We start from the raw sequence: 50,492 nt of genomic DNA, 5'->3' as shown, positions 1-50,492 counted from the left end.
TTCCCCCCTCTCAATCCTCCCCCCCCCTTGCCCCTTTTACAGCGGGTGGGGTTGTTGTCCACCTTCCCTCCTCCCCCCCCCCCCCGCTTTCGTCCAGCACCCACACAACTGACCCGCAGAAAACGCCGAAAATTCACGGTTCAACCGTGTTTTTCGGCGTTTTCTGCGGGTCAGTTGGGTGGGTGAGCGGGTTAGTTCTGCTCCTGCACGAGCACGTGTTCCGGATTGGAATCCGTGACTGCGGCTGCCAAACGGTCTTCCCAGGCCTTGCGGATGTGGGCCGGCGTGACGGGGGTTAGCAGGGAGACAACCAAGTAGACCAGCAAGGAGGAGCCCAGGCCGTAGTAGATGGGTTCGTTCGCGTAGATGCCGTCCACGCTGTCAATAACGCCTGTGGCGTAGAGGACCAGCAAAACAATTGTCACCAGGCAACCCACGAACATGGACCAGGCGGCGCCGAGCCCCGTGCCGCGCCGCCAGACCAGGCCGCCAATGATGGCAACCAGGAGCCCGCCCACCAGGATGTCGTAGGCGATGGTCAGGGCGAACACCACGTCGTTGACAACAATGGAGATCAAGACAACCAGTACGCCCAGGATCAGCACGTACCAACGGTTGGCGTTGACGTCATGCTCGGGGTTGTCTGTGTCGGAGGTGTCGATGGTCTTACCGAACCAGCTGGCCACGAACGGCACAACATCCTTGCGGGCAACGGTTGCTGCGGCAATGAGGGACCCCGATGCCGTGGACATCATGGCGGCCACGGCGGCAGCCATCACAATGCCGCCAATGCCCATGGGCAACAGCTGGGTGGCAACTTCTGCGTAGACCACATCCTTGCCAAGGTTGGCAACATCAATGGCCGGCAGTGCCACATAGGCTGCCATGCCGATCAAGGCGCCGGCCACACCGTAAAGGATGCAGTAGACGCCAGCCGTGGCGCCGCCCCAGCGGGCCACCCGGGGGTCGCGGGCTGTGAAGACGCGCTGCCAAATGTCCTGGCCGATCAGCAAGTCCAGGGTGTAAACCACAAAGTAGGTGATGATGGTCTGGATGCCGATGCCGTCCCGCCGGAAGAAGCTGGCGTCAAGGCGGTCCCTGATGCCGCCCAAGCCGCCGGCTGCGTTCCAGGCGAACGGGAGCATGAGCAAGAAGATGCCCACAGTCTTGATGACGAACTGCACCTGATCGGCCAGAGTGATGGACCACATGCCGCCAATCGTGGAGTAGAGCAGCACAATGGCGCCACCCACGGCGATGGCCAGCCACCTGTCCCAGCCAAACAACACCACGAAGATGGTGGCGTAAGCGCCGGTGGAGGTTGCCGAGATCATGATGGTGTAGGCCAACATGACGATGCCGGAAATTTTGGTGGTCTCCTGGCCGTAGCGCAGGCTCAGCATTTGCGAGACAGTATAGATTTTGAGCTTTTGTATGGTGGGTGCGAACAGCAGGCTCAACACGAGGACGCCAACACCAATGGCCACAACAAGCCACATGCCGGAGATGCCGAACTTGTAGCCAAGCCCCACGCCTCCCACCGTGGAGGCGCCGCCGAGAACCACTGCGGCCATGGTCCCGGTGTAGAGGAACGGGCCTAGCCGGCGCCCGGCAACAAGGAAGTCGCTATTGTTCTTGGTGCGCGATTTTCCCCACCAACCGAAAGTCAGCATGGCCACCAAATAAAAGACAACTATGGCGACGTTTAAGTCCACGAGATGCTCCAGAGTGTGAAGTAGGGGGATGGCCCCGAGTAACTATTGCCCGTAAAGCAACATTCGTTGTCTATTGGGCTAAACTGTGATGGTAGTTACGGTCAATGTGCCGCTTGAAAAATTCGTCAGGGCCGGCCGTGTTGTGAGGAGCCGCCATGAAAGCTTTGCCCCTGGAGCCCAGTTCCACACCTGTGGCCATTGGGTCACGTATTCGTGCGGCCCGTCAGGACCAAAGACTCACCATTGAGCAGGTGGCTGATGCAACAGGACTGACCAAAGGGTTCCTGAGCCGGGTGGAGCGTGACCTCACCTCACCCAGCGTTGCCTCGCTGGTGACCCTGTGTCAGGTGCTGTCGATTTCCATCGGGGAACTGTTCGCCGTGCCCGAAACGCACTTGAACCGCAAAGGTGAAGGTCCGCGGATTTCCCTGGGCGGCGAAGGCATTGTTGAGCGCCTGCTGACGTCGCGTTCCGAACGGCGCCTGCAAATCCTTGGCGCCACCATTGCGCCCTACGGGCGTGGCGAGGCGGAGTTGTACGCCGTGGACTGCGACGTGGACGTTTTGCACATCATCAGCGGTGAGCTGACCCTGCGCATGACCCAAGAATCCTATGACCTGAAGGCGGGGGACACGCTGTCCTTCCCCGGTCGCGAACCCCACAGCTGGGAGAACTATACGGCCCAGCCGGTGGAAGCCCTGTGGATTCTTGTTCCGGCGGCATCGGGCTCCAGCAGTCATTAGCCCACATGCACCCAGGGCCGCTGCAACAGATCCGGCTCGGCCTCCCGCAGCACTTCCCGGGTGACGGGCGCAATTTCGCCCTCGCCAATGAACAGGAATCGTAGCAAATTGGTGATCGGATTGCCCTCGGTCCAGCGGAAATAAATGTGCGGAATGAGCCCCGTGGCGTCGCGAATGTGCAGCAGCACGGCGGCGATGGTGTTGGGCACGTTGGAGGCGTGGACCTCCAATATTTTGAAGCCGTGCCGGGTAATGCCCCGAACCTCCAAGGCTGTTTCAAAGTCTGAGGAGTCATCCACAATGACCTCCATGAACAGCACCTCACGCGGATCCCCGATCTCATTGACTTGGGATGCGTGTGCGAGTTTGTGCCGGTAGGCGGGTGCATTGCGGGTCTTGGGGTCATGGGAAATGATCCGGATGGTGCCCGCGTCCACGGCTGCCACGAAGTTCATGGCGGCTTCATCCATACGGATATAGGTGGCACGCAATTCAAAGGCGCGCCGCACCCGGGACAGCAGGCTCACCACCACAATGCCCAGGATGAAGAGCCCGGCGATCTTCAAGCCGTCGGGGCGCTCAATGGAGTTCGCCACGGTCGTGTAGACGAAGGCCAGCGAGACAGCACCAAAACCGGCCACCTTCCATTTTTCGCCTTTCCGTTTGGCGGACAAGGTGACGGCGATGGCTGCCGAGGTGATGAGCACCAACACGCCCGTCGCGTAGGCACCGCCCTGGGCGTCGACGTCGGCCTTGAAAACGATGGTGATCAGAATCGCGATGACCGTGAACACGAGCACCAGGGGGCGCACGGCCGCCGCCCATTCCGGGGCCATGCCAAAACGCGGCAGGTAGCGCGGCACCAGGTTCAGGAGCCCGGCCATGGCGCTGGCGCCGGCGAACCACAAAATGGCAATCGTGCTGATGTCATAGACGGTGCCGAAGCCTTCGCCGAGCAGATCATGGGCGAGGAAGGCCAGGGCGCGTCCGTTGGCTTCCCCGCCGGGTTGGAATTCGGCGGCCGGGATCAAGATGGTGGTGGCGAGTGAGGAGGTGATGAGGAAGGTGCTCATGATCAGCGCCGCCGTGGTGAGCAACCTGTGGGCGCCCTTGATGCGGCCCTCCGGATTTTTCTCCGTGTCGCTGAAGTGTCCCTTGATTTGCGGCATCACGGCGACGCCGGTTTCAAAACCTGACAGGCCCAGCGCCAAACGCGGAAAAACCAGTAGGGCAACGGCAATGACCATGAAGGGGCTGCCGTGCTGGGTGGTCAGGGCGCCCCACCAATCGGCCGTGAGCCAGGGGCTCTGGGTCACTTTGGCCAGCGCCACCGAGATGACCACAAGATTCAGGGTGAGGAAGACTGCCACGAGTGCCACGGCGATGCTCATGGCTTCCTTGAACCCGCGCAGGAACACGGCAGCAAGCGCGGCGATCAGGAACAAGGTGATGCCAACGTTGTGCCCGTGCAGGAAGGCCGGGGCAAAAGGGTTTTCAATGACGTGGGCTGTGGCGTCGGCGGCGGAGAGCGTAATGGTGATCATGAAATCGGTGGCTGCAAAGCCCAGCAGCGCCAGCACAAACAATTTCCCCCACCAGCGTGGGAGCAGGCGTTCAAGCATGGCGATGGAGCCGGCCCCGTGCGGACTTTCCCGGGCCACCCGCTTGTACACCGGCAGGGCGCCCAACAGGGTGACCAGCACCAACACAATGGTGGCCAACGGTGCCAGCACGCCCGCAGCCAGCGCGGCAATGGCCGGTTGGTAGCCAAGGGTGGAGAAATAGTCCAAACCCGTCAGGCACATGACCCGCCACCAGGAATGCGGCTTGTGGTTGGCGGCCGGGCGACCGTGCGGGCCCTGACGTTTGCCGGAGCCTTCGGGCATGCCCTCGAGCAGCCATTGGTGCAGTGCGGCTCTACCCCGGGGCTTCCGTCCGTCGCGGGGGTCAGCCGGGGGTCTTGCAAGCGATGTCACACGTGGGCCTTTCGTAGCGCAGCCATCCAAAGGCAACTACTAGAGGTTAGCCCCGGGCGGGGAACGAACGGGCCGGTCTTGACGAAATCTATACGAGCAACGTTAGCCGTGGCACATGCGCCACCGGTCAATGGTGAAGAATGTATCCCAGAGAAAATATTTGGTTCCCAGTAGGCAACATCGGTTGTACTATGGTGAACAACCGCAGGGATGTGACCCACGTCTACTCCTCTGCACATCACGCGCATGACACCAGTTGCAAATGAAATGAGGATGTCCATGAAAGAGCTCCGGATAGAGGCCAACGGCAACTTAGGCCCCATCGACTCCGCCCGGATTCCACGCTATGCAGGCGCAGCCACGTACGCGCGCCTGCCTCGTCTGGACCAGGTCACCCGGGCCGATGTCGCCGTCGTCGGGGTTCCCTTCGACAGTGGCGTTTCCTACCGTCCCGGCGCCCGCTTCGGCGCCAACCACGTGCGCGAGGCGTCGCGGCTGCTGCGCCCGTACAACCCGGCCTGGGACGTGTCGCCGTTTGAGAACTGTCAGGTGGCCGACGCCGGTGACATGGCCGTGAACCCGTTCAATATCAATGAAGCTATTGAGACGATTCAACAAAATGCGCTGGATCTGACGGCCGACGGCGCCAAGCTCCTGACGATCGGTGGCGACCACACCATCGCGTTGCCGCTGCTGCGTGCGGCCGCCGAACGCGCCGGCGAACCCGTTGCCATGCTGCACTTTGATGCACACCTGGACACCTGGGACACCTATTTTGGTGCCGAGTACACGCACGGGACCCCGTTCCGCCGCGCTGTTGAGGAGGGCATCCTGGACACCGAGGCCATCTCGCATGTGGGCACCCGCGGGCCGCTGTACGGCAAGAAGGACCTTGACGACGATCACCGCTTCGGTTTTGGCATTGTTACGGCCGCCGACGTGTACTACCAGGGCGTGCTGGAGACCGTGGCGAAGATCCGCGACAGGATCGGCAACCGCCCGCTCTACATTTCGGTGGACATCGACGTGCTGGATCCGGCACATGCCCCCGGCACCGGCACCCCCGAGGCCGGTGGCATCACCAGCCGCGAACTCATTGAGATCATCCGTGGTTTCCGTGGCATGAACCTGGTGGGTGCTGACATTGTGGAGGTGGCGCCGGCGTACGACCACGCCGAAATTACAGGCATCGCCGCAAGCCATGTGGGCTACGAATTGGTGACCTTGATGTCGGATAACTTTGTTCCGGGGGACCGCTTCGGTGCGCCCAACGGCTACGCCGCCCAGGCCCTTGACGCCGAGGGGCGGCATCGGCCGGCCGGCTTTGCGCCGTCCCCGGTGGCGGCGCCGTCCATCACCGAAGGCGGCACCAAGTGAACGCCCCGGGCGTTGAGGCCCAGCCGCAGCGCAACGGTGGCGACCTGGTGGTGGAAACACTGACCGCCCTGGGTGCCAAAACAGTTTTTGGCATCCCCGGACAGCACGCCCTTGGCTTGTTTGACGCCCTGAGCCGTTCGCCGCTGCACTTTGTCTCCTCCCGCGTGGAGAACAACTCGGCGTTCTCCGCCGACGGCTACTCCCGCGCAACCGGTGAAGTGGGCGTCTTGTTCCTCTCCACGGGCCCCGGCGCGTTGACGGCCCTGGCCGGACTGCAGGAAGCCTACGCCACGGGCGTGCCCATGATTGTGGTGGCCAGCCAGATCCCGCTGGAAGGCCTGGGCGCGCGCCGCAAGGGCATGCTGCACCAGTTGGATGACCAAAAAGCGTCGGCTGCGAACGTGACCAAGAGCCAACGCCTCATCCAGCATGCCTCCGGCATTCCCTCAGCCATCCAGGATGCGTGGACCGAAGCAGTGTCCTCCCCGCAGGGTCCTGTCTGGATTGAAGTGCCGCAAAACGTGCTGCTGGATCCCATCTTTGTGCCCGCCGTGGAGGATGCCCTGGCTGAGCCTTTCGACAACCCGCCGCGGGTTGAGCTGGTCCGCGAGGCCGTGAAGTGGTTGTCCGCCGCCAAGCGCCCGGCCATTGTGGCTGGTGGCGGTGTCAGGCGTGGACGCGCCCAAGAGCCCCTGTTGTCGCTGGCCGAAAAGCTCAACGCTCCGGTGGTGTGCACCCCCGGCGGCAACGGCGCGTTCCCCTGGAACCACGAACTCTCACTCCAGTCGTGGGTGGAGGACAAGTACGTGACGGAAGTTCTTGAGGACGCCGACGTGCTGGTGGTCATTGGTTCGTCGCTGGGCGAGGTTTCCAGCAACTACTTCACGATGGAGCCGCGCGGACGGATCATCCAGATCGACGCCGAACCCCGGGTGCTCGAATCCAACCGACCCGCCCTGGGGATTAGGGCCGACGCCGGCCAGGCCCTGCGCATGCTCGACGCGGCCTTGAGCGAACCTCACGGTGAGAATGCGGATTGGCACGGTGACACCCCGCAGTCCGTTGTGGCCGACGCCTTGGCCAAGGTGCAGGACCGCCTCGACGGGCAGGACCTGGGCCTGGAACGCAAGTTCATGGCCGACATTCGTGCGGCAGTCCCGGCCGATATGCAGACCTTCTGGGACATGACCATCTCCGCCTACTGGGGCTGGAGCTGCTGGGATGCCAAGGACGGCGAATTCCATTCCGCACAGGGCGCCGGCGGATTGGGCTACGGCTTCCCGGCGGCCATTGGCGGCGCGCTTGGCCTGCAACGCTTGGGCCGGCCGTCCCGAGTGCTGGCCGTGGCCGGCGACGGTTCCTCCATGTACTCCATCGCCGAACTGGCCACCGCCAAGCAGCACAACGCCCCGGTCACCTGGCTCATCGTGGACGACGGCGGCTACGGCATCTTGCGCGAATACATGATCGACACCTTCGGCAAGGCCACGCACACCGAGCTGGCCCGGCCCGACTTTGTGAAACTGGCGGAGGCCTTCGGTGTTCCCGCCCAGCGCGTGAAGCCCGAGGATGTGGGGGCGGCACTCACGGCCGGCTTCGCCGCCGACGGACCCAACGTGGTCGTGGTTGATGTGCTGTTGAAGATGTTTGGGCCCACCCACCTGGACATCTAACCGCCCCCGCGAAAGTACAGTTAATGCCGATGTTCAACTGGAACATTGGCATTAACTGTACTTTCGCGGGGAGGCTGAGCCTGGCTGCCGCTGCAAGACTGGTTCGACGGCGGCGACTCGCCCTTGGCGCGGCTGGGCTCCTTCCGCTTCGATGACCCGGCCGGGGAGGTGGGGATCGAGACCCAGCTGGTGGGTGCCGGACATCGCGTCTACCAGGTGCCGTTGACGTATCGCGGCGCGCCGCTGGCTGGTGCCGAGGCGTTCCTGATGGGCACCATGGAGCATTCGGTCCTTGGTCACCGCTGGGTCTATGACGCCACCGGCGACCCCGTGTATGTGGCCGAGCTGGCTGTGGCGCAGCTGACCAGCACCGGAACTGACGGCGCGGCCGTCCCCGAACTGGTCATCGGCACGCCCCACACCGCAGCTGGCATCACGGCCATCCCCGTGGGGCCGTTGGCACTGGTGCTCCGCAGGGTGGTGGGCGCCACCGGCACGCCACAACCGGGGCCCCATCTCACCGTCAGTTGGTCCGGCGTCGAGCAGCAGCTGCTGGCCAGCGTGGGGGACGGCCCGGCCGCGCCCTGACGCCGCGCGGCGTGGCGTCAGGCCGTGTAACCGGGAATGCTCCGGCTATTTTTGCAGGAACGCCAGCAGTGCCGCGTTGACTTCCTCGGCATGGGTCCAGAGCAAGCCGTGGGGAGCGCCTTCGATTTCCACATAGTCGGCCCCCGGCAGGGCCGTGCGGAAGCGACGGGCCGTGGCATCAATGGGCAAGATGTTATCCGCCGTGCCGTGCAGAATCAGCGCCGGCAAACCGCTGGCCTTTACTGCTTCCACGTCACCGCGAAAATCCTCGATCCAGGCCGGTACCACGGCGTAGGCGGCCACGGCTGCGCTTGAGACGGCAACGTTCCAGCTGGCCGTCACGGCCTCCTGGCTGATCCTGGTGCCGAGGTTGTCATCAAGATTGTAGAAATCACCGAAGAAGTTCGTGAACCAGGCAAAGCGGTCGTCCTTGGCCTGGGCGGCTATGCCGTCGAAGACCTCCTGTGGGACACCGTCCGGGTTGTCCTCCCGTGCCACCAGGAATGGCTCGAGTGAGGCCAGAAAGGCCAGCTTGGCAATGCGTGCGTGGCCGTACTTGGCAACGTAGCGGGCCAGCTCGCCGGTGCCCATGGAGAACCCCACCAGAATGGCGTTCTTGAGATCGAGCGTCTCCAAGATCGTGTTTAGATCTGCGGCAAAGGTGTCGTAGTCGTAGCCCGCAGCAACCTTGCTCGATTGGCCAAATCCGCGGCGGTCGTAGGCGATGACCCGGTAGCCGGCGTCGAGCAGTTCGCGTGCAGTGCGTTCCCAGCTGTGCCCGTCGAGCGGGTAGCCGTGAATCAGCACCACCGGCTGGCCGGCCCCCTGATCTTCATAGTAAAGCTCAATTTTGGCGCTATTTTCAGTTCCAACGGTGATGTAAGCCATGGGGTGCCTTCCGGTCGGGAGTAGAGCGGGTGTACGTGCCCGAACATAACGCGACTTGCCTGCCGGCACAAGGGGGAGGCGTTTGCGTCACTGTTGACCCGGGTGTTGGTTCGCTGTGGTGGGTTCAGTTCTGCCAGCTCAAGAACGCCATGGACCCTTCCTTGCTGATCGACGCGGCGGGACCGAGCACCTGGCGGGCTGCGGCACCCAGTTCGTCTTCGGTGCGCGGGGTCGCCACCTCGCCGGTGCGGTGCAGCAGGGCCAGGGCGCGGCGTCCACGGGCGGACCCGCTGACCAGTGACGTGGCATGGAGCGTGCCGCCTGGTGACACTTGAGATTTTAGGGCGCCCAAGGTGGTGGCGACGTCGTCGAAGAGGTGCAGCACGCCGAAGCTGGCGACAGCCGTAAATGCCTGGGGGAGGAAGGGCAGATCGAACAGATCCGCTTGGATCAACGCCATCCGGTGCCGGTTGACCCCATTGGCCTCCAGGCGCTCTGCGGCGCGACTCAGCATCCCCAGCGATCGGTCAACAAGTATGAGTGGGCGATCGGTGCGGCGGTAGGGGCCGGCAGTGAAAACTGCGCTGCCGCAGCCCACATCCAGCATCGGGCCGAGGCCGCCAGCAACAGCCGTGGCGGCAAATGCGGCGTATGAGGCCGGCGATGATCCCCACACCAGGCGGTTGTACATCCTGGAGCCAACGATGCGGTCGTAGAAGGCCGCCCGCCTGTCATAGGAGGACCCGTGGTCGTCCGCGTCGAGCGCCGAGAGGAGTCCGCCGTCGAGCTGGCGCAACTGGCGGCCCGGTACCAAGAGTTCATCGATCCATGCTGCTGACATGTTGCACAGTCTTGCACAGCAACGCGGGCCGTGGTTGCTGTGGGGTGTTTGGCTGCAGTCCGTGAGACAGTATTGAACATGTTCAAAAACAGTGCTTTACTGATAATTGAACACGTTCAAAAAAGGGGATCTGACGATGGATGGCAAGGGCGCGCAAACCAAGGCACTGGTCTTGGATACTGCCCTGGGCATGTTCCGCACCCGGGGGTTCGCAAAGACCACCATGCGGGCCATAGCCGGTGAAGCAGGTGTTTCCCTGGGCAGCGCCTACTACTACTACGCCTCCAAGGATGAGCTGGTGTTGGAGTTGTACCGGGAATCCGTGGCTGAGCAGCGCGCCGCCGCAGCCGTGGCCATGAGCGGTGTCAACGGATTGGCGGACAGGCTCAAGGCGGCACTTCGCGCCGGCGTGGACGCGCTGACTCCGTACCACGACTTTGGCGGTGCGTTCATGTCCAGTGCCCTCCCGCCACGGTCTGCGCTGAGCCCTTTTGGTGAGGCGTCCAAGGAGGCCCGGGAGAACGCCGTGGGGATCTTCGCCGACGTCATTGACGGCACAAAAGTTCCGCACTTCCTCCGCGCACAGCTGCCAGAACTGCTGTGGCTGGCCTACATGGGGGTGGTGCTGTTCTGGGTTTATGACAGCTCCGCGAATCAGCGCCGCACCCGGACCTTGATCGACGGGGCCGCACCCCTGGTGGCCAAGCTGGTGTCCTTTTCGCGGCTGCCTGTGGTGAAGCAGTTGGTGGAGGAAGCGCTGGCGCTCAAGGCGAAGGTGCAGCTGTGAAAACAGTTGTCATCGCCGGGGCCTCCGGATTCCTCGGCACCCATTTTCGCTGCCACTTTGCCGAGGCCGGGTGGCGGGTCCGCACCATTGGCCGTTCGGGCGACGCCGTCTGGGGCGACACCTCCGCCATCACCGGGCTGTTGGACGGGGCCGAGCTGCTGATCAACCTCGCCGGAAAGTCAGTCTCCTGCCGCTACACCCCGGCCAATACGGCTGAAATCATCCGCTCGCGCATGGACACCACCGCCGAGCTGGGCCGCGCGGTCGCCGCCTGCAACCACCCGCCGCGGGACTGGTTCAACGCCAGCACGGGCACCATTTACCGGGATGCCCGGGACCGTGCCCAAGACGAGGACGACGGCGAACTGGGCTCCGGCTTTTCCGTGGACGTGGCGCGGGGCTGGGAAGCGACGCTCGCCGCGGCGCACACTCCGCACACACGCAAGATACCGCTGCGCATCACCATCGCCATGGGCCAAGGCGGTGGCGTCATGCGGCCCTTCAGCAACCTGGCCCGGCTGGGGTTGGGCGGGCGCATGGGAGTCGGCCGGCAAAAATACAGCTGGATTCACGTTGACGACTTGTTCCGGGCCGTCTTGTTCCTCCATGAGCACCGCGAGATCACCGGTCCGGTCAACATTGCCGCCCCTCATGTGGTGACGAATGCGGAGCTGATGGCAGCAGTGCGCGCGGCAAACGGGGTCCGGTTCGGACTGCCCACACCAGCGTGGCTGCTTACGATCGGGGCCGTGATCATTCGCACCGAAACGGAGCTGGTACTCAAGAGCCGCTGGGTTTCCGCCCGGAAGTTGCAGGACGCCGGATTCATCTGGCTGCACCCGGACCTGGGAGGTGCCCTTGAGGACATCGTGGGGAGCAGCTGCGTGCAAGATATGAAGGAGGCGGTTCGATGACAAACGACGCCAACACTGAGCGGCCGGACGTTGCTGTGACGCCCGAGCGCTTCAGCATGCGCTACGGTGCCCCGGCCGTGCTGATCGGCTGGGCCGTGACGTTCCTGGTGTTTTGTCTGGGATTGACGGTGTTCGGTTTCCTAGGGGAAGGAGGTTTCGCCGGCTTGTCTCTTCTGCTCGTTGTCCTGTTCTACGGCTTCCCCGTTGCAGCCAGCGTGGGGCTGCCGCTGGCGATCCTGATTGCCTGGCCGCTGCGCCGGGTCCGCGACCAAAGGCTCCACGTGTTGGCGTTTGCGCTGGCCACCGGTACTGTCACGGCAGTGCTGATGTTCTGGGGCCAAGGCGAATTGATCCCCGGCAATTTCGTCATTGTTGCGGGGGTCGCCGTGAGTGCCGCCATCGGCCGGGCAAGCGTCATGAAGCTGGTGACCTGGCGCAACGCACTGTGAAGGCCCCACCCCAAGGCTCGCGGAGGAAGCCTGTGCGCCTTCGCCGTGGCAGGGGGCTTCTCAACACCAGCGGCGGAGGGGGTAGCAAGAACAGGCGGCAGGCCGGCGTCGTACGACACATCACGCCTGCCGGTACCCGACACGGTTTTGACACAATGTGCTTGTTGGAAGGGCTCTCCATCCACAAAGCAGCTAAATCCGGTAGGCTCCTGACCATTCACCAGTGGGCAGCAGAACTCGTGCACCCGCCACCTCAGGCATCTCCATCCCGGAACAGGAACACCGCATGACTTCCACCCTGACGCTCACCACTCGAGTGATTGAACTGGCCGAACTGGGGCCGGATTCGCCCATGCCATCCGTTCAGCCGTTGTTGGAGCCGCCCTACACGGTGGGTGAGGGCATCCCGGAGGGGATTGCCGCGGGCGTGGGTTGGGGGAAAGTGAACAACATCTACCCCTACCCCCTGCAGGAGAGCTACTCCCGGGACGTCAGCCCCACGGAACTGACCGCCGTCGTGCTAGAAAACAGCAAGGTTCGGGCGCTGTTCCTGCCGCAGCTCGGTGGCCGGCTCTGGGAACTCACCGACAAGGCGACAGGCAAGGAATTGCTGCACACCCAGGACCGGATCATGTTCGGCAACCTGGCCCTGCGCAACGCCTGGTTTGCCGGCGGAATCGAATACAACATCGGCACGCGCGGGCACTCGCCCACCTCCAGCTCACCCCTGCATTCGGCGATCGTGCGGACCCCCGAAGGGCAGGAAATCCTGCGGATGTGGGAGTTCGACAGGCTGCGTGAGGTGGTATTTCAGATCGACGCATGGCTGCCGGAGGACTCGCCCGTGGTGTTCGTGGCCGTGCGCATTCAAAACCCGAATGACAAAACCGTGCCCATGTACTGGTGGACCAACGCCGCCGTCCCGCAGACCCCCGCAACGCGCGTGATTGCCCCGGCGAAGGAATCCTACGCCACCGACTACGACGGTTCCATGACCCGCGTGGATGCCACCAATTTCCACGGCAGGGACGCCACCTGGCCCGTCAACAACGCCCAGGCCACCGACTTCTTCTTCGACATCGCCGCGGCGGAGCGCCGCTGGGAGGTTGCAGCCGACGGCGACGGCGACGGGCTCGCGTTGGTATCGTCGGCGCAACTGCGCGGCCGGAAGCTGTTCATATGGGGCGAAACCGTGGGCGGGCACCGCTGGCAGGAATGGCTGACACCCACCATTTCGGGCGAACCGCGGCACTACGCGGAGATCCAGGCCGGGCTGGCCCAGACCCAATTTGAGCACGTGCCCATGCCCGCCGGTGCCAGCTGGCACTGGGTGGAGGCGTACGGGAACGCCGCCCTTGACCCCGCGCTCGCAGCCGGTCCCTGGGACGACGCCGTCGCTCATGGCGCGCAGCGCGTCGAGGCCCTGGTTTCGGAGGCCGCCATCGCTGATGCCTTGTCCGACGCCGGACGCTGGGCTGATCTGCCACCTGCGGAAATGGTGCTGGCTGGCAGTGGCTGGGGTGCTTTGGAGGTGCTGCGTCGCCGCCATGCAGGGCTGGAGTGGCTCAATGAATCGGGAACCCCGTTTGCGCCCGAAACCCTCACCTCCGATCAAGAGCCGTGGCTGGAACTGCTCAAGAGCAACGACGGCCAGCCCTTCGGCGGTGCCCGCGCCTTTGTTCGCGGCCTGGATTGGGAGGACTTGCTCACGGCCGGCGGCAACGCCAGCGCCGAGGCGGCCTTCCACCGCGCGGTCATGGTCCACGCCCGGGCGTCGAACAGCGCCGAAGATCTGGCTGTCGTTGCAGACCTGTACCGCGCGGTTTTGGCTGGAACCCCAATTGCAGCGGATCCGCTCAGCCCGCGGAGCCGGGTCCTGGCGCTGCGTGGTCTTGCCTTGGTGTTGCTGGCGGCCGGTGACATCACCGGCGGCTTGGCCCAGTTCAGTACCGCATGTGCCCTGGAGGTGGACAACCGCTGGCTTCTGGTGGAAGCCATGACCATGGCCGTGGACAACGGCCATGCGCAGCTGGCGCTTGAGATATTCAGCCTTGCGCCGGAGCCGTTGGCAGCGGTGGGGCGGGTCAAGTTCCTGCAGGCGCTGGCGTGCGCCCGAACAGGTGAGCGTGCAGCTGCGGCTGCCATCCTCAAGGCGGGCATTGAAGTGGCCGATCTGCGCGAGGGCGTGAACTCCCTGACGGAGCTGTGGCGCGAGGTGTGCCCCGGCGAGGCCGTCCCGGCCGAATACCAGTTCAGCATGCAGTAGCCCCGCACCGACAGACGCTCTCGCAGCAATGGTGTGTTTTTCCCCAACGCTCTCGCAGCAATGGTTGCTTTTTCGCGAACGCTCTCTCACCCGTTGCGAGAGCGTTGCGCTTTTCGTGACCATTGCTGCGAGAGCGTCCCGGAAAAGTTGACCATTGCTGCGATAGCGTCTGAAGTGTGGGGCGGATTGACAGGAGCTTGTGAGCCGTGTCATAGTCTCCCTTATGAACTTGTCAGACAGCTGGACAGCAGGACAGGGGCCGGTTGTCCGGGTCAGTGCCGCGGAGGCCGTCTTCAAGGCCATCCGCACAGCCATCGAGGCCGGGGCCCTGCAACTCGGCACCAAGCTCAGCAGCGAAACCACCTTGGCCCAGCAATACGGTGTCAGCCGCTCCGTCATCCGGGAGGCGCTGCGATCCTGCACAGCCCTGGGCCTGACGGAAACGCTGACCGGCAAGGGCACCTTCGTCATCGCCAATCGTGCCTCCAGCGACCTGGTCCTTGGCACGTTCTCGGCCCGCAGCCTCATGGAGGCCCGCCCCCACATCGAGGTGCCGGCCGCCGAATTTGCCGCCACCCGCCGCACCGCCGAACAGCTGGAGCAGATGCGCGGCATCCTTGCCCTGATGGCCGAGGAGGACGACCCGGAAATCTGGGTCAGCCTGGACGCCAGCTTCCACGCAGCCATTGCCCGGGCCAGCGGCAACGGCGTGTTTGAGCGCGTCATCAACGACATCCGCGACGCCATGGCCAAGCAGTCCGAAACCATCAACCTGATCACCGGCCGCACGCGCAAATCCGATCTGGAACACGGCATGATCCTGGACGCCATCACCGACGGCAACGCCACGGACGCCGGCCGGGCCATGGCCATCCACCTCACAGCCGTCGACGCCGCGCTGGGCGTCATCATGGGAGCAGAACATGACCACTAAGGAATTTCCCGCCCACGCACCGCTTGCCGTGCAAACCCGTGGCGGCCTGGTTGAAAGCGTCCACTTTGGTTCGCTTGCCGCGGTGGGGCCCGACGGCGGGAGCCTGCTGTCGCGCGGTGAGCCCGGCGCCCGCGTGTACCCCAGATCCGCGCTCAAGCCGCTGATCGCTGTGGCCATGCTCCGGGCCGGCCTTGAGCTGCCGACTGACCAGCTGGCCCTGGCCGCGGCAAGCCACTCGGGTGCGGCGGAACATCAGGACACGGCGGCCAAGATCCTTGCCGAGGCAGGGCTGCGCCCGGAGGATCTGGGCAACTCCACCGATCTGCCCTACGGCATCACCGAACGCGCGGACTGGCTGCGCGCAGGCAACGGCCCCACGCAGCTGGCCCAAAACTGTTCCGGCAAACACGCGGCGCTGCTGGCCACCTGTGCCCGCAACGGCTGGCCCCTGGCAACGTACCTGCACCCGGAGCACCCGCTGACCGTCCTGATCCGTGACGTTGTGGCGGAACTGACCGGTGAGACTCTCACGGTCATCAGCACCGACGGCTGCGGCACCGAGGTGTTTGGCGTGTCCCTGACCGGCATGGCCCGCGCGTTTGGGGCCATGGTCACGGCGGCGCCGGGTACGCCCGAACGCCGGGTTGCCGACGCCATGCGCGCCCACCCGGACCTGGTGGCCGGCCGCGGCCGGGATGTCACAGCCCTGATGGAGGCCGTCCCCGGACTGCTGGCCAAGGACGGTTTTGAGGGCATCCAGCTGATAGCGCTGGCTGACGGAACCGCTCTGGCGCTGAAAATTTCCGACGGCGGCGACCGCGCCCGGATGCCGGCGGCGGTCCCGGCCCTGCTGGCCCTGGGTGTTGCTCCGGCACAATTGGCCGCCTTCAATCACCTGCCCGTGTACGGCGGCGGCCACCCGGTGGGCGAACTGCGGGGCCTGCCCTTCGACCGCTGAGCTGCCCGACCCCAGGACCTTCCCGCACCACCATCCGCATCATGGGCCCAACGAAGCGCCCGAACCAAGGAGAGCCATGTCCCAGACCATGTCCACCAGCCCCGTGTCCGATCCGGTCCCGTACCGCAGCGAACACGACCTGATAGGTGACCGCGACATTCCCGCCGACGCCTACTGGGGTGTGCATACGCTGCGTGCCGTGGAAAACTTTCCCATCACCGGGATTGCGCTGACCTACAACACCCACCTCATCAACGGGCTGGCCATGGTCAAGCAGGCCGCCGCCCAGGCCAACCACGAGCTGGGACTGCTCGACGACGTCCGGGCCGGGGCCATCATTGCGGCCTGCCAGGAGATCATTGCCGGGAAACTGCATGAGCAGTTCGTGGTGGACGTCATCCAGGGAGGTGCCGGGACGTCGTCGAACATGAACGCGAACGAGGTCATCGCCAACCGGGCCCTGGAGATTCTGGGCCACCGGAAGGGCGAGTACCAGTTCCTGCACCCGAACGACCACGTGAACTTGAGCCAGTCCACGAACGACGTCTACCCGACGGCCGTCAACGTGGCCACCATTTTCGGGGCGAAATCTCTGGTGACGGCCATGGAGTACCTGTGCGATGCTTTCGCCGCGAAGGCGGTGGAATTCCGCACGGTGGTGAAGATGGGCCGCACCCAGCTGCAGGACGCCGTGCCCATGACGCTCGGCCAGGAATTCAACACCTATGCGGTGACCATGGGGGAGGACCGGGCGCGCCTGGCCGAATCCACCCTGCTGGTGCATGAGATCAACCTCGGCGCCACGGCCATCGGCACCGGGCTCAACGCGCCGGTGGGGTACTCGGCGCTGGCCTGCCGCCATCTGGCGGAGATTTCCGGGCTGCCGCTGACAACCTCCATTGACCTGATCGAGGCGACCTCCGACGTCGGCGCCTTTGTGCACCTTTCGGGTGTGCTCAAGCGCGTGGCCGTGAAGTTGTCCAAGATCTGCAATGACCTGCGCCTGCTCTCCTCCGGGCCCCGTGCCGGATTTGGCGAGATCACGTTGCCGGCCGTCCAAGCTGGCTCCTCGATCATGCCCGGCAAGGTCAACCCGGTGATCCCGGAGGTGGTGAATCAGGTAGCTTATGAGGTTATCGGCAACGACGTCACCATCACCATGGCGGCCGAGGGCGGACAGCTCCAGCTCAACGCCTTTGAGCCGATCATTGTGCACAGCCTGAGCAAGAGCATGCGCCACCTGGAGGCGGCGTGCATGACGCTGGCCGACAAGTGCATCCGCGGCATCATCGCCCACGAGGACAAGCTGCGGGCGCAGGTGGAACACTCCATCGGCCTGGTCACCGCGCTGAACCCGCACCTGGGCTACACCACGTCCACCGCCATCGCCCTGGAGGCCCTGGCCACCGGCCGTGGTGTGGCCGAACTGGTGCTGGAACGCCAACTGCTCACCGCTGAGCAGCTCCAGGAGCTGCTGCGCCCGGAACATCTCGCCAACTTAGCTGACTGATACCGCCAACCGGCAACGACGCAGGGGGCGGCGAAGCCACACGGCACAGACGAAAAGGATTTGCACCATGAACCACCAAGAAACAATCGAAGTATCTGACTTAGTTCAAGATGCCCCCAGTGCCGCGTTGACAGCGGAGGACGCCGGGCTGCACAAGGGCCTGAAATCCCGGCAAATCCAGATGATCGCCATTGGCGGGGCCATCGGCACCGGCCTGTTCATGGGTGCCGGCGGACGCTTGGCTAGCGCCGGCCCCGCACTCATGTTCAGCTACGCGATCTGCGGCTTCTTCGCGTTCCTTATTTTGCGGGCCCTGGGCGAACTGATCATCCACCGCCCCAGCTCGGGCTCATTTGTGTCGTACGCGCGGGAGTTCTTCGGTGAGAAGGCGGCGTTTGTCTCCGGCTGGCTGTACTGGCTCAACTGGGCCATGACGGCCATTGTGGACATCACCGCTGTGGCGCTGTACATGCACTTCTTCTCAAAGTACGTGCCCTGGATGGGCACAGTGCCGCAGTGGGTGTGGGCGCTGGCGGCACTGCTGTTGGTGCTGGGACTGAACCTAGTCTCCGTGAAGGTCTTTGGCGAGATGGAGTTCTGGTTTGCTCTCATCAAGGTGGTGGCGCTGGTGACCTTCTTGCTGGTGGGCACCTACTTTGTCATCTTCGGCACCCCCGTGGCCGGGCAGGAAGTGGGCTTCAGCCTGATCGCGGACAACGGCGGGTTCTTCCCGAACGGGCTGCTACCGGTGGTGGTGGTCATGCAGGGCGTGGTGTTTGCATATGCGTCCATCGAGCTGATCGGGACGGCGGCCGGCGAGACGCAGAACCCGGAAAAGGTCATGCCGAAGGCCATCAACACTGTCATCATCAGGATTGCAGTATTCTATGTGGGCTCCCTGATCCTGCTGTCGCTGCTGCTGCCGTACACCGCGTACAAGGCGGGGGAGAGCCCCTTTGTCACCTTCTTTGGTTCCATAGGTGTTGAAGGTATTGACGCCATCATGAACCTTGTGGTGCTCACGGCCGCCATGTCATCGCTGAACGCCGGGCTGTACTCCACCGGCCGGATCCTGCGTTCCATGGCATTGTCCGGCTCGGCACCGAAGTTCACCGCCAAGTTGAACAGAGCCGGCGTCCCCTACGGCGGTATCCTGCTCACCGCCGCCGTTGCCCTGCTGGGCGTCATCTTGAATGCACTGGTCCCGTCGGAGGCCTTTGAAATTGTGCTGAACATGGCTGCTCTGGGCATCATCGCCTCCTGGGCCATGATCGTGCTCTGCCAGTTGGCCTTGTTCCGGCTGGTCAAAAAGGGGCAGGCCATCCGACCCGCCTTCCGCATGATCGGCGCCCCGTACACGGGCTATCTGACGCTCGCGTTCCTGCTGGCCGTGCTGGTCTTGATGGCCTTCGACAGCCCCGTGGGCACCTGGACCATCGGTTCGCTGGTGGTCATCATCCCGGCGCTCATCCTTGGCTGGTACCTCAGTCGGGGCCGGATCAACCAGATCGCGGCGGACCGCCACACCGACACCCACAGCCATCCGGTGAAAGCGCACCACGGCGGCGCCCAGACCGGGATGGACGACTAGCGCGGGGTCCGGCCAGGCCGGGGCCGGACTGCCACAGGGAATAACTGCCGGGACCACCCCGTTGACTCAATTACATGCATACGCATGAATTGGTTGAGGTCGTCAAGGAGTAGTTGTGCAACGAAACGTAGTGGTCATTTCTGCCGGTCTGGGAGTTCCCTCCTCCACCCGCCTGCTGGCCGATCAGATGGGTGCGCAACTGCGTACCCGATTGGCCGCGCAGGGCGTCACTGCCGTGCTGGATGTGATTGATCTGCGCGATTTCGCCACCGACATTGCCAATAACATGGTCACCGGCTATGCCAGCCCGGCCCTGAACGACGTGGTCCAACGGGTGGCCGGGGCCGACGCCATGATTGCCGTGACGCCTACCTTCAGCGCCTCCTACTCCGGGCTTTTTAAGTCATTCTTTGACATTTTGGACCCGAAGTTCCTCGACGGCATGCCCGTGCTGTTTGGCGCCACGGGCGGAACTCCACGCCACTCGCTCGTGTTGGACATGGCCATGCGTCCGTTGTTCAGTTACCTGCGCGCCAGCACCATGGCAACAGCCATCTACGCCTCGCCCGAGGATTGGGGCAGTGCCGGGACGCAGTCGTTGGAGCGCCGGATTGACCGGGGTGCCGGCGAATTGGCCGCCGTCCTGGCCCAGATATCGCAGCCAAGCACTGCGCCGTCCGGGCCGGACGCGGCAGCGGCCAGCCCGGCCAGTCCGGCCGTGACGGCCGTGAATCACAAGGAAAAAAGGGCGCAGCGCGAAGCGTTTGACATGACCTCCCTGCCCTTTGAGCAGCTGCTGGCCCAGACCAAGGTCCGCTAGGCCGCACCGCTAGAAGATCGGCTGCACGGGCTTGCTGGTCAGCGGCAGCGGGTCCAGCTGATCGAGCACAACGCGCAGGGCAGTGGTGTAAACAGCGGGGTGGATCTCGGGGCTGGCGTGGCCCGTGTTGGGGACGTTGTAGGCAAAGTGCGGGTTGTGGGGGAACATTGACTCCCAGCCCAATGTGGCCGCGCGGGCGTTGACAATGAAGTCCGCCGGATCGTAGATCAGCCCGATCCCTGTACTGCTCAGGATTCCGCCGTCGTACTGGGCAGGGAATGCCTGTAAAAAGGTTGCCTGTGTGGTGCTCAGGATCAGTGAGTTGTTTTCCGGGTCGAGGGAACGGGAGATGCCGCCGCGGGCGGCGTCATACAGGCCTTGACCGTTGGGGTTGGCCAGCCCGCCAAACACGCCAGTAGCCAGCCGGCCCAGTAGGCCCACATACGGCACCACTTTGCCTGCCACGGAAATGTAGGCCTTGCCCGGGTCCACAATGTCGCGGACGCTGCTGGGACTTGAACCCATCACCACCACTGCCACGGTGATGCCGATGCTGGTCAGCAAGGATGCCAAGACCACGGCCGCCATGGCGCCAAAGCTGTCACCGTAAAAGTACACGGTGTGTATTTTGCGTGCATGCAGGTCGCGCTGAATGGCGATGAACAGGGCTGCAATGTCGATGCCCTCATTGGAATAGCCAATGTAGGACGCCGGTGCTCGCTGGTTCATGGCCCCCTGCAAGGCAGCCGCCTTTCGTCCGGCATCGCGATGGCTGACCCTGAATCCGCCGAGCAGATACCAAGTCTTCCCCGGAAAACGCTGCGCGGCAGCCCTGTTCTCCGCATTGTCGGGGGTGGTGATGCGGTACTGGCTGCGCTCCGTCAGGAGATAGTCGGCGGCAATGTTGGCCTGAAACGCCGTGGTGACGGCTGCCGTGCCCAGCGTGAGAAGAAAAACGCGCCGCGGAACATCAGGAATCTGGCGCGTTTTCTCCCCGGCAGGCGCTGGCCCTTCCGGCTCGCCGAGCTGCCGCGCTGACTGAACTTCTATGCTGGTGCTCATGAGGAATCACTGCCATTCTGCCACGATTGCGGCGCGTGGACTGCCCGCTCGGCAACAGTTTCAGCCCCGGCGGAGCCCGCGGCTATACCCTGTGGCGCAGGTAAACACGTGGTGCACGACGGCGGCCACCGGGCAGGATTGGACCCGCTCAGAATGGGTGGGGGCTTGAACTAGACTGTGCTGATGAGTGACTCCTTCCCCGACCAGCGCCTTGAGCTCCCGGATAAATCCTTCACCGGGGAACGACTGGGACGCCGCTACTCTGGGCTTGAATCTGCCGAGCGGGTTCTGGAACGCCAGCGGCGTCTGGTGGCGGCGGGCATAGACGTCTTCGGCACTGTGGGGTACGCCGCCTCGAAGGTCAAGACGCTGTGTCAAAGTGCCGGTCTCAGCGAGCGGTACTTCTATGAGTCCTTTGAATCGCGTGAGCACCTGCTCCAAACCGTCTACACCCACTTGGACGCCCTGCTGACGGCCCGCATGGCTTGTGCCATGCGGACGCCGGGACTGGATTTGTTCGCGTCGGTGCGTGCCGGCATCGATGAGGCAGTTGCTTTCATGCTCGGGGACCCCCGCCATGCCCAGATCATCCTGGTGGAGGTTGTCGGCATTTCCGCCGGTTTGGAAGCCAAACGCCACCAAACCATGATCGACTTTGCCGAGGAGTCAATGTTGCAGTTGTTGCTCCTGAGTGGGATCGATCCCGAGCATGGGCGGGCGCAGCTCACGGCAAGGCTGGGGACTGCCGAGGCGGCCAACATTTTTGAGTTTGCCCGGCTCACGACGGTCGCCGTGGTGGGTGGCGTCAACAACATGTTGCTCGATGCCCTGCTCGGCGGGACCACCGACCACGCCGAACGGATCGGTGAGGCGGCATTTCAACTCATCGACAACGCCTCCAGGGGCATCCGGGCGCTCGTGGCATCATAGCCCCCTTCGCCGCAGGCTCGACATTGGCTAAAGTTTTCGTCATTGTGTCAACACACCAACGCCCCGTCTAGGTGGCGTCGGGCACAAGTGGCACCATGGACTCATGCACGAATTTTGGCAGTTTGCCGGCACATACTGGTGGTTGGCTTTTCCCCTGGCCGGTATTTTGGGTGGCTGGGGCAAGGCCATGAACAACTCTGCCGAGCGCCGTCACCAGCGCAAGGTTGAACTGTACAAGCTGGCGCACCCGGAGGTGGCCGGGCTGGATATAGCAGTTGGCAAGCACGCTGTGGCGGATGCTGCGCCTGCGGGGCCCGGGCCGCAGGGGTATTCGGTGGCCGACGTTGCCAAACTCATGGCTGAGCACGACGTCGTCAACAGGCGTTGGCTGGACTATGAGCTGGACGTGGGCAAGCTGATTGACTTCCCCATGATGAGTGATGTCCGGGAGTCCTTGACTGTTGCCTTCCTGCGAGCAAAGCGCGACGCCGATGCCTTGCGTCCGTTGGCTGCCACCGATGTAGCCGCCAAAAGCCGCTGGGATGATTACAGAAATGCCGTCAATGCCTTTGCCGTGGCCTTCGACGTGGCGGAAAAGGAAGCCCGTAGGATCAAGGACAAGGCGTTCAGCGAGGCGGACCGGCAACGCCTGGGAACGGCGAAGAAGCTTGTCAAGATTGCTGAGGACGATGCCGCCAGCCCGGCTGAGCGTCAAACAGCGTACAAGCGGGCCCGCAAGGAACTCGATGGTCTCATTGTCTTGCCCGACGTTTCTGTTGCCGCGTTGGAGAAAAAAGTCGCCAGAATGCTTGGCGGCCCGCAGCTAGATTGAAACTCTTCTAAGGACACACCATGTCACGCACACTCATCATTACCGGCGCCAGCGACGGAATCGGTGCTGCCGCAGCAAAAATGTTGGCCTATCCCGGGGACACCCTGGTTCTGGTGGGAAGGTCGCCAGCGAAGACGGCGGCCATTGCCAGCGAACTTGAGGCGGATTACTTTCTCGCCGACTTTACCGAGTTGGCGCAGGTCCGCACCCTGGCGGCGAAGCTGTTGGCGAAATATCCCCGCATTGACGTTCTGGTCAACAACGCCGGCGGCATCATGGCCGAACGTGAGGAAACTATTGATGGCTTTGAGAAGACCTTTCAGGTCAACCACCTGGCCCCGTTCCTGTTGACGAATCTGTTGCTTGAGCGTTTGGTGGCGGACCGGGCCACCGTCATCAACACCTCCAGCGCGGCCAACCACTTCATGGCCCGCTTTGACATCGATGACCTCAACGCGACGAAGAAGTATTCGCACAGTGCTGCCTACGGAAATGCGAAGCTCGCCAACATCCTGTTCACCAAGGAACTGCAAAAACGCTTCGGTGACCACGGCGTCAACGCGGCGGCCTTTCATCCGGGGGTGGTGCGCAGCAACTTCGCAGCCGCGTCAACAAGTCTCAGCAGAATGGTCTACTGGGGCCTGGTGCGGCGGTTTATGCTCGCTCCAGAGCAGGGTGCCGACACCTTGATGTGGCTGGCAACCACCACGCCCGGGGTGGACTGGACCCCCGGGGAGTACTACGCCAAGCGCAAGGTGGCCAAAACCAACAAGCTGGCCAAGGATGAAGCCCTTGCCAGCTCGCTTTGGGAGCGCAGCGCGGCCATGGTCGGACTTAGCCAGGGTGGGGCTTAGCTGGGGAAACGTCCGCCGGTGTAGACACCTTCGGAAAGCTGTTGCACCAGCCACGGGCTAAACGCGAAGGGCGTGGCGGCAACTGCCTCCTCCACATCCACAAGGTCCGCCCACTCCCAGTCGCAGACTTCGGCCGGGTTGGGGGAGAGGGTTGCCGGGCCCGTGTAGACGGCGGTGAACACCGGGCAAATCTCGTTTTCCACAACGCCTGAGGCGTCCACTGCGCGGTAGCGGAAGTCAGGCAGTGCCGCGGTGATGTTGCCGACCTCAAGGTTGAGTTCCAGGGCAGCCCGGCGAACGATGGCCTCCTCGAAGGATTCCCCGGGCGCCGGATGGCCGCAGCAGGAATTGGTCCAAACGCCCGGCCACGTCACCTTGGACAGGGCTCGGCGGGTGAGCAGGGTCCGGCCCTGGGCATCGAGAATGTGGCAGGAAAAGGCCAGGTGGAGGGCTGTGTCGGTGGTGTGGACCAGCGCCTTGTCAGCGGTGCCAATCTCGTTGCCGCTGTCATCTAATAGTCTGACCAGCTCAATGTTGTGACCCATGGTTTGAGCACAGTTCCTTCCACTCGTGTCAGCCAAGTCTACGGTTTGACGACGTCGTGCGAGACCACCTCATGCAACTCAAATCCGCCGGTGCTCAGCTTCCAATAGTGCAGGCGCAGCGCCCCGGCCGTGCCCTTTTCCACGTAGAGCCGCATGCACACATCGTCCCCGCGCATGGTGAGCCCGGCGTGTGCGCCCTCGTTGACCCGGAGCGGGTGGGCTTCGCGTTTGCGCAAGGGCCCCGTCCGCCCAGCCACCAGGTCGACGACGGCGCGCAGAGTCTTGCCGCGCTGCTGTTCGGTGATGCTTGACCAGGAAGCAAGGAAATGGGTGTTGCAGCTGTAGCTGCCCAGTGGGTGCGCCGATTTGTCCGCAGCCGGCACCAGCCGCGCCCAGGCGAGGTGAACATCAAATTTGAACTGCTCAGCCGGATCCAGGAACAGGCTCTCCGCCAGGGCATCTGTGCGCGAGGTTGTGGAACGGCGCTGTTGTTTGAGCTGGACCAGGGCCGACTTTGTCTTGGCCAAATCCGCGCGCAACGCATCAAGCTGGTGCTCGGCGGCGTTGTGCAATCGGGCCAACTCGGCAGCGCTTTTGCGCTCCGCCTCGAGCTGATCCTGCAGCGCCCGCGCCACCTTGTCCGTGGCGCCCTGCCGCTTTTTCGCCACCAACAATTCCACAATGGTGTGCCTGGCCAGCTCCAGCTGCATCTGGGTGCTATGCAGGGCAGTGCGCCGCTCGGGCGGGGTCAGCAGGGTCTCCTCATGGGCGGGTTCGGCAGCTGAATGCCCGACGCCGGTCACTTCAGTAGGGCCGGCGGCGCCGCTTGAGGCACGCCGCGCCACGGATGCTCCGGCCGTGAAGATGCTCGCGTAGGGGCGGGTGTCGTCAAGCCAAGGTGGGCCACCGCTTAGCAGGGCTGGCGCTGCGATGGCGGGTTCGTCGTCGTCCACGTCAAGCATGGACAGGACCACCGCGCCGTTCTCATACAAGACCCGCACCCGCACCACCTCCCCTTCGGTGAGCAGGTCAACGGCAGAATCCAGGTCATTGGAGGAGATGCGCTCAACGCCGATCCGGAAATCACTGCCGGGCCACAGGTGCACCAGGGCGTGGGAGGGGGAAACTGACTTGACCCGGGCCAGGGCCACATCGCCGTGCTTGTAAACGGTGACGGGTGAGGGATGCCGCAGCAGCAGGGCGCTCACATCCAGGGCGTCAGTGGCCGTGTCAAAGATGCCCGTGAGCTTTTGCCCCTTGCGCAGCAGCCATTCCAGCGGGATGCCCGGGAGCAGGTCTTCGCCGCGGATCACTGCCCTCTTGCCGGTGGGGAGCAACTCCACCATGGCGCGGTCACCGGAAGGGAAGCCCTTGACCACGGCCTCGCTCAGCACCGGCAGCGTGGCGGTGGTGGTTTGCCGGGCGGCGTCAAAGTGCTCGGCGGCCAGCACCTCCTGTGCCAAGGTGGTGTAAAGCTGTGGCAGGTGTGCCGAGCCGTGCAGGATGTGCGGCGGCGGCGTCCTGCGGGTCCACTGCGCCCCGTGCGGGTAGACCCGGGCACTGTTGCCAAAAACATGCAGGCGTTCCGGCAGCCCCGCTTCCAACTTGTGGGTATCCGGGCCGTTGGCCACCTCAAACACCTCGGCATCGGCTCCCAGCAGCGCTGCAACATGCAACGCGTCAATGCGCAGCGCAGTCTGGGGCACAAAGGAAACAACCACTGCCGTGTGCGTGCGGTGCGGGTCCATCAGGAACGCAGCCAGATCGGCACCTTTTTTGTGCCGGACAACAGGGGCCGGTTCCGGGGCAGGTGCGGGGGTATGCGAAGCGGCGTGCCCCGCGGCGTGCGCGGCGCCAAGGAGTCGCTTCCTGTTCTTCTGCGCAGGCATCGTGGCTCCTTCCACCGGTGCGGCACCGGGCCGTGGTAGTGACTTAGCTTACAGCGAGGAGGGGTGGCTAGTGCTGTTGGAGGACGATGATGACGCGGTGGCGGTGCGCGCCGGATCCTTGCGGCCCACCGCGAGTCCTCGCCAGTGGCCCGGCACGCTTAAACGTAGTTTGTCCGCTTAAAGGTGGTTGGGCAACACCTGATCAGCGGACAAGCCACGTTTAGGGGAGAAAAGCGCTATTGAGAGGATGTCCGGCCCGGAAGTGCTGCGCCCTGAACTGTGAGGGCGAGGTGCCGGTTCGTTGCGAGAAGAGCCGGCTGAAATAGGCGGCGTCCTGGTAGCCAACCAGCCGCGCGATTCGTTCGATCGGGTAGTTGCTCTCTGCCAGGAGCGATTGCGAGCGGGAGATCCGCATCTGCAATACGAACTCCTTGGGCCCCACCCCGGCAGCTTTTTGCACCGATCTGCGCAGTTGAGACTCCGAGAGCCGCAGCTGAGCAGCCTGTTGGCCCAGGGTCAATGATTCGTAGGCGATTTCTCCAAGGCTGCCAAGCAGTTCCTCGGACTTGTTCGCTGTGCTGCTGGCAATGCTGCTGCGACCAGCGCTGACGATGAGCTGTTGCGTGTGGATTGAGGCCTGCAAATCTCCCAGCGGTCCCTCGGCCCGAAGGCTGTCGTGCAGGAGCCGGAAGATCGAGATCAGCGCAACGTCCGCGCTGGCCAGATGCACCAGGGGGCGTTCGCGGCTCAAGCAGCCGAGTTCCTCAAACGCGCGCACCCCCACCCCCGAAAAGAGCGCCCAGTGCTCAGTCCAGCCTTGGGCGTAGGACCCATAGCCATGCTCAAGGCCGGGATAGAGCCAGATTAGCGCCGGCGCCGTGACCTTTTCGGTCGTCCCTGAATGGTGGAACCACCCCGTCCCGTGGCTGATGAAAACCAGGCCATAGGAGGAGAGTCGCCTGTTCTTGAAGGACGGCAGGTGCCCGCTCTGCTCGCCGGCGCCAAGGCAGCTCAAACCCAGCTCACGTAACACCGGGGATATGGGCCGGTACGTTGACCAGTTCTTCATATCTCGATTTCCTGTTGTTAGAAAAATCCAAGTTGAGGTCAGCATAGTCCATTGGCTTCACGAATGTGATGGTCAACACTTGAGGCATGCTTACTTCAAACGGTTATGTTCTGGACGCTTCGGAACGTCGGCTGGGCCCACTAGAGCCCGTCCCCGTTGCGCAGAGGTTCAACAAGAAAGCCTTGTGGGACCGGCTCCGGACTGACGGGTACCTCTATCTGAAGGGTCAGCTGGACCCGGCGCTGGTCAATGACTTTAGAAAGTACTATTTTGAATCCCTGTCCAACGCCAAGGTGACCGAGCCCGGCACCGAGCCCGGTCTGGGCATTGCCGCGGACGGGCCCGTTGACCGGGCGAAAATGCGGACAGCACTGTTTGAGACTGTGGTGCCGGGAACCGAATACGCCAGCCTGTGCGCAACGCCAGCCATTGCCGAATGGTTCAGCTGGTTCCTGGAGGACGACGTCCACCTGCACAAGCGCAAGATCATTCGCCACACCAAGCCCGGGGAATCAGGCATTGGCGCCTCAACCCAGGCGCACTACGACTTGGTGTACTTGCGTGGCGGCAGCGACAGGGTGCTCTCCATGTGGATCCCGCTGGGGGATTGCCCCGTGGAACGCGGCGGACTGGCCTACCTGGAGGGCAGCCACCACTGGGTCCTGGCGCAGGAAAGAGAAGGCCGTTTGCAGAAACCGGCAGCCTCCATCACGGCCGACTTGCCAGCCTTGGCCGAAGCCCATGACAGCCGCTGGCTGGTGACTGACTATGCCGCAGGTGATGTGGTGGTCCATTCGGCCCACATTGTTCACGCCGGTACTGACAATCAGGATCCCGACGGGATCATGCGGCTTTCAACAGACATTCGTTACCAGCGAACCAGCGAACCCATTGACTGGCGTTGGCAGGAGCACTGGCACGACCAGGACGGCCTCTAAAGTGCCTCACACCGCTAGTTGAGACCAGAGAATTCGGGAGCAAGATCTTGACACAGATTGAACCAGTAAACAGCCACGGCCATGAACGCCGCAGCAAGGGGTCCTCAACGGTGTGGATTGGTGGACGGAACTACCAGTGGGAGAGTGTTTGGCCGGACTATGATGGCCGCGGCTGGCAGCATTCGGGTATTGCAGTCCTGCAGGACGGATCAGTGGTGTTTGCCCACCCCGAGGGCCGGGCGCTGGTCCGTGTTTTCACGGATGGAACGTTCAGCGAAATCTCCACTGAACTGACCGAGATGCACTCGCTGCTCGCCGGTGTTCTTGACGGCGAAGAAGTCATCTGGGCCGCAGACAACGGAACCCGCTATTGCGAGAGCGCACCCGAGTATGACGAGGAACTGTTCGCCGGGCGGGTGGTGGCGCTGGGCGTGGATGGGGCCATTCGCCAAGAACTTTTCTGCCCGGATTTGCCGGTGTACAAGGACTCCGGTTGGCGCCCCACCACCATCGCCGTCGACGCAGTGACGGGCGATATCTGGGTTGGTGACGGCTACGGGGCAAGCCTTGTCCACTGCTTCACCAGGGCAGGCCAGCTGCGGCTGACCCTTGACGGAACCGAGACGGGGGTCGCGTTCGCCAGCCCGCACGGGATCCACATCCGCCGCAGTGCAGGCGCCCGGGAGCTCTATGTCGCGGACCGTAGCAACAAGCGCCTGGTGGTGTTCGGGCTGGACGGAACTTTCCGCCGCATCGTGGGCGAAGGTCATCTCACCAGCCCCTCCAGCATCGCAGATCTCGACGGCACACTCCTGGTCACTGAACTCTCCGGCGCCGTGGCTGTTTTTGCCGGTGACAATTTCATCGGCCACGTGGGTGCCAGCCAGCGAGACACCAATCAGGACGCCTGGCCAAACCGCAGGGACAGCCGGGGCAGCGTCGTGAGGAAAGACGTTCGCGACGGTGTGTTCAACAGCCCTCACGGCATCACCGTCAGCGGCGAGCAGATTCTGGTGACCGAATGGATGATCGGTGGGCGGGTGACTCGCTTGTCACCTGTGGCGTGACTCCCTAGTCCTCGCCGGCAAGAGGAAAGGTGGCTGACTCCCAGCCGAGCTGAAGGGGGTTGACGCAGTCGCGGCCGTAGCGCAGGCCCGCCAACAGGGACGCCGTGGCCTGCGCGGGGCCACGCACAAATCTGTGCCAGTTGGGAGCCTCGGCGTCCGGGGTGGTCCAAGCAGCCTGCTGGAGGTATCCGACGTCCAGCGGCCAGTCGTCGGCGGGCAGGTACTGATTGGAGACGACTTCCAGGTGGTAGCCGTCATCCCTTGGCGTCAGCTGCCCATAAACGGCATAGCCGGGGTCGCCGGTGTTGTACTCAACCAGGAGGAAATCGTCATCCTTGAGCCAGCGCACGTCCTCGGTCAAGGCAACGTGGACCAGCTCCCAGAACTTTTCCGTATCGCCCGGGCCCGGCGTAGTCTCCGTGCCGGGCGGTTCGGCAAGCGGCAAGGGTTGCAGATAGGCCTCGCCAAGCTCTCCGGTGAGCGCCAGAAAGGCGATGTCGTCAACGTACGCCCGGCGCCGGGAGCCCACGTCATCACACTGAGTCCAGTCCTCATGAACGGCAAGCAAAACCGTGGGCAGACCGTCGTCGCCGGCTTCTGTGACGATGGAAACCTGCCAGCCGAGGGCGTCGGTGGCCCTGTCGGAACAGTCGGCGCACAGATAGTTGCCGGGAATCAGCCGCGCATCCCGTGGCCCGTGACAATGCGGGCACGCTGTCATGTCTGTGCTCATCCTCCCAGTGTAAAAGCAGGGTCACACAATGCTGGTGTTAGGTGTTTTAGAGCACGACGGCGGACCTGGCGCAGGCACGGCCGCCTATGTGGTGACAGCTACCGGCGTCGTCGATTGTGCGGCACGGAGCCGGGCAACAACAGTCACAACCGCCACGGCAACCGCACCCACCAGGGCGGCTATTGCCGTGGGCGTGGAGAGCAGGTCACCGTTGAGTCGGGCGACGGCTACCCAGCCCAGGCCCCAGCACAGGGACACGGCGGGGCCGATCCTTCCTCGGCCATAGACGGCCAGGGCGATGCCGACCGCGGCCGCCACGGAAAGGACCGCCACGGCCCACACCTCTGCGTTCAGGCCGAATCCGTCGAATCCGGCGGCGACCAGGACGGCTGCGATGTTGGCCGCCGTCGCCACGCATACCCACCCCAGATACAGGCCCATGGTGCCGTCGGTAATGACCGCGTCCCATCCGTTCAGGGGCCTCTCAGGCAGCAGGAGCACAAAGATCCACGACAAAACTGCCAACAGGACAATGATGATGGGCACGCTCAGCCACAGCTGGTCGAACTGGATGCTCAGGATCCAGGCAGCATTGAGGATCAGGGATGCTGCGGCGGGGTACCCCAGGAGCCGGTGCCGAGGGGCGGTCTTTTGGGCGGGCAAGAACTGCCACACTGCGTAGGCCACCAAACCCAGGTAAATGACGCTCCAGATGGAAAACGCCGGACCGTGGGGCGCTATCAGGGTGGCGTCGGCGGCCAACACCCCGTTGGAGGCGTTCTTGATGGGGGTTCCGCCAGCAGCTCCGGAGCCTATGAATGAACCGATGACCGCGAAGACGGCGCTCGCCGCCACAACCACCTGACGGAGCAGATCTTGTGCTGGTGCAGGAGAGCTTGGGGCAGTAGTCACAATGATCGTCCTTATCGGGAATGCAACCGGGTCCTTATGCCCGATCCTACGGTCAGGAGGCGGCCTTGCCCAGCAATCATGTGCCCGCGCAACAGCTAGGCCTCGGCGGGCCCCGGCACAAAAAACGTGGTGGATGCCAGCGGCGTCTGATCCATCAGCACCACCCATTCGTACGTAGCCTTGACGTTCAGGGGGAGACCGCTGGGAAAATTCAGCACGATGTTTGATTTTCCGGGGAAACCCATGGGCGGCTCCTGCAGCTGTGGGGCATCGATGTGCCTGAAATCCACGTCCTGGCTAAAGCGCATCGTGTTAGTTCCGTCGGGGCCGGTAATAGCCACAGCTTGACCGTCGGCGTCCACCAGAAGCACTTGCACGGAGGCCGAGGCGTCCTCAAACGATGGAATGTTGACGGTGACGCTCACATACACCGCGAACGGGGCCGTGAGTCCGCTCGCCGGGTCGAAGCCCAGGAACTGAATCCCGCCACCAATAATATTGACCTTCCCGGCGGCGTCAACGTTGACAAAGTCGGCAATCAAAATGGTGCCGTTGACCGCACTTGAACTCTCACCCATGCGGAAGTCTCCTAGCGTTGCGTAACGTTCTGTGCTGCCAGCGGCGGCGCGTTCTGCCTTAACCATAGCCACCCGCCAAGTCTGCCCTGTCTTGTGGGAGTACGACGTCGGGCACTCGCCCTGGCAGCGCCGCGCACCCACGCGTGCGCAGAGGACAAACAAAAGGCCCGGCCCACCAGAATTGTGGTGGGCCGGGCCGCTGACGTTGGAAATTCTGGTTCTAGCGTGGCTCAAACGGGTTGGTCTTATGTCCTGGCTTGGAGGGTTTGACCTTGTAATCCTTCCCGTTCATCCGCACGGTGATGGTGCCCTGATTCGGGGCGCGGTCTGCAATGACTTCCACCCGGGTGACCAAGCCGCCCTTCCACGTGCAGTTGAGCTCGTAGCCGCCACGGGCGCGCAGCCCCTTGAACGAGCCGTCCTTCCAATCCGCTGGCAGGGCCGGCAGTAGCTCGATGGTGCCGGTGTGGCTCTGGATGATCATTTCAGCCACGGCACCGGTGATGCCGAAGTTGCCGTCCATCTGAAACGGTGGGTGGTTGCAGAACAAGTTGGGCAGGGTGTTGAAGCGGAGCAGTCCGCGCAGCATGAACTGTGCGCGTTCGGCTTCTCCCAAACGGGCGAACAGGGCCGCACGCCATGGCCACGTCCAGGACCGGCGGCTGTCACCGGAAACACTGCCTTCGGTGAACGGCACACCCTCAACTTCACCACAGCGTGCTTTCAGCGACACGAGCGCTGCCGCCGCCAGTTCGGGGGACTCCTTCAAGTTGATTTGGCGTCCCGGGTAGACGGCAAAAAGGTGCGAGGTGTGCCGGTGAATGTCCGTTGGGCTGTCCATGTCGGACTGCCATTCCTGCAACTGGCCCCACTTGCCAATCTTGTTCGGCGCCAACCGTGACTGGAGCTCCTGCACCGTGGCCCGGTAGACCTTGTCCAGCTTTCCGGCATCCTCGCAGTCGATGTAGTTCTGGAACAGGTCCCAAATGATCTGCTGGTCGTACATGACGCCGTTTTCGCGAGGCCCGTGTTCGGGGGACCAGCCGTCAGGGGCCACCAGCTTGCCGTTTGCATCCTCCACCAGACGGTCTTCCCAAAACTGGCAGATCTCCTTGAGCATGGGAATTGCTGTCTCGTGCAGGTACTTCTTGTCCTGGGTGAAGGCCCAGTGCTCGAAGATGTGCTGCCCGTACCAGGCGCTGGCCACGGTGTTCCACTCCCACGAGTTGCCACCGAAGATGCTCTGGCTGGTCCGGGCTGTCCAACCGCGGGTGTCCTTGCCGAAGGCGTTGCGGGTTGCCACCCGGGATGGCACGGCAACCTGCTTGATGAACTCCACCAGGGGTTCGTGGCTTTCGGACATGTTGGCGGTCTCGGCGCCCCAGTAGTTCATCTGGACATTGATGTTGGTGTGGTAATCCGACGCCCACGCCGGCTGGTTGCTGTCATTCCACAGACCCTGCAGATTTGCCGGCAGCCCGCCCGGGCGGGATGAACCCAGCAGCAGGTAGCGGCCGTAGGTGAACAGTGCCTGTTCCAGGCTGGGATCGTTCTGGCCGGCACCGTAGGCGGCGAGGCGCAGGTCGGTGGGCACCTTGGCGACGGCGTCCGGCGTCGTGCCCCAATGGACAGCAACGCGGGACATGAGCGGGGAGAGCTCGTCCTTGTGCTCGGCACGCAACGTCTTGTAGGACCGTTTGGAAGCGGCGGAAATGGCCTTGGCGATGCCCGGTTCGGGGTCGTCCCCGCGCCAGTCGGCGGCGGCGTCGAGCTTGTAGTTGGTGCGGGCGTCCAGGATCAGCGTCATGGAGGATGCGCCCGCAACCCGCAAGGTGGCGCCTTCGCCGGTGACCAAGCCGTCGGTCTCAACGATGCGCAGGGTTGCGGCGTGTTTGAGCTGGTTGGCCATCATGCCGGAGAACGTGAGCGAACGGTCCTTCGCGTTGACTGCTGTGGTGACACCTTCCTGGCCCGACGTCAGGGCGATGGAGCCGTTGAGCCCGTCGGAGCGGTCGGTCTCGTAGCGCATGACGATGACGTCGGCGGTCCTGCTGGCGAAGGCCTCGCGCAGCACGCGGTTGCCGGCGGCGCCAAACTGCGTGACGTGGATGCCCACAGTGGGGTCCAGGGCGCGCTTGTATTCGGCCACGGCTGCTGTCTGGCCGGAATGGAAACCGCCGCCCAGAAGCGACACGTTTGCAATGCGCAGGCGGGCGGCCTTGGCGGCCCCGCGCAGCGTGAGCCGGTAGGAGCTGTAGGGCGCTGTGCCGGGCAAGGTGAACGAAAGCTCTTGGCCCCGAGCGGCGAAGGGAGCCCCGGGTGACCGGGTGTCCAGGGCAACCCAGGTGCGGCGGTCAGTTGATCCCTCCAGCACTCAGGAGGTTGGGTCCTCGTTCGTGATGTCCGCCGCCGATGTCAGGGGCCGGGTGGGGTGCCAGGCCGACGGCGGGACGGTGCGCCGGTGTTGCTGCCGTGGCTGCCGCCTGGACAAAAAGTTGGGTTGCAAGCGGCGTCAGCGCTAAGGCTCCGCCAAGTTTGAGTACCTGACGACGGTTTGGATGGGCGACTGTCATGAACAACTCCTGAGCTTCATTGGTCTGGTGTTTGAAGCGCCTGCTGGCGGGGGAACCGGCATTCAGTGCGCCTCCATCACGTTTTGGCATCGATAACATCCGATGTCTACAGGTTCTTTTGGATTCGTCCACATGACTAGGAGCACTGAGGGATGTTCAGGCAGGCGGCTGGTGCCGGTGCTTGAGCTCGTCGAATCCAGCGGCGCACCGGGCGGAAACCCGTCACCGTTCGTCTTTGTCCTACCCACCGCATAGCCTGGCCTGGTGAACACTTTTGATGGGGAAAAAGCGCCGGAACAACTTGCCGAGGGACTTTACGAGCTTCTTCACACGAACGATCTCGCTATCCGGCTCCAGGAAGTACCGGATTTGGAAGCCACAAGTCTAAAAGTCGACAGCGAGAGTTCTCCCGAGGCGTTGTCGCGCCACGTTGCAGCGGCCGTCAAACACCTGCTTATCAACACCAACCCGGAAGACAGAGTTGGAAAAGTCAACCAGCTGTTGACTGTCATCAACCCGGCCCAGCAAATTTCTGCAGGGCCCACGCAGCTGAGGTCATTGCACCGGCCCGACGCATTCACGGGCCGCCAACCGCGAAGGCCTAGGACAAGCCTTAGCGACAGTGCATTGCTAACCAACGGCAAGGATGACCCAAACCTGGCAGCCGAGATTCGGGCCGAGATTGAATCCGCGGACTCCGTCGATCTCCTGTGCGCGTTCATCCGTTGGACCGGTATCAGGCTCTTGGAACCGGCCCTTGAAGCGTTAAAAGCCCGCGGCGGAAAGCTCCGAGTCATCACCACCACGTACATGGGGGCCACCGAGCGCAGGGCGGTCGATGAACTGGTGAATCGCTACGGTGCCGAAGTTAAGATCAGTTACGAGACCCAGTCCACCAGGCTCCATGCCAAGGCTTGGCTCTTCCACCGGAATACCGGATTTAGCACCGCATATGTGGGCAGCTCCAACCTTAGCCGGGCAGCCATGCTTGACGGTCTCGAATGGAACGTTCGCCTATCAAACATTGGCACGCCGGCTTTGCTGCAAAAGTTTGCCATCACTTTTGACAGCTACTGGGAGCAGCGAGCGTTTCAGCCGTACGACCCGGAAACGGACGCCGACAAGTTAGATGTCGCCCTGCTCAGGAACGGTGGCAAAATGACATCAGTCCCGAGCGGATATACCGGCCTCGAAGTGGAACCGTATCTACATCAAGTGGAGATGTTAGAGGACCTCGAGGCCGAACGGAGCAAGGGCTTTCATCGCAACCTCCTCGTTGCCGCCACAGGTACGGGAAAAACCGTCATCGCGGCCCTAGATTACAAGCGCCTGTGCGAAGCTGCCGGCAGGGACCTTTCCCTGCTCTTCATCGCCCATAGAAAAGAAATTCTCCAGCAGTCCATGACCACATACCGCAATGTCATGCAGAGCGGTACGTTTGGCGAGTTGTTTGTTGGAAAGCATAAACCACAGCACTGGAAGCATGTGTTTGCCAGTGTCCAATCTCTTTCCGCCAAGAAGTTGGGCAAGCTGGACGCGGGCAAATTCGACGTCGTCGTTATTGACGAGTTTCACCATTCCGCGGCGAAAACGTATCGCGTGCTCATTGACCATCTGACTCCACTGGAATTCCTTGGGCTCACAGCAACGCCCGAACGCGGTGACGGCATTCACGTTGCCGACGAGTTCTTTGACGGCAGGACAGCAAGCGAGCTCCGCCTGTGGGACGCGCTGGATGCTGATTTGCTTGTGCCATTCCACTATTTCGGGGTGTCGGACGATGTTGACCTAAGCCATCTGGACTGGAAGCGGGGATCTTATGACCTGCAACAGTTGAGCGGCATATATACAGGGAACGACGCCCGGGCTTCTAAGATCATCAAGGAACTGCAAGACAAGGTCACCAGCACCGAGCACATGCGCGCGATCGGATTCTGTGTTTCCGTTCAGCATGCCGCCTACATGGCCGAGGTCTTCAACCAGGCTGGCATAAAGTCCGTTGCCGTCTCAGGACAGACTGACGACGGCGAACGTGCGCTTGCGCTCAAACAGCTGCGCAAGCTTGAAATCAACTGCATCTTTGCCGTGGATCTGTTCAATGAAGGCTTGGATCTGCCACAAGTGGACACCATCCTGTTACTGCGACCGACGCAGAGCGCCACGATCTTCATGCAGCAGTTGGGTCGTGGCCTGCGCCGGGCGAAGGACAAGGCCGTGCTGACGGTGATGGACTTTATTGGGCAACAGCACCGCGACTTTCGATTCGATGTCCGATTCCGTGCGATGACTGGCTATGGCCGGAAACAACTGGAGAAAGCGGTAGAGGACGACTTCCCGTTCCTGCCATCCGGCTCCCAGATTGTGTTGGACAGAGTTGCCAAGGATGTTGTCCTGACCAATCTGAGGTCCCAGCTGAAGCTGAACAGGCCCAAGCTCACGGCCGACATCAAATCATATGGTGTTTTGCGGCTTGCCTCGTATTTGGAAAAGTCCGGGAACGACGTCAAGACGATCTACAAGAACACGAAGGACTCTTGGACTGCGTATCTGCGTCTTGCCGGGCTCATTGAGAAGTTGTCGCCGGCGGAAGCGGCAATTCAAGACAAGCTGGAGCAGTTCCCGGCGGCAGGGGAGAAGAGATTGCTGTCGCGCATGGCTGCCCTGATTCATGTGGATGACAGGGAACGGGCTGAGGCATACTCGATGCTGGTTTCCGCTGACACGCCTGCATATCAGGAACTAGGGCCGCGTGAGCAAGTCTTCGCCCGCATGCTGTTCTTCACTTTGTGGGACGACGCCGGTGGTTTTAATTCTTATGATCAAGGCTTCGCGTATCTTCGTGGCTATCCGGATGTTTGCAACGAGATTCAGCAGATTGTTGAGTTGGGAGCCGACGCCTCGAAGCGCGCCGGAAAGAGCCTGGGAATGGAATTTGCCGGAATTCCGCTGTTCTCGCATGCAACGTATCGGCGTGAGGAAGTTCTGGCGGCCTTGGAGTATGGATCCCTGGAACTTGGTAAAACCGTCAAGCACCGCGAGGGCGTTGCGTGGTGCCCGCAAACCAAGACAGACGCGTTCTTCGTAACGCTGAACAAAGACGAGGCGAATCATTCGGCAAGCACCATGTACAAGGACTACGCAATCAGCCAGGAGTTGTTCCATTGGGAATCGCAGAACAACACCTCACCCGTGAGCCCGGTGGGCCGGCGCTACCTTGACCGGAAATCACACGGCTCCCGGATTCTGCTGTTCACTCGTGACGCTGCCGAGGACGAAACCGGGCTGACGATGCCCTACACCTGCCTGGGCCAAGTCGACTACGTTCAACACAAGGGTGAAAAGCCCATCGCCTTCACGTGGAAGCTGCACCGGCCCATGCCGGCTGACGTTTATGCAGAGGCGGCAGCGGTTGCGCAGTAGCGTGGCGCACCCCCGCGTCATCTACTGCGCAGTAGGGGTACTACATGTCACAGTGGAAACGTGTACCCCCGCGTCAAGAGGAGATCTGCTGTGAGCATTCGAGACAACACCAACCGTCGACTCAAAGAAGTTCTGGACGTCATGGCCGCCGGATCGTGGCTGGATGAGAAGCCCAACGGGGGAGAGGTCCTTGCCGAGGCGGTGGCCCGCATCCCGTTCAGCAAGGAAGAAGCTGAAATCCTCAGTGGCGGCATTCCTCGCGGCCATAAAAACCTCACCAAAGCCACCGCCGATCTGGTCAAGGCCGGGTGGATCACCAAGGGCCGCAGCGGCTGGGAGATCACCGAGAACGGCCTGAAGGCCACGGTTGCTTTCCTCACTGTTGAATCGCTTGTCGACGCACTGTCCAACGGTGCCCAGGCTCCGGCCGCTACCGCCTTGCCGGGGCAACCCGCCGCGAAGCAAACAGCCAAGACCACCGAGAAGAAGGCCCCGGCCAAGAAGGCCCCCGCCAAGAAGCCGGCCGCGAAGAAGCCGTCCACCAAGGCGGCCCGGGCAAAAGCCGCCGGCAACCAGGGGAGCCAGGAGTCCGGCGTCGAGCATAAGAATCAGCCCACCTCGGTGGCGCTGGCAGGCGACTTCGGCACCACTTTGGGTGCGCCGGAAAACTGGGACCCCAACCACAACAACGTGCAGATGAGCTGGGATGCCAGCCAGGGCACGTGGCAGCTCACGGCAGAGTTGCCGGCCGGCCGGTACAGCTACAAGGCCGTGGTGAATGGCTCGTGGACTGAAAACTATGGTGCGTTCGGCATCAACGACGGTGCCAACCACGAGTTCGCCCACGCGGGTGGCACCGTGACGTTCCACTACGACCACACCACCAAAGACGTGCTGCGTAGCGACAGCTGAGCACGCAACAATGGCGAGAAGCAGGCGGTTGAGCGGCGCCGGTTTCGGCAGGCTCAACCGCCCAGCTAGCCTTGATGCATGACAATGGACGCGAGTGATTCCCCCCTGGGCCCTGCCTCGGCAACAACCTGGCAGGCAACAGGGAACAACCTGGTTGTAAAAGGGGACAATCTCAGCGTTCTGGCGACGTTGCCGGATGAGAGTTTCCGGCTCATCTACATTGATCCGCCGTTCAATACCGGCAGGATCCAGACCCGCCAGACCATGAAAAACGTGCGCAGTGCAACGGGGACCCGACTGGGTTTCCAAGGCCGCAGCTACGACACCATCAAGGGCCTAGCGTTCAGCTACAACGATTCGTTCGGTGACTACTGGGAGTTCTTGGAGCCCCGGCTGGAGGAAGCCTGGCGCCTCCTGGCCGACGACGGCACCCTGTACCTGCACCTGGACTACCGCGAGGTCCACTACGCCAAGGTCCTGCTGGATGCCCTGTTTGGCCGCGAATGCTTCCTCAACGAGATCATCTGGGCCTACGACTACGGCGCCCGCGCGAAAAAGAAGTGGCCCGCCAAGCACGACAACATCCTTGTCTACGTCAAAAACCCCAAGACGTACTATTTCAACAGCGCCGAGGTGGACCGCGAGCCGTACATGGCGCCCGGCTTGGTCACCCCCGAAAAGGTGGCGCTGGGCAAACTGCCCACTGACACGTGGTGGCACACCATCGTCTCACCCAACGGCCGCGAAAAGACCGGCTACCCCACGCAAAAGCCACTCGGCATCCTGCGCCGCATCATCGCCGCCAGCACCGAGAAGGACGACTGGGTCCTTGATTTCTTCGGCGGCAGCGGCACCACCGGCGCTGCGGCGCTGGAACTGGGGCGCAAGTTTGTGTTGGTGGACCAGAACCATGAGGCCATTGAGGTCATGCGCCGGCGCTTGGATCCCGAGGCCGGGTCGCTCCTGGCCGCACCTGTGTCCTTCCTTGATCTCTCCGAGTACGACGCCGATCAGTAGTCACGCTGGCCGCTTTCGGATCGGCCACCGGGATCAGCCGAACGGAATCAGCCACTCCACCGTGAGGTAGATGCAGGCGGCAATAGTTAGCAGGCCGGTGACGATGGTGGCGATCCAGTAGCTACGGCGTCGCGCCTTCACCGCCAGGCCCAGCAAGAGCGGGAACGACAGCATGCTCAGGGTGGCGAGGAATCCCAGAATGCCCAGCGCCACACTGGCCGCGGTGGCTGTGGTGTCCAAGGTGCCCGTCATGACCACATAGGACAGCAACGCCAACAACACCATCGGGTAGGCCAGGAGCACCCAACCCACTGCCGTGATGCCAACGGCCCACCAGAGGGAGCGTTGCGGCGGGGCTTCCGGGGCAGGCGCTTGGGAACGCGACACGTTTAGACGTTGGGACGGGATCTCGCTGTGGGGACGGGGCATGCCTTCCTTTCTAGCACGCCGCACTGAGGGGAGCCTGTCAGAAGGCCGCGGGAGCGGCATGCCACGCCGGCACAAATCACTTTGTCAGACCCTGCTCCTATATTCAGAAGTGGGCCGGGTTTACATCGAATCGGGCCCTAGACAGGGGCAATGGTTGTCACCTGGCGTTACTGGAAATCAGGAGACCTCTTTTGGGGAATGAAAATGTGAATCAGCCGCAAGGGTCCGTTTACGCGCCGCCGTCGAGCATGCCGCCGGTGGGTCCCGGGTTCCCGCCGCCCGTGCCGCCGGCTCCGACCGCGCCAGCCGCGAACAAGAACGCCGGCAAGGGTCTGGCCATCACGGCCCTCTGCCTGGCGCTGGTGTCGCTCGTGCTGTGTTGGGTGCCGATTGTGAACAATCTGGTGTTCTTCTTGGGCCTCTTGGCGCTTGGTTTTGCCATCCCTGCCCTGGTCATCTCGGTGAAGAAGCGATCCACAGTACGGGGCATGTCGATTGCCGCCACGGTCATTGCAGTGGTCTCCCTGGTTGGCGTATTCGCCACGCAGGCCCTGTACTCGTCCATGATCGAGGGCATTGGCAAGTCGATTGAGGAAGGCTCCGACGGTGTTGTTGACGTGGCGCCGAAGGACCAGAAGAAGGCCGACGCCGGGGCCCTCGCCTTGGGCGCGACAGGCAAGGTGGGGGCCGACTATGAAGTGACTGTCAAAGGCGTCAACCTCAACGCGGGAGCTGTCATTGCCGCCGTCGGTGAGTACAACGAGCCCGCCAAGGACCAGTACGTGCTGGTGGACATTGCCGTGAAGTACATTGGTGCCGAAGAGGGCGATCCGTGGATCGATCTGGGTCTGAAACTAGTTGGCTCCGACGCACGCCAGTACTCTGCCGCCACGTGCGGCGCCATGGTGGAGAAGCCGGGGACCTCAGTGCCCACGCTGGAAAACGGCGGCACGGGGGAGTACCAGGTGTGCATGGATGTGCCTGCTTCAGCCCTTGCTTCAGCCAAGGTCTTCGTTGAGCCCACGTTCTCGATGAACGACAACGAACGAGTGTACTGGACCACGAAGTAGCTCTTACGATCCATGGCAGGGGTGGCGGGCTGGAATCTGGAGCCGGCCACCCCGAACCGCAGACCGATGGTGAGGCGCGCTCAGCTCAGGTTGCTGAGCCAGCGGAAGGCGACGTACAGGATGACGGCCACGGTGGGAAGGCCAGTTACAGCGGCAGCACGCCACATGGCCCGTTCACGATGAATGACGGCTTGGCCTAGCAAATGCGGCGCTGCAATCATGCAAAACAGCAGGATGGCGCCCAAGAACATGAGGGCAATCTTTCCGGCCGTGGCCATGCCGCCGTCGGGGTTGGTGACGGCCGAAAAAATCAGCAGCGACATCAAGATTATGGGCAGAATGACAACAACCCAGCCAACGAGCGACACCAGGGTGCCAACCAGCTGCGAACGCGGTGGCAGCAATTCTTCGCCATGGGCACGGGGGCGGCCGGATGCATCAGTCATGCTCTATTTCTACCAGCAATGTCCCAGGAGCCTGAGTTCGTTGCGCGGACCCGATGATTTCCACGGCGAGCGGGAGGTGCCTTGCGTGCCGTAGCCAGCTGCCGCCGTCGTCCATTATTTGGCGAGATTAGCTAGCCGGAAGACTCAGCTGGGTGTAATATCCGTCACGGCATATAGTGGTTTGGGTGACATTGCCGGATGTCTCGAGCAGACTTGATAGAGGGCCACCGTGCACGATCGTATCGGCCACTGCGGGTTGCTGGAGAAGAGAATGTCTGCCGAGGCGGCAGCAGTGCTGATCAACCCTGGCATGACAGTGGCTATGAGCGGTTTTACCGGCGCCTCCAGGGCCCCCGAGCTCGACGGCGTTCTGGCCAAGGCTGGTGGCATTGAACTGCGCCTGCAGTACATGTCTGACCCGGCGCTGCGCAAGCGGATCAACGACGGCGAACTCGACTACATGGACATCTACCTCAGCCACGTTGCCCAGCACACCTGGTTTGGCTTCTGCGGCGCCATCAACATTGCCATCATCGAAGGGGTCGGGATCCTTGAGGTCAACAGCCAGCAGTCGGCCGCCATGGAAGGCATGCACGACATCTACTTCGGCACCGCGCAGCCGCCGCACCGCAAGCCCATTCAACTGACCGATCCCGAAGACAGGATTGGTGTCCCTTACCTGCACGTTGACGCTGACAAGATCATCGCAATTGTTGAGACGGACGCCCCTGACCGCCTCTCCGCCTTCGCCGCGCCGGATGAGGCCTCCAACCAGATCGCCACGCACCTTTTGGACTTCCTCGACACCGAAATTGCCAAGGGGCACATGACCAACAAGCTGCTGCCGCTGCAGTCCGGCGTCGGTAGCATCGCCAATGCCGTGTTGGCCGGGCTGTCCCGTGGTGGCTACCGCGGATTGAAGGCCTACACCGAGGTGATCCAGGACGGCATGCTGGAGCTGTTCAAGGACGGCACGCTGGCCTTCGCCTTGGCCACCTCCTTCTCGCTGTCCGAAGCAGGCATTGAGGAGTTCAACCGCAACGTTGACTTCTACTGTGAACGCATCGTTTTCCGTACTCAGGAGATCTCCAACCACCCCGAGCTGATCCGTCGACTCGGCTGCATCGCCCTGAACGGCATGATTGAGGCCGACATTTACGGCAACGTGAACTCGACCCACGTGGACCACACCGAGCACGACACCATGATCCTCATTACCGAGCAGGGCCTGGCCGACTTGCGCGGTCTGGCACCGAAGCAGCGTGCCTGGGTCATTGTTGAAAAGTGCGCACACCCTGACTACAAGCCCATGCTTGAGGACTACTTCGAGCGCGCCTCCCGTGACTCCTACGGCAAGCACACACCGCACCTGATGGGTGAGGCGCTGTCCTGGCACCAGCGCTACATCGACACCGGAGACATGCGCCCGTAGTTGAGCATCCTGAACTTGTCTCGGCCCTTCCGGGCCGTTCCGGGCCGTTCCGGGCCGTGGGATAGGGGCATTTCTGCATGCCCTGGCGGCGGTCCTTTCACGGAGGCTCGCACGGTCCCGTCACCCGGCAGAGATCGTTTCGCGGACACGAGGGACAGCCCCAGTATCTGCGCCGCTTCAGCCGTGGCCGGGCGTACAGCTAGGCTGAATGCGTTGCCACTGCCGCCGCCAGTTCCTCCGCCATCATGTCCATGTTGATGGCCACAGCGGCATTGGCTCCGCCCTGGGCTGCAGCCAGAACGGTGGCTTTCACATCCGTGACATTGCCAGCAGCCCACACACCCGGAGTAGTTGTGAGCCCGCTTTCATCGGACACTATGGCCTCGCCGAAGGGGCCGGCGGTGGGCGCCAGTCCAAGCCCGGTGAGGAACCCTGCCCGCGCCACCATTCGTGATTGCACTGTCAGCGCCTGGATGGGATGGTTGTTGCCGTCCGCCAATTCAACGTGGCTGACCGCGTCATCCGCGCTGTGAATCCGTGCCACCGCGCCGGTGACCACCGGAATCCCGCGGGCAGCCAGTTGGACAAGCTCGGCTTCGCTTGGCTGAGGTGCATTGTTCAAAAACAGCGTGACGGTGGCTGACCACTGGCGGAACAACAGCGCCTGGTGGGCAGCAAACGAACCACTTCCGATGACTCCAATGGCCTGATCCTGGATTTCCCAACCGTGGCAGTAGGGGCAGTGTGCCAGGTCCTTGCCCCACCGTTCGCTCAGCCCGGCAATGTCCGGAAGTTCATCTACTAGTCCCGTCGTGACCAGGAGCCGCTTGGTTTCGAGCGTGGCGCCGCTCTCCAGGGAAACAATGAAGCCGTCGTCCGTGCGTTCGGCACTCACAACGGTGCCGTCTTCAACGTGCACATCGTAGGGTGCCAAGTCGGCGCGTCCCAGACGGGTCAGCTCGTGGGGAGCTAAGCCGTCGCGCGTGAGAAAACCGTGAGCAGCTGCCGCGGGAGCGTTGCGGGGCTGGCCGGAGTCGATCACTGTCACCGAGCGGCGTGATCGGCCCAGCAGGAGTGCCGCGCTGAGTCCGGCTGCGCCGCCGCCAATGATAATTACGTCTTGCATGATGTCCACCTTTTGCTGGATTGTTTGTCCTTCAAGCGTGCGCCGAGGCAGTCGAGGGTGGCAATTATTGTTGCCGAAGTGGCAAACTCAGACCATGAGTGAAGAGACTGAGGAAGTACTGTCCGGCGTTGGGCGACGACTCAAAGCCCTGCGATTGCAGAGGAACCGGACCCTGGCGGACCTTGCCCATGCCACCGGGATATCGGTCAGCACGTTGTCGCGGTTGGAAGCGGGGTTGCGGCGGCCGAACCTGGAACTGTTGTTGCCGTTGGCTCGCGCCTACGCGGTGCCGCTGGATGAGTTGGTGGGTGCGCCGGCCACGGGGGATCCGCGAGTTCATTTGCGGCCCATGAAACGCAACGGGCAGACAATTGTTCCGCTGAGTAGGGGTGCTGGCGGGCTCCAGGCGTTCAAGCACTTGCTGCCCAGCGGGACGTCACTGCCGCAACCGGAGCCCAAAGTTCATGAGGGGTACGAGTGGATGTACGTTATCCGCGGACAGTTGCGGGTGGTGCTGGGGGATCGGGACTTCGTGCTGAAAGGCGGCGAGGCTGCGGAGTTCGATACCCGCACGCCGCACTGGTTTGGCCGCGCATCCACGGACAGCGTGGAATTCCTGACGCTCTTCGGGCCGCAGGGTGAACGCATGCACGTCAAGGCTGCGCCGGCGAAGTAGCCCCAACCAACGCCGACGCAGCAATGGTGCGCATTTTCTGAACGCCTTCGCAGTTCAGGTGGGCCGGACCGGCGTCGTGCTTGGTATATTGAGCAAAAATCCACATCTAGGGGCTGACATGGCGACAATCGTTTTGGTGCACGGGCTTTGGTCTGACGGCACCAGCTGGGCCCGGGTCATCACGGAGTTGCGGGCCATGGGCCACAGCGCGGTGGGTGCCCAGCTGAATTTAGAGTCTTTCGATGACGACGTTGCATCAGTTCGTCGAACCCTGGCCACAGTATCCGGGCCTGTCCTGTTGGTGGGGTGGTCCTACGGTGGCGCCGTAATAGGTGAGGCTGCCCGTGGAATTGATGCCGTAAATGCACTGGCCCATGTTGCGGCCTTTGCGCCGGCTGAAGGCGAGTCTGTCAGTGACTTGTCCCGGAAGTACCCCGGCAGCCTGATCCCCAAGCATGTGGAGGTGGCGGGCGGTTACACCTATATAGCCAGGGATCACTTTGCGGCGGTGATGGGTACTGACATTCCGGCTGAGGCTGTGGCTATTGCCGCCGCCACGCAGCGGATGGTGCGGATAGGCGTGGACCGCACAAGAGTAGGGCCGCCGGCATGGTTGGATCTTCCCTCTCACTACCTCGTGGCCACGGAGGATCATGCGGTGCCGCCCGTCTTGCAGCGCGAAATGGCTGCACGCATGGGTGCGACTATCTCAGAGATTTCTTCCGGGCACGCCCCGTTGCTTTCTCACCCCCGCGCCGTTGCGGAGTTCCTGGACAGCGCCTGCGTAGCGATGCGCCTGCACGAGTGACAGTCCCGAATCGCAAGCCAGGCAGCGAAACTTAGGGTTACAGGCCAGCGGCGCGATGTTATCCTCAGGCAAAGGATTTGCATGGCTCGTCACTGGGAAAGAGTGAAACGATGGTTAAGTGCAGAATCCCGGCCGTTTGATCTGTCCTCTACGGGGACTACAGGGACGGTTCCGGGATGTTCTCCTCAAGAATAACCGAGGCCACTTCTGATGGACAACTCAAAAATCTGGGACTTTGCTGAACGGAACTTCAGCCAGGCTCGCCGCCCGAGCCTAGCGGCTCACCGCCGACGTTCATTCCGCTAGGTTGGATAGTGCAGCGCGAGATCCTCCCGTATATCGTTTTCGGTAAATTTGATAGAATGGCACTACGTAAAATCCCACTGGAGGCCTCATCATGCTGACGCAAAAGCTATCCGATGCCCAGGTTATTGAACGGCAGGCTGCGCTGGTCGATATTCGCCATTCAACGGAGATGGAAGGCGGACGTTCTTCTGATCAGGCCCGCGCGTTACAGGACCGCTGGGCACTGGGGGAGATTTCCGAAGAGGAAATGTTGCAGGAGATCAAGAACCTCTATCAGCTGTGAGCAGCCCACACCCTTGGGAGACGGGGGACGAGCGAGAACGCTGGAACGGTTACCTGGATCCGGACACGGGAATTCTCCGTAACCTGGTCAACGCCCGCACTGGGGAACAGCTCAGAGTCAGGGAAGATGACTTCGTGGAATTCAGGACCATGCAGCTGCGCCAGCGACCCATCACTGGGAACTTCGATCTGACTCATGTTCAGGCTATTCATCAGCAGCTGTTTCAGGATGTCTATCCGTGGGCAGGCAACATTCGCACCGTGAACATCGTCAAAGGCCAGCCGTTCGCCCAGCGGGAAAACATTCAGCCATTCACCCAACATCTGGCTGCTGAAATCAGCGCATCCAACCGTCTGCGTGGTGTTTCTAGTGAGCAATTCGCCCACCAGCTCGCCGGCTTCTACAACCAGCTCAACGATATTCACCCCTTCCGGGAAGGAAACGGGCGAACTCAGCGAACCTTTTGGGACCAGTTGGCAGCCGACGCAGGAAAAAGCATCGGCTGGCGTGAGGTCCACGGCCAGGAAAATGACTTGGCCTCCATGGAAGGGCGAACTGGGAACCTAGCTCCGTTGCACTCGATGTTTCAACAGATCGTCACCGACAAATAAAACCCGAAGCGAGCAGTCGGCCCTGGACGACGGCTGAACGAGAAACGCATATCCCTTTCCAGGAAAAGAGCCGGCATGCTCTCCGACACCGGACCGCTCTCGGTTCGGGATCAGAAAACTCTCCGGGAGAAGTCGGTCAAACCGGCACTCACCCGCAGGCAGCTTCGGGAGCGACTGGCCGAGAGGGCAAAAGGGACCCGCAGCCTGATTCTATGGGCAATTCCGCCGCCGTGACTGGACAGATAATGCCGCTTTGAAAATTTGAAGCGGCATTATCTGTCCAGTCACGCGCCCCAATGGCCGGTTTGGCTACTTCCCGAGGCCCGCGCGGCGCAGGGCCTCGGCCATCGCGGTGTTTGCCGATGGTTGAGGTGCTGCGGGGCGTCCTGTATGGTCGCCACCTTGTCCCTGGGCGCCCTGACCCTGCGCGCCGGGCTGGCCACCGGGCTGCGCGCCGCGCCGGCGGGGACGAGCCCAGCAATACCAATGCAAGCAGCTTCGGCGAGGCCCACCTTTCAGTCGAAGGGCGGGCCTCATTGCGACGGAGGGTCGTCATTTGGAAGTTGGTCCCCGCAACCACACGTAGTGGACGGCTCGAATGCCGCCCGCGGTGAGTCACGGCGTCGTGCCTAGAAACCGTGCCTAGACGACGCCCTCCGCAACCGGCAGTCGGCCGACATCTTCCGGCGATACCCGGCGCAGCAGGGCCCACCCCAGCAGCCCCATCGTCAGCGTCGAAGTGACCAGTCGCGCAGGTTGCTCACCACTGCGCCAACCATGTCAGCGGCCGTCCGTGGTGCTGCGCTCGCGGACAGCTCTGCGCGACCGCCACAGATAAACGCCCGCGGCAAGCAGCAGCACCGCCAGCGCAACCACTCCGAAGGCAACGTTGGACATATTGTCCGACATCCCCACAATCCACGATTCCGCCTGGTACTGGGCGTCGATGGTCAGCACGCCGCCCAGGGACGATGTGCCCTGCGTGGCCAGCAGCAACACGCCGATGCCGATGGACAGCACCCCGGAGACAACCATCCACACGGAGTTCTGCCACGGCCCAAGCCGGAAGCGGCGTGGTTTCAGCCAGCCGCGTTCGCCGAGCCGGAACCGGGTCCACAGCAATGACAAGATCCCCAACGGCAGCGCCATGCCGAGCGCAAAAATGGCCAGCATGATCCCGCCGTACACAGGATTCCCGCCCGCCGCGGCCACCGCCAACACCGAGCCAAGGATGGGGCCGGCACACACGCCGGCAACGCCGTACACCGAGCCCAGAACAAAAACTGACACGGCCGACGTGCCATCAGCACCGGCGCGGCGGCTCAGGCCGGGAAATTCCACCCCCACAATCTGCAACATTCCAATGACAATGACGACGGCGGCCGCCACAGTAATCAACACCGTCCGGTTTTGTAGCACCAGGGACCCGATCAGACCGGCCAACAGGCCCAGCGGGACCAGGGTTGTCAGCAGGCCGGCGTAGAACAGTGCCGTGCGGCCCAACAGTTTGGTGGGGCTGGCGAATGCGTACGCAAAGAAGGCTGGCAGCAACATGACCGAGCAGGGGCTCAGCAGGGTCAGAATGCCGCCGAGAAACGCACCCGTATAGCCGATGTCCATGGGCTACTTCGCCTTTGCTAGGGCTTCGTCGATGACCTGGACGAAGACGTCCAGAGGCTGCGCCCCGGGAATGGATTGGTTGTTGATGACAAAGGTGGGGGTACTGTTCAAGCCCAGCTGGGTCCCTTCGGCAAGATCGGCATTGACCAGGGCCCGCAAGTCGGGGCTCTTCAGGTCCGCAGCGAACTTGGCCATGTCCGGCACGCCCGCCTTCTCCGCCAGTTTCAGCAGTTCCGGCTCCGACAACTCCCCCTTGCCCTTTTCCGGCGCTGCCGCGTAGACGGCCTCATTGAATTTCCAGAACAGGCCCTGCACCCCTGCCGCCCGGGCGGCCACGGCGGCGTTCACCGACGATTCCCCAAAGACCGGCAGATCACGCCACTCAATGCGCAACTGACCGGTATCAACGTACTTCTTGACAATTTCGGGCTGAGTCTTGCGGGCATAGACACCGCAGAACGGGCACCTGTAGTCCGAGTACTCGATCATGACCACCGGGGCATCCACTGCGCCCAGCGCCAAAGGATCCCCGGCCACGCGGCGTTCCAGTTTCAGCTCCGGCGCCGCATCGCCGGCCGAGGACGCCTCCGGCCTGACGGGCTGAACAGCTGACTTCATGCGGTTCTCACCGGCTGTGGCGCCGACAAAAATAATTGTCAGGACTAGGGCAACACCCAACACCAGTGACAGTACGATGTTTCGGGTCTTCTTCGTTTTCATAGGCAAACTCTCAGGATTGTGCAGGCGCAGCACTCCGGCGGCCGCAGACTAACGCGGTCGGGCGGCAGCGCACCATGTGTATATATAAGGACACGTTCGACGTCGGAGCTCCACCCACGCTTTTCACGCGGGGTGGGGTGCCGACGCACCTTGGTCTACGTCCTTACAATCCCGAGGTCCAGATGTGTCAGTGATGCCGGAATTCTGCCCAGCAAGTGAACCGCACCAGGGTTCGTCCACGCCAGGTCCGCAAGTCCGGCATTGGCGTTCTTCGGTGAATGCTGCAGATGGGCCGGCGTCGGGGCAACAGCATCGCGCTCCAGCCGGACATCGTCCCGTCCGGGCACGCACGCGGTGGAAACCGGCGAAATGACGGTATCAACCGCGGCAGTATCAGCAGCGGCGGAAAACTGAGAAGTGGAAACGTGGGCAGTGACGGCCAGCGTGTTGGGGGAGGCCTGCGCGCCTGTGCAGCCAAAAGCCACAATCGCCAATCCTACAAACGCCAGAAGGACGGCGTGGGCGGCAAGGCGGACCATGAGAGTGGTGCTTCGCATCCGCTGCCCTTTCGTCTCTGGTGCCGTCAGGGCCGTCTCCCTGCACATTCGCCCCACTATACGTCAGCTACTTGCGGACTCAATCAGAAGCAGGATGCGCGTGGAGACAGTGTCGCCCGCTAAGCCTTTCGCCCGTTCGGGGAATTCGCCCGTTCGGGGAAGCTGGCCAACGGGGGAGGACTGTGGGGAGCGGCTCCGGGACGGAAGGGGGCCGGCGTCGTACACCTAGCGCGTGAGGCAAATTCGAGGTGACTCACCGGTGAACAACAGGGCAACGTTGAGTGTCATGTCACGAACATTTCTTTCGTGATCCGCGCCAATTCAACGTTTCTTGACGCATCTGTCGCCATTCTCAGAATTAAAGTGACTCACCTCTCTGTTCTTTGTGGCTTTCGGTCAATATGCATGTATACTTGGACGTAGTTGTAGTGTTGCGTTTTTTGTAGTTGAAGCGACGCCACCCTTTTGGGGGACGTCGCTTTTCTGGAGAAGCGGACTTACACCGTATAAACGGAGGCCCGAAGGTCGGGCGGAATCTCCAACTTCAGAAGGAAATTGAAACAATGGCAACAGGTACCGTTAAGTGGTTCAACGCTGAAAAGGGCTTCGGCTTCATCTCTCCCGATGACCAGAGCCAGGATGTGTTCGCACACTACTCCGCAATCAACTCCTCGGGCTACCGCTCCCTCGAAGAGAACCAGAAGGTTTCCTTCGATGTTGAGCAGGGTCCCAAGGGTCCTCAGGCAGTCAACATCCAGGCTATCTAATTCTAAAGACAACGTGCGGGTAACCGTGCAATCTTTAGTCCTTAGGGCTTGAGCAAGTAGGGTTCGGGATTCTGTCCCGGGCCCTATTTGTGTTTAACGTGCATTTTGATGCCCGAGCGCGGGGTAGCGGGGTTAGCGCCGGTACAGCGGCCAAAAGTGCGAGCCACGGACCTGCCCGCACCGGTGTTCCGGGCGCTACTGGGGCGTTTTCGTGGCGTTCCTGGCACCGGGAGGCCGTTGTGGACATTCGATGATGGCCGACCATCATCGAATGTCCACA

General features: G+C 62.6%; 47 protein-coding genes. 28 read left to right on the top strand and 19 right to left on the bottom strand.

What is annotated here, in order from left to right:
- Positions 1–191 precede the first annotated feature (191 nt).
- Complete coding sequence (locus tag ACX80E_RS12740) at positions 192–1,673, bottom strand: sodium:solute symporter family protein (RefSeq protein WP_459302360.1); 1,482 nt, start codon at positions 1,671–1,673, stop codon at positions 192–194.
- 197 nt (positions 1,674–1,870) lie between these two features.
- Here ACX80E_RS12740 and ACX80E_RS12735 point away from each other — a divergent pair, with 197 nt between their 5' ends.
- A complete protein-coding gene (locus ACX80E_RS12735) occupies positions 1,871–2,458 on the top strand; it encodes a helix-turn-helix domain-containing protein (RefSeq protein ID WP_459302358.1) in 588 nt (195 codons plus the stop codon).
- Here ACX80E_RS12735 and ACX80E_RS12730 read toward each other — a convergent pair.
- Positions 2,455–4,434, bottom strand: a complete 1,980-nt coding sequence (locus tag ACX80E_RS12730; RefSeq protein ID WP_459302357.1) for an APC family permease — start codon at positions 4,432–4,434, stop codon at positions 2,455–2,457. The genes ACX80E_RS12735 and ACX80E_RS12730 overlap by 4 nt on opposite strands.
- A 279-nt stretch (positions 4,435–4,713) precedes the next feature.
- On the opposite strand from ACX80E_RS12730, the gene speB reads away from it, so the two are divergent.
- From speB to ACX80E_RS12715, 3 genes are all read left to right on the top strand, one after another.
- Entirely contained in the window at positions 4,714–5,811 is a 1,098-nt protein-coding gene (gene speB, locus ACX80E_RS12725; protein ID WP_459302356.1) for an agmatinase, read from the top strand.
- Positions 5,808–7,484 carry a thiamine pyrophosphate-binding protein gene (locus ACX80E_RS12720; protein WP_459302354.1) on the top strand — a complete coding sequence of 559 codons (1,677 nt, stop codon included), beginning with the start codon at positions 5,808–5,810 and terminating at the stop codon, positions 7,482–7,484. Before speB ends, ACX80E_RS12720 begins: the two co-directional genes overlap by 4 nt.
- 84 nt (positions 7,485–7,568) lie before the next feature.
- Positions 7,569–8,072: a maltokinase N-terminal cap-like domain-containing protein gene (locus tag ACX80E_RS12715; protein WP_459302359.1), complete on the top strand. Its 504-nt coding sequence runs from the start codon at positions 7,569–7,571 to the stop codon at positions 8,070–8,072.
- A 45-nt stretch (positions 8,073–8,117) separates the two neighbouring features.
- Here ACX80E_RS12715 and ACX80E_RS12710 read toward each other — a convergent pair whose 3' ends face one another.
- Together ACX80E_RS12710 and ACX80E_RS12705 are read right to left on the bottom strand one after the other, a co-directional pair.
- The gene (locus ACX80E_RS12710) at positions 8,118–8,960 is read right to left on the bottom strand and encodes an alpha/beta fold hydrolase (protein ID WP_459302353.1); all 843 of its coding nucleotides are present in this window, start codon (positions 8,958–8,960) and stop codon (positions 8,118–8,120) included.
- Positions 8,961–9,084: 124 nt separating this feature from the next.
- A complete protein-coding gene (locus ACX80E_RS12705) occupies positions 9,085–9,801 on the bottom strand; it encodes a class I SAM-dependent methyltransferase (RefSeq protein ID WP_459302352.1) in 717 nt (238 codons plus the stop codon).
- 136 nt (positions 9,802–9,937) lie between these two features.
- Between ACX80E_RS12705 and ACX80E_RS12700 the strand changes: the two genes are divergently transcribed.
- The 9 genes from ACX80E_RS12700 (at position 9,938) to ACX80E_RS12660 (ending at position 20,030) form a co-directional block, all read left to right on the top strand.
- A complete protein-coding gene (locus tag ACX80E_RS12700; protein ID WP_459302350.1) occupies positions 9,938–10,588 on the top strand; it encodes a TetR family transcriptional regulator in 651 nt (216 codons plus the stop codon).
- Complete coding sequence (locus ACX80E_RS12695; RefSeq protein ID WP_459302349.1) at positions 10,585–11,502, top strand: TIGR01777 family oxidoreductase; 918 nt, start codon at positions 10,585–10,587, stop codon at positions 11,500–11,502. The genes ACX80E_RS12700 and ACX80E_RS12695 overlap by 4 nt, the downstream gene beginning before the upstream one ends.
- On the top strand, positions 11,499–11,951 hold the full coding sequence (locus ACX80E_RS12690; RefSeq protein ID WP_459302348.1) for a hypothetical protein: 453 nt from the start codon (positions 11,499–11,501) through the stop codon (positions 11,949–11,951). The genes ACX80E_RS12695 and ACX80E_RS12690 overlap by 4 nt, the downstream gene beginning before the upstream one ends.
- A gap of 286 nt (positions 11,952–12,237) precedes the next feature.
- Positions 12,238–14,217 carry a DUF5107 domain-containing protein gene (locus tag ACX80E_RS12685; protein WP_459302347.1) on the top strand — a complete coding sequence of 660 codons (1,980 nt, stop codon included), beginning with the start codon at positions 12,238–12,240 and terminating at the stop codon, positions 14,215–14,217.
- Positions 14,218–14,440: 223 nt separating this feature from the next.
- The gene (locus tag ACX80E_RS12680; protein ID WP_459302346.1) at positions 14,441–15,151 is read left to right on the top strand and encodes a FadR/GntR family transcriptional regulator; all 711 of its coding nucleotides are present in this window, start codon (positions 14,441–14,443) and stop codon (positions 15,149–15,151) included.
- On the top strand, positions 15,141–16,109 hold the full coding sequence (locus tag ACX80E_RS12675; protein WP_459302345.1) for an asparaginase: 969 nt from the start codon (positions 15,141–15,143) through the stop codon (positions 16,107–16,109). The genes ACX80E_RS12680 and ACX80E_RS12675 overlap by 11 nt, the downstream gene beginning before the upstream one ends.
- Before the next feature lie 76 nt (positions 16,110–16,185).
- Positions 16,186–17,619, top strand: a complete 1,434-nt coding sequence (gene aspA / locus ACX80E_RS12670; RefSeq protein ID WP_459302344.1) for an aspartate ammonia-lyase — start codon at positions 16,186–16,188, stop codon at positions 17,617–17,619.
- Positions 17,620–17,686: 67 nt separating this feature from the next.
- Positions 17,687–19,210: an amino acid permease gene (locus tag ACX80E_RS12665; RefSeq protein WP_459302343.1), complete on the top strand. Its 1,524-nt coding sequence runs from the start codon at positions 17,687–17,689 to the stop codon at positions 19,208–19,210.
- Between the two features lie 115 nt (positions 19,211–19,325).
- On the top strand, positions 19,326–20,030 hold the full coding sequence (locus ACX80E_RS12660) for an FMN reductase (protein ID WP_459302342.1): 705 nt from the start codon (positions 19,326–19,328) through the stop codon (positions 20,028–20,030).
- Positions 20,031–20,039: 9 nt separating this feature from the next.
- Here the strand turns inward: ACX80E_RS12660 and ACX80E_RS12655 are convergent, their stop codons facing one another.
- Complete coding sequence (locus ACX80E_RS12655) at positions 20,040–21,092, bottom strand: hypothetical protein (protein ID WP_459302340.1); 1,053 nt, start codon at positions 21,090–21,092, stop codon at positions 20,040–20,042.
- 183 nt (positions 21,093–21,275) lie between these two features.
- Between ACX80E_RS12655 and ACX80E_RS12650 the strand changes: the two genes are divergently transcribed.
- The 3 genes from ACX80E_RS12650 to ACX80E_RS12640 all read left to right on the top strand — a co-directional run bounded on the left by ACX80E_RS12650 (position 21,276) and on the right by ACX80E_RS12640 (position 23,708).
- A complete protein-coding gene (locus tag ACX80E_RS12650; protein ID WP_459302339.1) occupies positions 21,276–22,022 on the top strand; it encodes a TetR/AcrR family transcriptional regulator in 747 nt (248 codons plus the stop codon).
- A 103-nt stretch (positions 22,023–22,125) separates the two neighbouring features.
- Positions 22,126–22,854 (top strand): hypothetical protein, encoded by a 729-nt coding sequence (locus ACX80E_RS12645; RefSeq protein ID WP_459302338.1) that lies wholly within the window; start codon positions 22,126–22,128, stop codon positions 22,852–22,854.
- A gap of 20 nt (positions 22,855–22,874) precedes the next feature.
- Positions 22,875–23,708, top strand: a complete 834-nt coding sequence (locus tag ACX80E_RS12640; RefSeq protein ID WP_459302337.1) for an SDR family NAD(P)-dependent oxidoreductase — start codon at positions 22,875–22,877, stop codon at positions 23,706–23,708.
- Here the strand turns inward: ACX80E_RS12640 and idi are convergent.
- The 3 genes from idi to ACX80E_RS12625 form a co-directional block, all read right to left on the bottom strand.
- Positions 23,705–24,253 carry an isopentenyl-diphosphate Delta-isomerase gene (gene idi / locus ACX80E_RS12635; protein WP_459302336.1) on the bottom strand — a complete coding sequence of 183 codons (549 nt, stop codon included), beginning with the start codon at positions 24,251–24,253 and terminating at the stop codon, positions 23,705–23,707. The two genes, ACX80E_RS12640 and idi, sit on opposite strands and share 4 nt — an antisense overlap.
- A gap of 38 nt (positions 24,254–24,291) precedes the next feature.
- A complete protein-coding gene (locus ACX80E_RS12630) occupies positions 24,292–26,142 on the bottom strand; it encodes a hypothetical protein (RefSeq protein WP_459302335.1) in 1,851 nt (616 codons plus the stop codon).
- Positions 26,143–26,362: 220 nt separating this feature from the next.
- The gene (locus ACX80E_RS12625; RefSeq protein WP_459302334.1) at positions 26,363–27,211 is read right to left on the bottom strand and encodes a helix-turn-helix domain-containing protein; all 849 of its coding nucleotides are present in this window, start codon (positions 27,209–27,211) and stop codon (positions 26,363–26,365) included.
- Positions 27,212–27,297: 86 nt separating this feature from the next.
- On the opposite strand from ACX80E_RS12625, the gene ACX80E_RS12620 reads away from it, so the two are divergent.
- Together ACX80E_RS12620 and ACX80E_RS12615 are read left to right on the top strand one after the other, a co-directional pair.
- On the top strand, positions 27,298–28,149 hold the full coding sequence (locus ACX80E_RS12620) for a phytanoyl-CoA dioxygenase family protein (RefSeq protein WP_459302333.1): 852 nt from the start codon (positions 27,298–27,300) through the stop codon (positions 28,147–28,149).
- 47 nt (positions 28,150–28,196) lie between these two features.
- The gene (locus ACX80E_RS12615; RefSeq protein WP_459302332.1) at positions 28,197–29,216 is read left to right on the top strand and encodes an NHL repeat-containing protein; all 1,020 of its coding nucleotides are present in this window, start codon (positions 28,197–28,199) and stop codon (positions 29,214–29,216) included.
- A 4-nt stretch (positions 29,217–29,220) separates the two neighbouring features.
- On the opposite strand, the gene ACX80E_RS12610 is transcribed toward ACX80E_RS12615, so the two are convergent.
- The 5 genes from ACX80E_RS12610 to ACX80E_RS12590 form a co-directional block, all read right to left on the bottom strand.
- The gene (locus ACX80E_RS12610; protein ID WP_459302331.1) at positions 29,221–29,949 is read right to left on the bottom strand and encodes a TY-Chap domain-containing protein; all 729 of its coding nucleotides are present in this window, start codon (positions 29,947–29,949) and stop codon (positions 29,221–29,223) included.
- 84 nt (positions 29,950–30,033) lie between these two features.
- Positions 30,034–30,861 carry a TspO/MBR family protein gene (locus tag ACX80E_RS12605; protein ID WP_459302330.1) on the bottom strand — a complete coding sequence of 276 codons (828 nt, stop codon included), beginning with the start codon at positions 30,859–30,861 and terminating at the stop codon, positions 30,034–30,036.
- Positions 30,862–30,956: 95 nt separating this feature from the next.
- Positions 30,957–31,439 (bottom strand): DUF6941 family protein, encoded by a 483-nt coding sequence (locus ACX80E_RS12600; protein WP_459302329.1) that lies wholly within the window; start codon positions 31,437–31,439, stop codon positions 30,957–30,959.
- A gap of 220 nt (positions 31,440–31,659) precedes the next feature.
- Positions 31,660–33,813: a glycosyl hydrolase family 95 catalytic domain-containing protein gene (locus tag ACX80E_RS12595; RefSeq protein WP_459302328.1), complete on the bottom strand. Its 2,154-nt coding sequence runs from the start codon at positions 33,811–33,813 to the stop codon at positions 31,660–31,662.
- Positions 33,794–34,012 (bottom strand): hypothetical protein, encoded by a 219-nt coding sequence (locus ACX80E_RS12590; RefSeq protein ID WP_459302327.1) that lies wholly within the window; start codon positions 34,010–34,012, stop codon positions 33,794–33,796. The genes ACX80E_RS12595 and ACX80E_RS12590 overlap by 20 nt, the downstream gene beginning before the upstream one ends.
- A 264-nt stretch (positions 34,013–34,276) precedes the next feature.
- On the opposite strand from ACX80E_RS12590, the gene ACX80E_RS12585 reads away from it, so the two are divergent.
- The 3 genes from ACX80E_RS12585 (at position 34,277) to ACX80E_RS12575 (ending at position 39,361) form a co-directional block, all read left to right on the top strand.
- Positions 34,277–37,432 (top strand): DUF3427 domain-containing protein, encoded by a 3,156-nt coding sequence (locus ACX80E_RS12585; RefSeq protein ID WP_459302326.1) that lies wholly within the window; start codon positions 34,277–34,279, stop codon positions 37,430–37,432.
- Between the two features lie 90 nt (positions 37,433–37,522).
- A complete protein-coding gene (locus tag ACX80E_RS12580; protein WP_459302324.1) occupies positions 37,523–38,344 on the top strand; it encodes a pullulanase X25 domain-containing protein in 822 nt (273 codons plus the stop codon).
- Positions 38,345–38,422: 78 nt separating this feature from the next.
- A complete protein-coding gene (locus ACX80E_RS12575; protein ID WP_459302323.1) occupies positions 38,423–39,361 on the top strand; it encodes a DNA-methyltransferase in 939 nt (312 codons plus the stop codon).
- A 33-nt stretch (positions 39,362–39,394) separates the two neighbouring features.
- Here the strand turns inward: ACX80E_RS12575 and ACX80E_RS12570 are convergent, their stop codons facing one another.
- Entirely contained in the window at positions 39,395–39,748 is a 354-nt protein-coding gene (locus tag ACX80E_RS12570; RefSeq protein ID WP_459302322.1) for a hypothetical protein, read from the bottom strand.
- Positions 39,749–39,996: 248 nt separating this feature from the next.
- Here ACX80E_RS12570 and ACX80E_RS12565 point away from each other — a divergent pair, with 248 nt between their 5' ends.
- On the top strand, positions 39,997–40,860 hold the full coding sequence (locus tag ACX80E_RS12565; protein WP_459302320.1) for a hypothetical protein: 864 nt from the start codon (positions 39,997–39,999) through the stop codon (positions 40,858–40,860).
- Between the two features lie 80 nt (positions 40,861–40,940).
- On the opposite strand, the gene ACX80E_RS12560 is transcribed toward ACX80E_RS12565, so the two are convergent.
- Positions 40,941–41,306, bottom strand: coding sequence for a hypothetical protein (locus ACX80E_RS12560; RefSeq protein WP_459302319.1), 366 nt, complete (start codon positions 41,304–41,306; stop codon positions 40,941–40,943).
- 229 nt (positions 41,307–41,535) lie between these two features.
- On the opposite strand from ACX80E_RS12560, the gene ACX80E_RS12555 reads away from it, so the two are divergent.
- Positions 41,536–42,738, top strand: coding sequence for an acetyl-CoA hydrolase/transferase C-terminal domain-containing protein (locus ACX80E_RS12555; RefSeq protein ID WP_459302318.1), 1,203 nt, complete (start codon positions 41,536–41,538; stop codon positions 42,736–42,738).
- Between the two features lie 199 nt (positions 42,739–42,937).
- Here the strand turns inward: ACX80E_RS12555 and ACX80E_RS12550 are convergent, their stop codons facing one another.
- Positions 42,938–43,864 (bottom strand): NAD(P)/FAD-dependent oxidoreductase, encoded by a 927-nt coding sequence (locus ACX80E_RS12550; protein WP_459302317.1) that lies wholly within the window; start codon positions 43,862–43,864, stop codon positions 42,938–42,940.
- 94 nt (positions 43,865–43,958) lie between these two features.
- On the opposite strand from ACX80E_RS12550, the gene ACX80E_RS12545 reads away from it, so the two are divergent.
- From ACX80E_RS12545 to ACX80E_RS12530, 4 genes are all read left to right on the top strand, one after another.
- Positions 43,959–44,540: a helix-turn-helix domain-containing protein gene (locus tag ACX80E_RS12545; protein WP_459302316.1), complete on the top strand. Its 582-nt coding sequence runs from the start codon at positions 43,959–43,961 to the stop codon at positions 44,538–44,540.
- Between the two features lie 118 nt (positions 44,541–44,658).
- Entirely contained in the window at positions 44,659–45,348 is a 690-nt protein-coding gene (locus ACX80E_RS12540) for an alpha/beta fold hydrolase (RefSeq protein ID WP_459302315.1), read from the top strand.
- A gap of 397 nt (positions 45,349–45,745) precedes the next feature.
- The gene (locus ACX80E_RS12535; protein ID WP_459302314.1) at positions 45,746–45,937 is read left to right on the top strand and encodes an antitoxin VbhA family protein; all 192 of its coding nucleotides are present in this window, start codon (positions 45,746–45,748) and stop codon (positions 45,935–45,937) included.
- Positions 45,934–46,548, top strand: a complete 615-nt coding sequence (locus ACX80E_RS12530; protein ID WP_459302313.1) for a Fic/DOC family protein — start codon at positions 45,934–45,936, stop codon at positions 46,546–46,548. Before ACX80E_RS12535 ends, ACX80E_RS12530 begins: the two co-directional genes overlap by 4 nt.
- A gap of 780 nt (positions 46,549–47,328) precedes the next feature.
- On the opposite strand, the gene ACX80E_RS12525 is transcribed toward ACX80E_RS12530, so the two are convergent.
- The 3 genes from ACX80E_RS12525 to ACX80E_RS12515 all read right to left on the bottom strand — a co-directional run bounded on the left by ACX80E_RS12525 (position 47,329) and on the right by ACX80E_RS12515 (position 49,445).
- Entirely contained in the window at positions 47,329–48,168 is an 840-nt protein-coding gene (locus tag ACX80E_RS12525; RefSeq protein ID WP_459302312.1) for a cytochrome c biogenesis CcdA family protein, read from the bottom strand.
- A 3-nt stretch (positions 48,169–48,171) separates the two neighbouring features.
- Positions 48,172–48,888, bottom strand: a complete 717-nt coding sequence (locus ACX80E_RS12520; protein ID WP_459302311.1) for a DsbA family protein — start codon at positions 48,886–48,888, stop codon at positions 48,172–48,174.
- A 155-nt stretch (positions 48,889–49,043) separates the two neighbouring features.
- On the bottom strand, positions 49,044–49,445 hold the full coding sequence (locus tag ACX80E_RS12515; protein ID WP_459302310.1) for a hypothetical protein: 402 nt from the start codon (positions 49,443–49,445) through the stop codon (positions 49,044–49,046).
- Between the two features lie 563 nt (positions 49,446–50,008).
- Between ACX80E_RS12515 and ACX80E_RS12510 the strand changes: the two genes are divergently transcribed.
- Positions 50,009–50,212, top strand: a complete 204-nt coding sequence (locus tag ACX80E_RS12510) for a cold-shock protein (protein WP_038467205.1) — start codon at positions 50,009–50,011, stop codon at positions 50,210–50,212.
- The last annotated feature ends 280 nt before the right edge of the window (positions 50,213–50,492 follow it).

Source organism: Arthrobacter sp. TMN-49, assembly GCF_054511095.1.
This window is presented reverse-complemented; position numbering and strand designations above follow the sequence as displayed.

What these genes read in the sequence shown, in the direction of transcription:
- ACX80E_RS12740 (WP_459302360.1), bottom strand. Translation starts at nt 1,673, where the DNA reads ATGCTGACTTTCGGTTGGTGGGGAAAATCGCGCACCAAGAACAATAGC.
- ACX80E_RS12735 (WP_459302358.1), top strand. Translation starts at nt 1,871, where the DNA reads ATGAAAGCTTTGCCCCTGGAGCCCAGTTCCACACCTGTGGCCATTGGG.
- speB (WP_459302356.1), top strand. Translation starts at nt 4,714, where the DNA reads ATGAAAGAGCTCCGGATAGAGGCCAACGGCAACTTAGGCCCCATCGAC.
- ACX80E_RS12710 (WP_459302353.1), bottom strand. Translation starts at nt 8,960, where the DNA reads ATGGCTTACATCACCGTTGGAACTGAAAATAGCGCCAAAATTGAGCTT.
- ACX80E_RS12705 (WP_459302352.1), bottom strand. Translation starts at nt 9,801, where the DNA reads ATGTCAGCAGCATGGATCGATGAACTCTTGGTACCGGGCCGCCAGTTG.
- ACX80E_RS12700 (WP_459302350.1), top strand. Translation starts at nt 9,938, where the DNA reads ATGGATGGCAAGGGCGCGCAAACCAAGGCACTGGTCTTGGATACTGCC.
- ACX80E_RS12690 (WP_459302348.1), top strand. Translation starts at nt 11,499, where the DNA reads ATGACAAACGACGCCAACACTGAGCGGCCGGACGTTGCTGTGACGCCC.
- ACX80E_RS12685 (WP_459302347.1), top strand. Translation starts at nt 12,238, where the DNA reads ATGACTTCCACCCTGACGCTCACCACTCGAGTGATTGAACTGGCCGAA.
- ACX80E_RS12680 (WP_459302346.1), top strand. Translation starts at nt 14,441, where the DNA reads ATGAACTTGTCAGACAGCTGGACAGCAGGACAGGGGCCGGTTGTCCGG.
- ACX80E_RS12675 (WP_459302345.1), top strand. Translation starts at nt 15,141, where the DNA reads ATGACCACTAAGGAATTTCCCGCCCACGCACCGCTTGCCGTGCAAACC.
- aspA (WP_459302344.1), top strand. Translation starts at nt 16,186, where the DNA reads ATGTCCCAGACCATGTCCACCAGCCCCGTGTCCGATCCGGTCCCGTAC.
- ACX80E_RS12665 (WP_459302343.1), top strand. Translation starts at nt 17,687, where the DNA reads ATGAACCACCAAGAAACAATCGAAGTATCTGACTTAGTTCAAGATGCC.
- ACX80E_RS12655 (WP_459302340.1), bottom strand. Translation starts at nt 21,092, where the DNA reads ATGAGCACCAGCATAGAAGTTCAGTCAGCGCGGCAGCTCGGCGAGCCG.
- ACX80E_RS12650 (WP_459302339.1), top strand. Translation starts at nt 21,276, where the DNA reads ATGAGTGACTCCTTCCCCGACCAGCGCCTTGAGCTCCCGGATAAATCC.
- ACX80E_RS12645 (WP_459302338.1), top strand. Translation starts at nt 22,126, where the DNA reads ATGCACGAATTTTGGCAGTTTGCCGGCACATACTGGTGGTTGGCTTTT.
- ACX80E_RS12640 (WP_459302337.1), top strand. Translation starts at nt 22,875, where the DNA reads ATGTCACGCACACTCATCATTACCGGCGCCAGCGACGGAATCGGTGCT.
- idi (WP_459302336.1), bottom strand. Translation starts at nt 24,253, where the DNA reads ATGGGTCACAACATTGAGCTGGTCAGACTATTAGATGACAGCGGCAAC.
- ACX80E_RS12630 (WP_459302335.1), bottom strand. Translation starts at nt 26,142, where the DNA reads ATGCCTGCGCAGAAGAACAGGAAGCGACTCCTTGGCGCCGCGCACGCC.
- ACX80E_RS12625 (WP_459302334.1), bottom strand. Translation starts at nt 27,211, where the DNA reads ATGAAGAACTGGTCAACGTACCGGCCCATATCCCCGGTGTTACGTGAG.
- ACX80E_RS12620 (WP_459302333.1), top strand. Translation starts at nt 27,298, where the DNA reads ATGCTTACTTCAAACGGTTATGTTCTGGACGCTTCGGAACGTCGGCTG.
- ACX80E_RS12610 (WP_459302331.1), bottom strand. Translation starts at nt 29,949, where the DNA reads ATGAGCACAGACATGACAGCGTGCCCGCATTGTCACGGGCCACGGGAT.
- ACX80E_RS12600 (WP_459302329.1), bottom strand. Translation starts at nt 31,439, where the DNA reads ATGGGTGAGAGTTCAAGTGCGGTCAACGGCACCATTTTGATTGCCGAC.
- ACX80E_RS12590 (WP_459302327.1), bottom strand. Translation starts at nt 34,012, where the DNA reads ATGACAGTCGCCCATCCAAACCGTCGTCAGGTACTCAAACTTGGCGGA.
- ACX80E_RS12575 (WP_459302323.1), top strand. Translation starts at nt 38,423, where the DNA reads ATGACAATGGACGCGAGTGATTCCCCCCTGGGCCCTGCCTCGGCAACA.
- ACX80E_RS12560 (WP_459302319.1), bottom strand. Translation starts at nt 41,306, where the DNA reads ATGACTGATGCATCCGGCCGCCCCCGTGCCCATGGCGAAGAATTGCTG.
- ACX80E_RS12550 (WP_459302317.1), bottom strand. Translation starts at nt 43,864, where the DNA reads ATGCAAGACGTAATTATCATTGGCGGCGGCGCAGCCGGACTCAGCGCG.
- ACX80E_RS12545 (WP_459302316.1), top strand. Translation starts at nt 43,959, where the DNA reads ATGAGTGAAGAGACTGAGGAAGTACTGTCCGGCGTTGGGCGACGACTC.
- ACX80E_RS12540 (WP_459302315.1), top strand. Translation starts at nt 44,659, where the DNA reads ATGGCGACAATCGTTTTGGTGCACGGGCTTTGGTCTGACGGCACCAGC.
- ACX80E_RS12535 (WP_459302314.1), top strand. Translation starts at nt 45,746, where the DNA reads ATGCTGACGCAAAAGCTATCCGATGCCCAGGTTATTGAACGGCAGGCT.
- ACX80E_RS12525 (WP_459302312.1), bottom strand. Translation starts at nt 48,168, where the DNA reads ATGGACATCGGCTATACGGGTGCGTTTCTCGGCGGCATTCTGACCCTG.
- ACX80E_RS12520 (WP_459302311.1), bottom strand. Translation starts at nt 48,888, where the DNA reads ATGAAAACGAAGAAGACCCGAAACATCGTACTGTCACTGGTGTTGGGT.
- ACX80E_RS12515 (WP_459302310.1), bottom strand. Translation starts at nt 49,445, where the DNA reads ATGCGAAGCACCACTCTCATGGTCCGCCTTGCCGCCCACGCCGTCCTT.
- ACX80E_RS12510 (WP_038467205.1), top strand. Translation starts at nt 50,009, where the DNA reads ATGGCAACAGGTACCGTTAAGTGGTTCAACGCTGAAAAGGGCTTCGGC.